This window comes from Microcoleus sp. MON2_D5, from assembly GCF_036701905.1.
Classification (GTDB): Bacteria; Cyanobacteriota; Cyanobacteriia; order Cyanobacteriales; family Microcoleaceae; genus Microcoleus.
The window spans coordinates 1-57,671 of the sequence record NZ_JAUBRM010000041.1 but is presented as its reverse complement, the minus strand read 5'-3'; the positions used below and the strand labels follow the sequence as shown (position 1 = coordinate 57,671).

The following is a 57,671-nucleotide window of genomic DNA, read 5'->3' as shown; positions in this document are numbered from 1 at the left end:
TTCCCAATTATGAAAGTTAAAGAGATCGGAGAACAAGGCCTTTTAAGAATATTGCAAAAATTCTGCCCCGCAGAGATAGTTGGTGATGATTGCGCTGTCATGGCTACAACTCCCAACCAATCTCTTGCTATCACTACAGATATGTTGGTGGATGGAGTGCATTTTAGCGATCGCAGTACGGGGCCTTATTACGCAGGATGGCGCGCCGCAGCAGCGAATTTGTCGGATCTCGCGGCTATGGGAGCAAAGCCTCTGGCGGTGACTGTAGCCCTCGCTGTGGCGGCGGATACGGCTGTGGAGTGGGTGGAAGAGTTTTATCGGGGGATGACGGCTTGCTTGCAAGAATATCATACGCCGATCGTCGGTGGCGATGTTGTGCGATCGCCCGTGGTGACGGTGGCGATTACTGCTTTCGGACAAGTTGAGTGCGATCGTACCATTAGTCGGTCAAATGCGCGATCGGGCTGGGCGATTGTCGCTACTGGGGTTCACGGAGCCTCCCGCGCGGGCTTAGAATTGCTGTTAAATCCAGAATTCGGACAAAATCTTACAGAAGTCGATCGGGCTTCTTTAATTCTCGCTCACCAGCGCCCTAAACCGAGACTCGATGTTTTGCCGGTTGTTTGGGAAATATTAGGTTCCGAAGGCGCGATGGAACCCCCCCTCAGTCCCCCCCTTGGTAAGGGGGGGAAGCAAGATTTTAATTCTCCAGGTGCGATGGAACCCCCCCTCAGTCCCCCCCTTGGTAAGGGGGGGAAGCAAGATTTCAATTCTCCCCCCCTTACCAAGGGGGGGCCGGGGGGGGTCAATTATCCCCCCCTTACCAAGGGGGGGCCGGGGGGGGTCAATTATCCCCCCCTTACCAAGGGGGGGCCGGGGGGGGTTCAATCCTCAATTGCAATCGCCGGAATGGACAGCAGCGACGGTTTAGCAGACGCGATTATTCAAATTTGTCGGGCTAGCGGTGTTGGCGCAAAAGTCGATCGCACAAAAATACCAATTCCCAATATTTTCAGCGAAATCATATCAACCGAAAAAGCTTTAGATTGGGCATTATACGGCGGAGAAGACTTCGAGTTAGTGCTGTTTTTGCCGATCGCGAATGCTCAGTTATTGGTAGAACAAATCGGTAATGGTGCTGCGATTGTGGGAATCGCTACGGATAGCACCGATATCTGGTTGACTGATAGCAGCGGCATTTACCCTGATACTCGGTTAAAGCTCGATCGAGGATTTCAACATTTCTAAATTCTCTCTTATCTCTTAGTCGGGGTCCGGCGGACATCGTTTGTATAGACGCGGTTTCAACCGCCGAGTCTCTCTTCCGCTTCCTGTTAAATATTATTAACGGTAATGGTTGAGTTTTATTCTTGTTCAGTGGGCGATCGCACTTCGGCGGCTTCCTGTAACATATCATTAACTGGTAAACTTTGGGAATCGGACAATCTCGGAGGTTCAGACTTACGCCGAAACCATCTGTCCAGATTGATTTTCCACGCACCATTAATCAAGCCCACCAATCCAGAAACCACGATTACCGCCAAGAGACTCCACAACAGACTAGCTACAGCCGGATGAATGCGATCGCCATTTTGAGGTATTCTGAACACTATGTCTCTCTCTACATAATTCGCAACCGCAGACACCACAATGCCTCCAGCCCCTAATCCAGTACCGAGTATTTGAATCGTTCTTTCTAGGGAGCGATCGATTTCTGCTTGTTCAATATCTACAATCCCCGCCACCAAATCCACCGCAATCTTAATCAAATCAGTGCCATGTTTGAAATAGCCTAAATCACCCTGAATTTGTTTTTGAAAATACGGAGAAGTTTTATCAATAAAAAACTTAAATGTTGTTAAATATTCGGTTGAGGCTTGCCATTTATAACAGATTTGATCCAGCTTTTCCTGATAATTGTAAACATGAATATTAATTGTATTATTAAAATTTTCCCGATATTCTAATAGTCTTTCATAATCAAAACTTTCTCGAAGTAACTGTTTGAGTGTGATTTTCAGAGAGGTTAAAGACTCATCTGTATTAACATCCGTTCCAGATTTCCGGCCCGCGAACCGTTTATCCTCTTACTGTAGGCATTAGCTAGGTTATTTTGAGTCATTGCCCAATCTTCAGGGAAATCCTCAAGGGTATAGACAGTTAAAGCTGCCTCAAAAAACTCGATCGCCCGTTCCAGATTTTCGGCCCGCGAACCGTTTATCCTGTTACTGTAGGCAACTGCTAGGTTATTTGGAGTTTGAGCAAACTTTTCGCTTCCCGGTTGCCGATTGTTTAAAACTATTTGATAACCAGTAATGGCAATTTCAATATTATTCGCTCTACTGCCACGGGGAAAGTTTTTAATATGAATACTCAAATTTTCAATTAGGGCGACAATGAACTCAATTGCTTCTGGATGTTCGGCAATTAAATTCTGGCCTACTTGCTTTAAAGTCTCGGCAAAACGGGCATTGAGGAGATGTTGCCGTTGTTTTAGTATCGGGTAAATTACTTTAATATCGCTATCGCTAGCTGCTTCTGCTTGCAATAATTCTCCAATAAATTTTGCATATTCTTGGGAATCTTCACCTTCGGAGTTGACTCGATCGCGGTTTTCATTCATAGGTTATAGTTAAAAGTTAATAGCGTTGGCATAATTGCTGTAGGCGCGGGTTCGCCAACCATCTTTAATACCCACAAACAATCCCCATAAACCCGCCCCCTCCCAACCCAAGAAATTCGATCGCTTGTTTCCAATTTTCCTACAAATGCGATCGGTCGTTTTCCGGTTTTCCCGAAAGTGCGATTCCCTACGGGATAGCTTCGCTTCACGGGAAATTGTCGTTGGGAGGGGGCGGGTTTATTTCAATTGTTGGTACTCATTAGAGATGGTTGGCGAACCCGCCCCTACACAATTAATGGTATGACAAACTAATAATTCGAGTGAATTTATTTTAGCCTAATTATGGCAAAAGGTGCTAGGGAGCGATCGACCGTTTTCCAATTCTCCAAATGGCGAGAAACCGGGTTTTTGCGAGAATTTTTGGTGAGAGGCGAAGATATCGGAAAAAACGCGGTTTCTGAGATGGTGCGTGGTGACGAGAAACCGGGTTTTTGCGAAGATATTTAATCGGAGGCGAAGATATCGGAAAAAACCCGGTTTCTGAGATTGTTAAAGCTGCATCACTTTAAGCATTAGCCAGCTTCTTTTGAATCATTGCCCAATATTCAGGGAAATCCTCACGGGTATATACTGTTAAAGCTGCTTCATAAAACGCTCTCGCCTTTTCGAGATTTTCATCCCGCGAACCGTTGATTCTGTCATTATAGGCATTACCTAGGTTATATTGAATCATTGCCCAATCTTCAGGAAACTGTTCGCGGGTACGAACAGTTAAAGCAGCCTCAAAAAATGCGATCGCGCGATCGATATTTTCCGCCCGCGAACCGTTGATTCTGTTGGCGTAAGCAGCAGCTAGGTTATTTTGAGCCCTAGCCCAATCTTCCGGGAAAGCCTCAAGGGTATAGACTGTTAAAACAGCGCCATAAAGGGCGATCGCCATTTCCACATTTTCGGCCCGCGAGCCCTTTATTCTGGTAATGTAGGCAGCAGCTAAGTTGTTTTGAGTTTGAGCAAACTTTTCGCTTCCGGGTTGCCGATTATTTAAAACAACTTGATAAGCAGCAAGGGCAATTTCAATATTATCCGCTCTATTCCCACCGGAAAAATTACTAATATTAATGCTCAAGTCTTCAACGAGGCTGACAATTGAATCAATAGTTTTTGCATTTTCCCCACCAACTAACCTCTCGACTACTTGCTCTAAAATATCCGAAAAACGAGCATTTAGGAGATGTTTTCGTTCAGCTAGCATGGAGTGAATTACTGCTGTATTGCTATTGCTATCATCTTCTGCTGCTTGCAATAATTCTAGAATAAAGTTTGCATACTCTTGGGGATTTTCACCTTCGGAGTTATCGCCCTCGTTGATATCGATTAATTGTGCTAGCTGAGCGATCAGATTCCGCAGGAAATTAGCGCCGTTTTGTCCTCCTTGCTGTGCCATTTTTTCTGCTACCAACTCGCAAGTTTCCAGAAAGTAGACATCCAACAATTCTGAGTTATCTTGTAATATCTGCGGTTCTTCGCCGTTGGGGCAATTCAGCAGGGTGTGAATTAGTTCTAGGTAGGCTTGGGCGCGGCTTTCTTCCATTATGGGGAGTTGTGAATAATATCGGGTTTATTGTAGCATGGTTGTGGGTTTTGGGGCTTGTTGTACGAGATGCAGACGGCGGTTGAAACCGCGTCTACACAAACGATGTCCATGCCAAGCAGACTGAAGACAAGACGGCGTTTTCCAACCGCCCAATCTTCAACCGCCCAGTTTTTTAATTCCTACACAATGCTACCTTGGGCATTAATCTATCCAAAATTTGCTCGATCGCAATTACTGTCCAATCAATATCAGCTTCTGTGGTTTCTCGTCCCAGAGTTAAGCGAATTCCACCAACTGCGCCGATTTCGTCATATCCCATTGCTAATAATATTGGACTGGGAGTTAGTTTTCCACTACTACAAGCAGAACCGGAACTAATGCCAATTCCTGCTAAATTTAGCTGCCGCACCAGAGTTTTGCCTGTGATTCGCCCTGTATCTCTCTTTTGGTAAGGGCGGGCGGAAGGGGAGACGATGCAAAAACTTACGTGGTGCGGCAGCCGACAATATCGATCGCCAGTTGGTACTAAACTGGGTACGTGGGATAATCGGTCAAAAAGTCGATCGCGCAATGCAATTAACCTCGGCGTTTCCACATCTATTTCCTGCAATGCTAACTCCGCCGCCACCCCAAAACCGACGATTGCCGGCAGCGCTTGCGTCCCGGAACGCAGTTTCAATTCTTGGTCACCGCCCCCCAACATTGGCACTAATTCTACTCCCGGACGCACGTAAAGCGCGCCTGCACCTTGCGGCCCGTAAAGTTTGTGACTGGAAACCGAAAGCAAGTCTACGGGCAGTTTCTGCACATCAATTTGCAGCTTGCCGGCAACTTGAACTGCATCGGTATGAAACATGATATTGCGATCGCGAGCAATTTGTCCTAATGCCTCGATTGGTTGCAGCGTGCCAACTTCGCTTTGTCCATAAATGATTGAAATTAAAACTGTATTCGATCGCAGGGACTCTTGCAAATCCAAAGGGTGAATGCGCCCAAATTTATCCACTGGTAGGCGCGTCACTTCCCATCCCAACTGTTCGAGTTGTCGCGCCGGTTCTGCTACTGCAGAGTGCTCTACGCTGGAAATAATAATATGCTGCGGCTTTGTATAAAGACGCGCAATTCCCATAATTGCCAAATTGTCCGCTTCAGTGCCGCCACTGGTAAAAATCATCGATTCCGGTAGCGCGTTAATCAAGCTAGCAACCTGCATTCTTGCTAATTCTAAAGCTGTCGCCGCCCTTTGTCCCCACTCGTGCAAGCTGGAAGGATTGCCCCACTGCTGAGTCAGGGCTTTTTGCATGGCTTGAATCGCTTCTGGGCGTGCGGGTGTTGTGGCGCTATAGTCGAGGTAAATTTGCATGATAAATAACTAATTAATGAATGTTGACTGTTGACTCTTGACTGCTGACTGTTGTGAGTGGCTACCAATAACGGATGACTAACTTCCTGGTTTACAGACGTTGTAGTCTTCGTGCGACAAAACTTTTTGGGGAATTAAGAAAGTGCCGCAATCTTCACAAAGCATTCTGTAGTTGCGAGTTACAGGAATACTGATTATCAAACGGTTATGACGCAGGCGTTTGCCGCCGAAATCTCTGTAATTCTTATTTTCGCCCAAAGCTGCTATAATTGCCCGGGCTTTAGTGACTACGTGGTCGGGCAGACCTCTGAGATCGATGATATCTCTAGCAAATGATGCTTCCCTCTCTTGTTTTTTGGTTTGTTTTTCTGCCAGCACTTCAACGTAATGCTGCTGCGCCACCAACTCTTGCGTGCAGCGATGGCACGCTTTACCATATCCTTTGTGACCGCACGGAAAAATTGTTTTTCTTTTAGCCATAAAGCAGCGGTATCGGGTTTGACCCACGCCCCTGAATGCTGCTACCCTACCAGTGATGCTTCCGGCATCGAGGCAGTTCTACAAGACGTAAAATCTATTCCCTTGCATAAATTTAATAGGTTGTAACTTTACTCGATCCAATAGCTTTGAACTGTGGTTCGGCTAATAACCTCTATTTTTTTTAAAATTTTGTGGCTGTATTGTATTATCATTTAGTCGGTTTCTGTTGTGCTGGGCTGGTGGCGCTCAATCTGGTGGGCTGCGGACAAACAAAGCAAGACGTGCAGAATTTACCTCTCAGCCTGGCTCCATTGCCTCAAGACCCCTTGTTGCAAGTATACTTCAATCAGTCGATCGCTTCGAGTTATACAGAGCCTTACCGCCAGCAAACTAGACCTGGAGATGATTTAGAAAAGTCGATCGCTGTTGCGATCGCCAGTGCTGGATCGACGGTAGATGTAGCGGTTCAGGAGTTTCGCTTGCCCAGTATTGCGAGGGTTTTGGCCGAGCGACAGCGATCGGGAATTAAAGTGAGATTAATTGTCGAACATATCTATAGTCGCCCTTGGAGCGATTTTACAGCTCACGAGTTAGCGAAATTACCCGAAAGAGAGCGCGATCGTTATACCGAATTTGTGCAACTTGCCGATCGCAATAAAGACGGTAAATTGAGTGCCGAGGAAATCAAGCAAAATGATGCTTTGGTAATTGTCAAGGATGCGGGTATTCCGGTAATTGACGATACTGCTGACGGCAGTAAAGGCAGCGGTTTGATGCACCACAAATTTGTGGTAATTGACGGCAAAACCGTAATCGTCACTTCGGCTAATTTTACCACAAGCGATATACATGGCGATTTCAAGACACCAGCAAGTCGCGGCAATGCAAACAATTTGCTGAAAATTGAAAATGCTCAAGTAGCGCAACTATTTACTCAAGAATTTAACATCATGTGGGGTGACGGGCCCAAAGGCAAACCGGACAGCAAGTTTGGCATCAAAAAGCCGTTTCGTCAAGTGCAAAAAGTAAGAGTAGGGAATTCGACAGTTGGGGTGCAATTTTCGCCGACGGCTGCGACTTTGCCTTGGGAAAAAAGCGCCAACGGTTTGATAAATCGAACTTTGGGTAGTGCGAAAAAGTCGGTTAATTTGGCGCTGTTTGTATTTTCGGCTCAGCGGTTGTCAAATACTTTGGAAATTGAAGCTAGCCGGGGAGTTGCGGTGCGAGCTTTAATTGACTCTAATTTTATTTATCGCTCTTATAGTGAAGGGTTGGATATGATGGGGGCGACTTTGATGCAAGATTGCGGGTTAGAAACTGACAATCGCCCTTGGAGAAAGCCGCTGACTACGGTGGGAGTGCCGCTGTTACCAATGGGCGATCGCCTGCACCACAAATTCGGCGTTGTGGACGGCAAAACGGTGCTTACAGGTTCTCACAACTGGAGTGAGGCTGCAAATCACGGGAATGACGAGACGCTGCTGGCGATCGAGAGTCCCGTAGTTGCAGCCCATTTTGAGCGGGAGTTCGATCGGCTTTACAAAGGCGCCATCTTGGGAATTCCCGCCCGAATCAAACAGAGAATTGATGCTAAGAAAAAAGAGTGCGATTCACTACAAGCAGCATCAAAATCTGCGGCTGCCAAACCTCAAATTGCTGCTAAAAAGTTAGTTAATTTAAATACAGCCAGTCAGGAAGAATTAGAAACCTTGCCCGGGGTTGGTCCGAAGTTAGCCGAGAGAATTATTACAGCGCGGCAACAGCAACCTTTCACCTCTTTGGAGGATGCGGCACGGGTACAGGGAGTCGGGGACAAGATTTTAGATAGATGGCGCGATCGAGTAACTTGGTAGTTAAGTTCATACTCAGGACTTCATTCCTGGCTCTACAAATTCCGCAGTCAGGACTTCTGTTTTTCCTTTCGCAACTCAGCATCAAGGACTCAAATCTTCACTATAAAACTATCCGAGCGACTTTGACAACATATCTGCTCTCAAGTTAAAATAATAACTTGTTAACAAAAGGCTATCTATTTACATTAGAGGTAGAGAGATGAAACACGCCATATTTGTTACGGAAAGACCAAAAATCAAATTTCTAGCTATTTTCCTGGGGGCAATTTTTTTGACGCTAGCAGCTTTCACAGTCAGCGCTCAGCAGACTAACAACGCACAATTTAGGGTCAAAAACGAAAACACTTTTAATATTAATTTGATTCAATTTAAGCGCGTTGAATATGTAGGTACTTGTGCCGGTACTGTGATCACGCCTGATTCGCAAAGCGCTCGATTTGTCTCCAGCAAAACTCCTCCCGCCCCTAACAGGAGGGTGATGATTAAAAATGTGACTGATGGCATGGAAAGTAACCCCTATCCCTACACAGACAGAAGTTACAATAAAGGTGAGTTCTCCGAGGATTTTGGATTTAAGTTGGGTAACAGTCACAAAACAAGAACTTTTTCGGTTTTAGAGGGAGAAAATAACTTTCTCTATGAAATCAAAGAAAATGACCAAGTTATAGAACAAGGTTCGCTTACGGCTCAAGTTTCTATACAAAACTTAGGTACTTTTCCCCGTCAGCAAATTTGTGAACATAAGGTAGAATGTCGAAATAGTTATGATTGTCGCGACCGTAAAGGCAGAAAAAGAAGTTGCAGACGAGAGTGTTTTCCTGTTCAACAGTGTCGCTGTCCGTAATCACTTTCTGCCCTAAAATTATTTTTTTAATTAACAGCAGAAGACAAAGAGGAATAACAAACCAGAAACAAGATAAGTTATTTTCCAGGGAAGAGCGGCAACCACGGGGGATTGCCCCTCCAAAAAAATTGTTAGTTCAAGTAATGGGGTGAAAGTAAAATGCCGCTCCTAACACGATATATGTTGCTAAAAGCAGCACTCCTTCCAGCCAATTAGAGCGCCCGTCGATACTGATTAGATTGGCAATTGTCACTGCGATGGCAACTGCAACTACTTCAAAGGGATTGAAGTTTAAATCCATCGGCTGATGAATCACTAATCCGATAATTACCAACACCGGCGCTACCAGCAAAGCAACTAGCAAACTCGAACCCATTGCGACAGAAACTGACAAATCCATATTGTTTTTCATCGCAACTCCTACCGCAGTTACATATTCGGCCGCGCCACCAACAATCGGCAACAGAATTACCCCTGTAAACAGCGGCGTCAATCCCAATCCTTTGGTAGTTTCTTCGACAACACCAACGAAAATTTCTGATTCAAAAGCAACGGCAACAGTTGAGGCAACTAGCACTCCTATCCACAGCCACAAATTCGGTTTGTGCGTAGTAGATTCCTCTTTGGCATTTTGAGGATTTTCTGACTCTAGTTCGAGTAACCCAACCTCGTAAAGATAGCTGTGAGTTTTTAATGAAAATAGGAGAGTTAGAGCGTAAACTGCAATTAGGACGATCGCAGTTATTAAGGAAAGATTCTGAATGGCCGCAGGTTCGACTCCATTGGAGGTGTAAATTACCATTGTCGGCAGCAGAATTGCAATCACTGCTAGAGTCATTGTGGAACCGTTCACCCGCGCGATAATCGGTTTAAATTCTTGTTCTTTGTAGCGGATGCCTCCTAGCAGCATGGAAAATCCCATGACTAAGAGCAAGTTGCTGATAATTGTACCGGTTATGCTGGCTTTTACAATGTCAATTAAGCCAGCTTTCAGGGCAACTATTGCAATAATTAATTCCGTAGCATTGCCGAAGACGGCATTTAATAAGCCGCCTATGGAGGGGCCTGTAACGATCGCCACTTCTTCTGTTGCTGTACTCAACCAAATCGCCAGAGGTATAATGCCTAAAGCGGATGTGATGAAAACTGCCAGGGCACCCCAGTGCAAATACTCAGCGGCGATGGAAATGGGGATAAAAATTAACAGCGCTATGGAAAGAATCTTTTTGATTGACATAGGAACTCGGATGGTGTATTGAAGAGTGAGGTTTAGCTGTCGCGGCGCTCGTCAAGTTGATTTTACATGATTCAACTATCCTCTGACTCACCCAAATACGGATACAAGCCCCGGACTTAAGTTGTGGAGAGCAATCATGGTTTAGAAAAAAGTTTTAGCCCCCCGCAAACGGCTGTGGAGTTAATCTAAAATCTAAAATTTGAACGAGACTGACTGTTGTCTATCTGAGAAAAAGTGCGCCGTCATTCCGAATCCTTAAAGATGTTTTATCCAAACCTAAATCATTTGTCTCGTCTAATCTTACCTCTAGAGTTCCTTCGCCACCAGGTTTCAAACTGGGTTTCAATAATGCGCCATCTAGCCGCCTAAATACAATTGAGGCCGGTAGTGTCAATGCTGGCAGCGCGACTGTTGAATTTTCCGCTAAACTCTCGCGGTTAGTCTGTCCAACCACGTAAAAAAATAGTCTATCGTTGGTTTTATTCGTTAATCTAACATTGACTTTGCCATTAACTGGAACTATCTTGCCGTCAGGAACTCTTTCTGGTTCGTTAGTTGGGGATATTTCGCTAGCAAAACTCGCATAGTGGGTTAAAAAAGGCAAAAAGCTGTTGCCTGCTACGGCTAAGCTGACAGCCAGTAGACTTGGCAGCCAGGTTTTATCGATCGGTAACTTGCACATTTTTTTTATTGACTTTGCCGCGAAAAATTCTAATAAGCGATTTTACCTTATCCTGCTATTTTCTGACAAGTCCCCTAGGAAGTAAAGTCGAGCTTTTTATAGCTGACACATTAGCGGTAAAGATGAAATTTGAATATAATATGAAGTTATAAAAATATGGAAAATATAGATATTAGTATGTAGTATCCAGTTATCGAATAAAAGCAAGTTGATAAGTCGCCCCAATTAACTTTTGAATAGTACCGATTCTCTCAAAATGATGAAGAAGGAAGAAGCAAGTTCGGCGACAAAGCCGTCTAGGGAATTTAACGCCTCGAAGTTGAGGGAAGAAAAAAGATTTTGTCAACTTTCCCCCTCTCCTACTCTTCTCCTCCCGCAGCAGCTATTCAACCCAACGCACCCGAACAAAATGAGCTTCGCGTCCCCAGAAGTCGTGACTTACAGTAATATCAACAACACTCAAATTAAACGGAATAGCAGTTGTGACGTAACGCTGAGCCAGAGCTCCCACATCAGGAGCTAACTGAGCCGCCGCAGCCGCCGCTGCACCCAAACCTAAAAGTTGCAGAATGGGCCCCCGAGGCAGGGCTAAATTGATGCCAACAGCAAGTCCAGCCGTTAGCAGCATTGCCACCGACAAATTCGTGCCACAGCGGGGATGTACAGCTAAATCCCACTCTCCGCTTGCAATCCGCTGCAAAGCCTCGCGTACTGCCTGATGCAACTGTACAATGTTGACGTGGCCATAAAGATAAAACCCTTGGTCTGTGGACATCCCGCCCAATAACTCATTATCGGTTCTTGCTGTCGTCGCACCAATCGATTGGCCAAGTACCCAAACCGTAGCGTGTTCCAAAGCATGAACTTGTCGCAAAGCCAATATTTCCTTCAAGCCGGGCACAAAATTGAGTTGTCGCAACAAATCAGCATCTTGAGTCCGCTGCGGGGCAAAGTCGAAGGGAAACTGGCCAGTGCGGCCGGAAGCAGAAGCAGCAGTTGTCATATTAAAACGCCTCCATTAACTCCATTAAGTGGATATTTAACATTAGCAATTCGGTTGAGAAAAAGCCGAGCATAAATTATCAATAGTTGTGACTTTAAAATTTAGCAATGGCAGGTTGTGTGCAAAAATTATTAGCCTTCAACCTGCCCTTACTAACAGATAGCACTTATTCCCAATTTATTGCTCTAGTCGCTGGCCCTCACGGAATACTCCCGGAAGTCGCCGACCTCTGGTATCGATAATTGTGCCCTTACCGTGAGGCAATCCCTTGCGTAACTCTCCCTCATAGCGGATACCGTTGGAGAACGAACAGTTACCCCTACCATCAAGTTCTTGAGTATAGAACTGTCCCGAACACCGACTGCCGTCAGCGCGGGTGAACGCTCCCGTACCTAAAGGCTTGCCCCCTAAAAATTGACCCACAAAGCGATCGCCATTAGCAAAAATGAATTGCCCTTGTCCCGTGGGCACGCCTACTTTTTGATCGAGAGAAAACGACCCTATATAGCGATCGCCATTAGTAAAAATAGCTGTCCCGGAACTAACTTTGCCATCTCGGAATATGCCCTCCACGCGGGCGTCGTCCTTAAATATAAATTGTCCTCGACCATTTGGTTTGCCCAGACGGAACTGCCCCTCATAGCGATCGCCGTTGGAATATACGTATACCCCAGTGCCACTGGGCAAACCGTTAACGAACTGTCCGATGTAGCTATCACCGCTGTCATAATCGCACCTAACTCTACCTGTAGCGATAGCTGGCACGCAGCGACCGGTTTTAGCTTCTGTTCCTTGCGCCATTGAGGGCAAGGGATCAATCGCGTAACTACCAATTCCCAACACTGATGCAACTAATAAAGCGATTCCACTGAGCCAAGAACGGGAAATCATCAATCAACTTTCTCCTATGCGCTGTTAGATATTATCTTCTTCTGTCCTTTGTCTTTTGTCCCATTTGTTGTCAAAAGTTGGCTGAAAACCTCAATCATTTATCCTTTACGAAACTCCGGGCTTGCCGTTGCGAAATACCCCCGGAAAGCGCCTACCGCTAGCATCGATCATTGTCCCGACACCGTGAGGCACTCCCTTTCGCAATTCTCCTTCATAGCGCGTACCATTGGGGAAACTGCAGGAGACACTAGCGTCAAGTTCTTGATTGAAAAACCTGCCGGAACAGCGAGTGCCGTCTACCCGCACCAATACCCCCGGGCCAAAGGGCGAACCTGCAAAAAATTGTCCTTCGTAGCGATCGCCATTAGTATAAAAAAATTGACCCCGCCCTGAGGGTTGGCTGCTAATGGCATCAGTCTGAACGTTCCTGACGACTGCGAAGTTTCCGACATAGCGCTCGCCGTTGGCAAAAACGACTGTCCCAGATCTCATTGTGCCGTCTTGGAACACGCCTGTGTAGCGGGCATCATCTTTAAAAATGAATGTCCCTCTACCATTTGGCACTCCATTGCGAAATTGTCCTTCGTAGCGATCGCCATTAGCATACACGTAGACTCCGCTGCCATCGGGCAGGCCGTTGACGAAATTTCCCTCATAGTTATCGCCTCCCTCGTAATTGCATTTTACTCTTCCCGTAGGAGGGTTGCCTTGGCAGAAGGGAGAGCGTTTTCCTTCTTCGGGTTTTGGTTGAGCCATTGATGGCTGCGGAGTCAAGAGATTAGTGGCGCTGCCGATACAAGAAGCAACTAATATCACCATCCCTAATTTTTGAATTGAACCGAGCATGATCAATCTCCTTTAACTTCAATTACTAATAGGGATTTTCTAGAAGCTAATACTCAATGAAAAGTCCTCTCTTTTTTAATCCCTGTACTAATTTTACCTTCAGGTTCGAGATCTGCCCTAAATGCAAAAAGGCAAAAACTCTAATTTTTGCCTTTAGCATTTTTCCTGCTTTACTGTCAATTTTCAGCGTCGCGCTGAGCTATTCGGATTTGGGAGACGGCTAATAACTGCATTGGCTGGTTGTGATTGGCGATTTGCGGGTTTTTCGCCAACACCTTTGGCTACCTCAACGCCGTTTTCCTCCAGAATCACGATCGGATCTGCTCCTTGCTTGAGATCGACCCGCTTCACCAACACTTGCCCGTTAGACAGCCGCTGCCCGACTTTGACATATCGGCTGGTTGGTTCATTCGGTACTTTGACAATCACTTGCGTCTCGTTGCCGACTTTTACCACCCCGCTGACTTCAGTGCCTGTAGCGATGTCAGTAGAAGGCGGTGGCGGCGGTGGCGGAACTACTGGGATCACGGGAGGAGGCGGGGGATTTGGGTCTACCCACTGGGGCGGGCGCTTGTCTACTGGCAGTTCCGGCAGATCCGGCACTCCTATAGGCCTAGCTGCTATTGGCTGGGGCGGGCGCGGGGGACCCGCACGGCGAGGCTGGCGAGGCTGCGGATTCGGCGCACCTTGGGGTCTAACTGCTATTGGCCCAGTTGCAGGAGGACGGGTGCCAGTAACTCTTCTTGCCCTGGCATTGGGGTCTCTCCATTGGGGCGGGCGCTTGTCTACTGGAAGTTCAGGCAGATCCGGCACTCCTATGGGTCTAGCTGCAATGGGTTCGAGTCCCGGCGGGGATGTACGAGTACGACCTAACTGAGGAGCATCTAGCTCCGGAACTTGGGGCGGCAAGCCAATTTGCCCCCCGGTGCCTCCGGGTAAGGAACCATTTCTGCCACCGCCACCGCCATTTAACCGAGGAGGAGTTCCCCCTGGTGGAACTATGGGACGCGAGTCAATTTGCGCCCCATCACCTTCGGGAAGTAAATTTCCCGATCGACCTCGTAGTGGCTGAGTGCCCCCTCCACCGCCCGTGGGTGTCCTGGAGATAGTAACCGTCTGATTAGGCCTGTTAAGTGGGGGCGGAGCCAATAACTCGGGAAGCTCGGGTAGCACGGCTACTTCTCGCTGTGGCAGTTTGGGGAGTTCTGAGCTAATCCCACCCGCTCCGTTAGCTCCTGCAGGGATTTGTAATGCGATCGGCGGCAGCGGCCCAAAGGGGTCTAACTGAGAAGGATTCGCTGTCACAGGACCTTGGGGCACGGGCTGAAGCGGAAGTGTTGGATTCCTGTCCTTTTTGTTGCCGATATTTGTTTGAGCCTGTCTTGCTCGTTCCTCTGGGTTGGTCGATCGAATTAACCCTGGAGGCTGGGCGGCTACTATTGGAGACTGGAAAGTCTGAGCTGCTGGGGTGGGGCTGGCAGAGGCTGCCGGAGACGGAGAGGCTGCACTGGGACTGGGGCTGGGACTGGCTGTGTTGCTGCCCTCGCCACCGCAGCCTGCGATCGAGAAAGCTAGTAGTCCTATAGTCGCCAAATATAAAAGTTTGTACATTGCCGATCGCCCCTAACTGCTTAATTTCAAGATCTCCAACAAGGCTCTGCAATTACAGCCTGTTGCCGTTTATAAGTTTATCTGTGTTCGATGTTATGCGATCGCTTGAAAATTGCCAAGTTTTCCTCATGATCTCATCGGGCTCTTCGGGCGCTAGGTTTTGGGCGAGCAAGTTAGGATATCAATGGCGGTCGTTGTGGGAAATATTGAATCAATCAAGGTATTTAGATGATGGCAAAAGTGATTCTCAAGCGAATTTGGCGATCGGGCTTTGTTTTTGCGACCGTTTTGGTTGGTCTGGGATCGGTGGGGGGCGAGGTGCATTCTGATTCACGTCAGCCAGAAACACAGGTGATGACATTGGTGCCCGATATGAGTTCCCAGCCGCTCGTGAAGCGGAGCTATCCCGAAGGGAATCGCACTATAACGGGATCGGGATTCACCACTGGCAAATTGTACTCTCAGTTTTGGAACCCATCCAATCCTGGTGCCAAACCCCCAGCAAATCAACCGCCTAAGCCACGGGGGAATCCACAGGTATTTCAAGCTAAAATCAAGCGTCGCGCAGGCGGGACGCCGGTGATTGATGTGGTATTTAACGGCAACAAGACTTTTGAGATGATTCTCGATACCGGGGCGAGCGGCACTTTGATTTCTCAGCGGATGGCTACTGCGCTGGGAGTGAGGCCGGTGCGTACCGTGAGAGCGGGGATCGCTGACGGTAGCGTTGTCGAGTTCCCGATCGGTCTGGTGCGATCGATCCGGGTTGGGGGTGCTGTGATCCAAAATGTCGAAGTGGCGATCGCCAAACAAATGCCAATAGGTCTGCTCGGTCACGATTTCTTTGGCAATTACGATGTCAAAATTAAAAAAGATGTTGTAGAATTTTATGTTCGCTAAAAGTGAGCGGAGTCGGCAAGCGATTTTTGCTCAACTCGTGTCCTATAAAGTTATTCGCAGCCGACTCAAGGCTTTTAAATTTATTGGTTGAGGCGGTAGCAAAATGCAACCAAGTGTGGTATTGTTCTTAGTGTTTCAAGAGCCACCGACGGTTAAACTATCCGTGAAATCCGGCCAAAAAAGCACGGCTGCTGTTGGTGAGATCGGTAACAGTCTCCGACAACGATTCACAGTACAAGCCAAGGCAATCAATTAAACAATTCGCCAAGCCGATCGAAATAAGTTCCCAAAATGCTGTGGCTGAGGGAATATTGGTTGGCATTGTTCAGCCGGAGCGTAGAAAATATGTAAACTGATTAGCGGCAGATGTTCCGCAAAATCGGCCATCATGACGATCGAGAAATTAATTATTGTAAATAAGGTATTCACATGGCACAAGCGTCTGTATCTCCTGTAGTGCTGATTATTCTAGACGGCTGGGGTTATCGTGAAGAACAAGACGGAAATGCGATCGCCGCGGCAAAAACACCCGTGATGGACAGTCTCTGGGCCGCTTATCCCAGAACTCTGATTCACACCTCGGGTCGGGCGGTAGGGCTGCCAGACGGGCAAATGGGTAACTCAGAAGTGGGTCACTTGAATCTGGGCGCGGGCCGCGTGGTTCCTCAAGAGTTGGTGCGGATCTCGGATGCAGTGGAAGATGGTTCTTTGCTTAACAACCGGGCGCTGGTTGAGCTTTGCCAGAAAGTCCGCGCTACGGGCGGCAAGTTGCACCTGACTGGTCTTTGTTCTGAAGGTGGGGTTCATTCCCATCTCAGTCATATTAAGGGTTTGCTGCTATTAGCAAAAGCACAGGGAATTTCTGAGGTTTGCATTCACGCGATTACAGACGGTCGTGATACTACTCCGAAAGAGGGTGTCGAAGCTCTAGGCAAGATTGAAAGTTATATCGCAGAGGTAGGGGTCGGTCGGATTGCGACCATCAGCGGCCGCTACTACGCGATGGACAGGGACAAGCGCTGGGATCGGGTGCAGCGCGCTTACGAGGTGATGACGACTGAGGGTGCTCCTGACGGTCGATCGGCTGTGGATGTGTTGCAGGGCTCCTATGCTGAAGGAGTGACGGACGAGTTTGCTGTTCCGACTCGGATTTCTCCGGGGGCGGTGGCATCCGGGGATGGGGTAATTTTCTTTAATTTTCGCCCGGACAGGGCGAGAGAATTGACTCAGGCTTTTGTGGCACCGGATTTTAAAGGGTTTGAACGGAAGTTAATTGAGTCCCTGGCGTTTGCGACTTTTACTCAGTACGACCCGAAACTCTCGGTAATGGTGGCTTTTGAACCGCAGAATTTGAACAATATTCTGGGCGAGGTGATTTCTAAGCACGGTTTGCAGCAGTTGCGGACGGCGGAAACTGAAAAGTACGCTCATGTGACTTATTTTTTTAATGGGGGTCTGGAAGAGCCTTTTATCGGGGAACACCGGGAGTTGGTGCAGAGCCCGATGGTGGGGACTTACGATGAGGCGCCCCAGATGTCGGCGGACTTGGTGACGGATGGGGTGGTGACGGCTTTGGAAAAAGGCATCTATTCGTTTATGGTGATTAACTACGCTAACCCCGATATGGTTGGTCATACGGGGATGATGGATGCGACGATAATTGCGATCGAAACTGTGGATAAATGTTTGGGGCGGCTGTTGAGCGCCATTAGTAAAGCTGGGGGAACGGCAATTATTATTGCTGACCACGGAAATGCTGAGCAGATGTTTGACGAGGATGGGAATCCGTGGACGGCTCACACTACTAACCCGGTGCCGTTTATTCTGGTAGAAGGTGAAGGTCGGAAGATTCCGGGTCACGGAACGGATGTTCCTCTGAGGACGGATGGTTGTTTGGCGGATATTGCGCCGACGATTCTGGAGCTGTTGAGGTTGCCTCAGCCCCCGGAGATGACGGGACGCTCTATGATTCGATCGGCTGAGTTTGAAGTTCGTGCCAATCGCACTCCGGTGCGAGTCCGATTGTAGTAGGGACAAAGGCGCCGTGCATTGGTGTCAACTTAAGCTGTCATCGGCCCAGTCCTCCCGCCCATCCGGTAGTCCGCCAGGGAATGAATTCCCTGTCTAATAGCGAAAGTCCTCTCAAGAGGACTAATGAGTTTAAAAATTCGGCGTTGCTGAATTGGGGTAGGAAATTTGTAGGGGCAATCCCCCCGTGGTTGCCCCAGCGCTGACAGGGTAAGCACTTAGAATTACCCCATCAGGCAAAATCATACTTGGATTCAGCAGTAGCAAAAATTCTTCTTTTCAGTCCTCTTAAGAGGACTTTCGCTTTGAGGGAGGGAATTCATTCCCTGCCGGACTGCGGGTTTGACGTTAAGTTGACACCAGTGGGCTCGGGGAGTGTCTCTGCATAAATTGTGTGCGATCGACCGAATTTGATAGGATAATAAATTACCGATTACTAATTACCAATTACTCCAGATTATGAATATTGTTTCTGTGTTACAAGTTATCTGGTCTTTGTCTGCTTTAGGACTTGTGATTTTTGTGTTGCTGCACAGTCCTAAAGGCGATGGTATTGGAGGGATTGGCGGACAAGCTCAATTGTTTACCAGCGCCAAGAGTGCAGAAACGAGTCTGAACCGGATTACTTGGGGTCTGTCTATTGTTTTTATGGGTTTGACTGTGATTTTGAGTGCTGGTTGGTTGGCGCCTAAGTTATAAGATTTGGATTTTTAACCGCAGATAGCTCACGGGCGAGACGCCCGTGCCACATAAATAAATTATTGTGGGGTGGGCTTCTAGCCCGCCCTAAAAATGAAATTTAAGTGCAGTCAGAAAAATGCGGTTGTGGAAAGTGACAGTAAAACCTCGATTGCTGTCTGGTTTGGGATTGGCTTTATGTTGTTTTAGCTTCATAATTTTTACTCAGGTTAATACTCCGGCGGCGACTCTTTCTTCTCTCCCTAATAGTTTGCCGAATCCACAGGTTCACCCTTTGCCGCCAACGCTAGCGAATTGGCAAGATTCCACAAATAGTGGTGATTATTTTGACCAGGTTAAGCCACCGAATTTCGGTCATTTGTTGTGGTCTAAGTTTCCGATTCAGGTTTATGTTGAGCGTCCAGTTGATGCTAATAAGTCTGAAGAATGGGTGGCGGCTGTGTTGGATGTTGTCCGGGAATGGGGGGTTTATTTGCCTTTGGAAGTGGTGGATAGTTCGGAGGTGGCTGATATTAGGATTTTACGTCGGGCTCCGCCTTTGCGTCAAGGGGTTTTGCGATCGCGCTCTGGAGAGGCTACCTATGAATTGTACGCCCGTCGGGATGGGGATAAAACTGTGCTATCTCATCGGTTTTCGGTTTATTTGAATCCGAATCAAGTGGGTAAGTATATTCCGGCGACGGCGCGGCACGAGTTGGGCCACGCTTTGGGAATTTGGGGTCACAGTTTGATGGAAACTGATGTGCTTTATTTTTCTCAGGTGAGAAATCCTCCGCCTATTTCAGCGAGGGATGTTAATACTTTGAAGCGGGTTTACGAACAGCAGACTCGGTTAGGGTGGGAATTTCAGAGACTCGGCGATTGAAACCGCATCTCTCCAAATTAAGTTCGCTTACACGGACTAAAAAAACATAATAGTTAATAGGAAATATCAGAAAAATGAAAGATGAATGTTTTGGGATTGTGCCGATTTTTGGAAAGGAAGCTGATGCTTTGTTTTTGTTGATTCAACATCAAGCGGGACATTGGGCGTTTCCGAAAGGTCACGCGAACCCCGGGGAATCTCCTGCGGAAACTGCAAGGCGGGAATTTGAGGAGGAAACAGGTATATCGGATTTTGAAATGCTGGATGAGCCGAGTTTTACGGAACACTATTCTTTTGTGAAAGATGGGGAGCCGATTGAAAAAACTGTCACTTATTTTTTAGGTTTTGTCAATTCGATGGAAGTTGTTTTGCAAGAGGAGGAAGTTCAAAATTCTGCTTGGCTTTCTTTTGATGAAGCTGTTAAACGGATTACTTTTGATGCAAACCGCCTCATGTTTGGGGAAGTTAAGGCATATTTGGATGGCAGAAATTTAAGAGTCGGCGGTTGAAAGCGAGGCTATACAAAGGAAGTCACTCTGTAAGAGACTAAGAAAATTGAGGCAGGATTTGGTATAAGTCAATATGGTTCAGTTAAGCCCGATCCCCCCTAGCCAAGGGCGGGCACGGGGGCACCGCCCCTACGAAGGGGGGGACAAGAAATTACTCAAAGTCCCCCTTCTTAAGGGGGATTTAGGGGGATCTCCGGGGAATAAACAGTTTTAACCCAAGCGTATTGGGGTATAAGTTCTGATTGAAAAACCCGGTAACTTTTGCGATACCGGGTTTATTAAGTGTCAGATTCTGTGGGCGAATCCTGCCGCCAATCTGAGGTTATTTGTTCGTTTTCTGAGCTTCGGCGTGGTGTTGCAAGCGAGAAAAAACGTTGTAGGCGTCGGGGCCGGGAGTATCGTGTTCGCCAGAGCCGTCCATGGGGCCGTCAATGGCTTTCCAAGCAGGAATTCCGCCTTTTAGTTCGGCTACTTTTTGAAAGCCTGCTGCGCGGAGAAGATTGGCCGCTTCGGCGGTTTGTTGGTCGTTTTCGCCGTAGATGTAGATGTCGCGGATGGGTTCTAAACTCGATTGTGCTCTACCGACTAATTCGTCCATTGGCATCATTACCGCGCCGGTAATGTGGCTTTTGGTGAAGCTTTCAAAATCACGAGCGTCGATGATTGTGAGTCCGGGTTCGCCCCAATCTAAACGGGCTTTGAGGTCGTGGCTAGATGCTTGAGCTTTCAAACCAGGAGGGGTGGGAGTCAAATCTGGAAGTTTTTCTTTGATGTCGGAAATTTGGTCGGGAATATTTTTCATGGGTAAAAGGTTGTTCAATGTTTTGATTGCCATTGCAATGTAACAAGAGGTTTAGGTTGAATTCGTCTTTCTAAAGGCTGAACTTGGCATTGAACTAAAGTCGCATTTAAACTGGATTGCAGGTGGTTGACTAAGGTTGGGATCGCTAGATTTGTTGAGTTTGCTAGAGGAAAGCGGGCTGTGCTTCAGATTGTTCGATCGCATTTGCTGTGGAGAATTTGAAGTGCGATCGCTCGTTAGATTACGTATTCTATCAAACGATTTCCTTTTAGTCAATCACAATTATTTTGAAATGAAATTGGCCGAAGTTGCGTACAGCCTCGCGCGGGATTTTACGGAAAAGTGGAGAGGTTTGGCAGCAAGATTTATGATAAAATTTGATACTAAGAACAAGTATTTAAAGGTCTGAATATGTCTGAGAAAGATGAAATTCCGGTGTCTAACACTTTGACACCGGAAGAGCAAGCGGTGTGGGATGCAAAGGCAAAAGTTCGGGTACTGCTGAATTTGTGGGATTTGGGCGGCGGGAGGATGAAGGTGAAAAAGGGGGATTTGACTAAGCGGATTGTGCGGACTAATGAGACGAGTCAGAGATATGTGGAAGTGCTCGGCGAGTTGCAGGCGACTGGGGCGATCGAGTATTCGCTGGTAAATCGGGTGACGCTGGTGGAATTGAGCGCTAAGGGGAAAGAAGTTTTAGCGCAGGGGCTCAAAAGTCGGGATTCTTTGTTTGAGTTTGATGGTTCTCAAATTGGTACTCGGCTGGGAAATTCTTTGTTGAAGTGGATTCGACATCAGGATAGTGCGGCGAGTGTTGCTGTTGATAAGGGGAAGGCGGATGTAGGGACGATCGCATCCTATGACGATTTTAAGGCTGTGGCGATCGATGTGTATGACAGCTTGAACCGGGATTATAACTTAGACGATTTAGTGCCGATTTATCGGATGCGTCGGGCGATCGGCGAAATGGTAGGGCGATCGGAGTTCAATGAGTGGCTGTTGGAAATGCAGGCTCAAGATATTTTTCAGTTGATCGGCGGTGAGATGAAAGATATCACGCCTGATAAAGCTGAAGATTCGATCAAAACTGAACTTGGTGCAATTCGTTATTATGCCAAACGGCTAAATTCCTAAAATTTGCCTAAATCCTTTTGTAAATTCGTTAACCTCACACAAAAAGCCATGACTAATTCTTCTGTTTCTTCCACTGAAGAGCTTAACGCTGCTCTCTTAAGTCAGAATCCTTTTGCTAAACCTCCTTATCTGAATGCTAGTGATGTTTGGGACAAGGAATTATTTGATTTTGAAACAATAAATTCCCATGCTTCTGATACAGTTTTTCAGGCACTTGAGCAAATTCGTGCAGGTCAATATTCAACAACTTCAATTGCTATAACGGCTCAGGATGGAACTGGTAAAACTCACATTATTAGCCGTATCCGCCATCGCCTACAGAAGGATGGAGGAGGGTTATTTGTCTACGCTAACCAATATGGTGACATACATAAAATCAAGCAAGGCTTTCAGCGAATATTAGCCGAGAGCCTTAGTAATATTGGCAGAGAAGGGGTGACACAGTGGCAAGAACTAGCAACGGCAATGGCTAACCATGCTTTAAAGGTTACCAAAGCAAATGCTAAAGTTTTTTCTACTCAAGAATTTTTGGAAAAATTCAAGGCAAACACACTCCAAAAAGTGAAAACATGGGTGAAAAATCTAACAAAACAATTCCGGCAAGCCAAAAATATTAACGATCCAGATATTGTCAAGGCAATTTTCTGGACGCTTTCAGACGAACAATCACCTTATGCAATCAAATGGTTACAGGGTCAAGAGCTTGCTCAATACAAAGCTAATGAGTTGGAATTACCGAGCCAATGCCAATCTTTTGAGGCGGTTCTACAAATTTTAGATTTGATTAGTGAGTACAATGAACTTGTAATTTGCTTTGACGAATTAGATCAAGAAATCTACGACGATATTAGTGGCTTACACATCAGCCAGATTGTAGCTGGACTAATCAAAGATTTATTTCAAAATCTCAGCAGAGGTTTGATACTGAGCGTAATGATGCCTGCTCAATGGAGCAATAGAATAAAACAACTACCTGGTGGAGTGTACGGTAAGGTTTCTGCTCATGGAAATCCAATTGACTTAAAGTACATGGATGGGGAATCAATTTTTAACTTGGTTACATTTTGGATGAATAAATATTATCAACTGCGAAACTTAGTGTCTCTTGATCCCACCTATCCATTTACTAAAAGTCAACTTAGTGAGCTTGGTAAGGGAAGACCAACTGTCAGAGAGGTTTTAAACTGGTGCAAAGATCATTGTAAGCCTCCTATGGTGAAGCCTGATGATACCACGAAAGAGGAAAGCATTTCTAATCCCGTTGAAATTGCTTTTACCAAAGAGCTAGAGGAAGAGATTACAAATTATTTAGAAGATAATTTTGTGCTGGCGGATGCTTTATTCTTTGGGTTTCAGACATTAATTGGTCACACACTTGAAAGGGTTACAGTTCACGAAGTCACGGATAAACTTAAGAAACGTGGAGGCAAAGATGATTACATCAATTTCAAAGTAATTGGTAAAGAGGATGGAAACGATATAAGTATTGGAGTAGCAGTCCTTCAGTATGATGGTGGCCAAGCATTGGGAGCGGGATTGAAAAGGTTAAATGACTACGAAACCTTTGGTATGACTCGCGGTTGTTTGGTTCGTTCCAGAGACAAAAAAATCAGTTCACACTTAGAGCAAAAGTATCTTATACCCCTCATTAAACAGCAAGGTGGAGAGTATGTAGAACTGAAAGAAAATGAAATTAAACCGCTGTTAGCTATTCGGGCTGTTTATCAAAAACGCAAAGTAGATTACGGAGTAAGTGAGGAGCAAATATTTCAGTTTATTTTTGAGAAAGGTGCTGAGAAAATGCTTGGAGTTGATAACCCCCTGCTTAAAGAAATTCTTAGCGATCCTTCCTATCAGATGCCTACTGACATGATAGCAGATGATCCCGTAACCCTGGCGGACTTTATGATGGATGATTTATCGGAAGAAATGGAGGAGGCGTGCGACAATTTGCTTAGCGATTTTAATTGATTTTTCATAAACTATCAACTTGATATTTCGATAACAGTAAATCCATGTCGCTAGTCAACATTGACAAAGCTATACGTTTACCTGCCCCAGACGTAGAAGCTTTAATCCAAGGGCGAATGATTGCAGCAATAGTTTGGCGAACGTTTAATCCGGGAGAACAATATGCACTTTATCCAACCGATAATTCTAATATGCCCTTGATGAAACCTAAGCAAATGAGCTTGTTTTCTGAGTCAGGGCAATTAGAACTCCCACTGGTAGTTTCAGATAAAGTTTGGATCAAAGCTTGGGCTAGGTGCGAATTGTGCCAAATGGTGAATGAGGCTGAATCATTAGAAGCTTTGTCGCGGTTAACAGTCTGGAAAACAGAGGCATTACAGCAAATTCTCCAGCAGCGTCCTTTTATTTTTGTAGCTTACCTACGGGTTTATTTGCTACCTCAGCCGCTAGAAATGTCTGTCCATCCCAGCGGCAATTTTGTACCTTTGCCAAAGTCTCTAAATGTTACTGATTCTTCACCTGTGTTGAGCGAGTCTATCTTTGCTAAACGCCGTCAAAAGCTGGAAAAACTAGAGCCGCCAGAACATCCAGAATTGGAAGAGTTGCAAAGTACGATCGCCCTTTTATCCACTACTAACCCAAACGCCAAACAACTAGATGCAGAAATCAAAATATTTCTCGGTTGGTCAGAAAATTCACCAACAGCCAAACCCGATCCTGATTTAGATTGGATTAAAACAATTGCACAAATTGGCAACTCTAGCGACGGTAATGGCTTTGAAAAGTTAGTCCGCAAAAGTTTTGTCAAGCTAGGTTTTGCCAATTCTAACACTAATCCGAAAGCTAGTCTCAATCCAGAATCAACAGGCGGCGCTGGTGGTTTGGACTTTTATTGCGAGACTCCCTATCCAGTAGCGGGAGAGTGCAAAGCTAGCAAACATGAAAGTGTACCTAATAGTGTAACGGCTCAACTAATTCATTTAGGTTTGACTCACTTGGGTCAAGATAAGTTCGATCGATCGGTTAAAATTATTTTGGCGGCTGGGCCTTTAACTAATCCAGCTAATCAAGCAGCTATTGGTAGTAAAATGAATGTAATTCGCCCGGAAACATTGCAAAAATTAGTTGAATTGAAAGCTAAGCAACCAGGTTCGATCGATTTATTACAGTTAAAACCTTGTTTGGAACAACAGCCGTTTGGTGAGGAAGCCGATGCTAAGGTTAATCGCTATATTGACGATGTGCGGGAAAAGCTTAAAGTGCGATCGCAAATCATACAAGCAGTGAAACAACTTTGCTCAGATAGCGACTTTCCAACGGTTGTTGAGATTAAAGTTCAATACAATGCTAGATTTGCCGCCACTGATTCTAAGCTGACAAACGAATCAGTAAAGGATTTGACTATAGAACTTTCTTCACCGCTGACTGGTTACTTAGGGCGAATTAAAGGAGAAAATGGGCAAAGCGAGCGCTTTTATTTCCTGCGCGACTTGCCGCTAGATGATTGAGATACGTCAAGGGCGGTTCCCTACGGGATAGCTTCGCCGCGCGTACTTTATCCAATTTCCTACACAGCATCAGGATCTACGCCCAACTCCCGTAACCTCGCCGCCAATCTTTCAGCTTTCTGCAATTGAGCTTGTTCTGCCTTAATTAACCCTTCCACCAATGGCGGATCTAAAATTTCATTGACTGATAATCTCAGATTGGGAAATACTACAGATTCCATTTCCTCACCAGGCACGAAATCTGTATATGTGTAACCATCTTCACCTTCAATTAATGCAAAAAGCCGGATTTTTTGCTTACCCGTTTTAGGGTCAACAATGCAATACTCAGGCACATTCGCTAATTCGTATTCTCCGCGTTTAATTACGTAATCTTCGCGGCGATTTTCGCTGACGACTTCTACCACTAACAGCGGCTTTTCATCAAATTCGAGGATACCTGCACCTGGTCTAGCAGCAGCTTGTTCCAAAAGACTTTGAGTGCAGACAACTACATCGGGAATCCGAGATTTATCTTCATCGGTTCTCACTCCCAAGCCAGTTTTTACTACTAAGTCGAGATTGTGAGCGGCTAGGTAACGCTGCAACTGGTAAACTAAATATTCGCAAATTTTGATGTGTAAAACTGTGGCTGTTGGCATCGGGATTAATTTGCCTTTGTACAGCTCATATTTCACATCAGATTCTCCTTGATAAATTCGGTATTCTTCAAAAGTTAATGTGGGCGAAGTATCGAACTCTTTTTCTGCGACTGCTGGCACAATAGATTGAGACATATATTTTTACCTATCTCTATAGTTTGCTATTATACTCAATTGTAATTTTAACACTCAAGACATCGATTACCAAAAGATCGATCGCCCTTATTGACTTTCCAATAAGCACAGGCCGCAATAGTTTTAATATTTTTCAAAATACAAATTAAATATTTGGTTCAGTTTACCATTTGGGCGATCGCCTCAACAAGGCTGTAGCTGCCTCACTGTCGAGAGGTTTAGAGAAAAAGTACCCCTGACCGTACTCGCAGCCGATCGCCCGCATTTGAGCCAATTGGGTGGCGGTTTCGACCCCTTCTGCTACTACCTCCATCCCCAAACTGCGGGCCAGCATGACGATCGCCCGCACGATTTCCAAATTTTCGCCCCTTTCCCCGATGCGGGTAACAAAAGAGCGATCGACCTTCAAAATATTAATCGGGAATTTGTGCAAATAACTCAGAGACGAATAACCAGTGCCGAAATCATCAATACACAGCCCGATACCCAAGTCTCTCAAATGCGAAAGCATCGCCGCCGCCGCTTCTCCATCTTCCATCACCACACTCTCAGTAATCTCCAACTTCAAACAGCGAGCGTCAACACCTGTTTCCAGCAAAACTTGCTTAATTTGCTCGATCGACTCGGGTTCCGCAAACTGCCTCCCGGAAAGATTTACTGCGACTGTCAGCGGCAAATTTCCCACAGATAAATTCAAACTCTGCCACTTAATAATTTGGCGACAGCTTTCGTTCAAAACCCACAAACCCAAAGGCGTAATTAACCCTGTTTCCTCCGCCATCGCAATAAATTCCATCGGGGAAACTAAACCCCTTTCCGGGTGCAGCCAGCGCACCAGCGCCTCAAATCCGATAACCGATCCGCTTTTTAAACAAACGATCGGCTGATAATAAACAGTAAAAGGACATTCCAATTTTAAAGTAGTCAATTGCGACTTCGGACGATCCAATCTGCGATCGATTTCACTCATCGGCGAGTTTTCCGCCGCCGTCCCACAGGCGAAATTTACTATGGGATATTTGAAATTTAGTTCTTCAACCGACTCGCGCAAATCGTGTTCCAAGTGCATCAAAGCCACAGCCCGAGTGTGCATCGCACTGGTAAAAACTTCGTAGCGAGCTTTACCGAGAGCTTTGGCCCGGTACATCGCAATATCAGCATCGCGCAAAATATCTCCCGGCCACTGATATTTGTCGGTACTCAAAGCAATGCCGATGCTAGCAGTAATTAAAACTTTATTACCTTCCAAATAAAGCGGTCGTTCGATCGTTTTGAGAATTTCCTTTGCTTGGGCGATCGCCTCATCAACACCGTGAATTTCATCCAGCAAAATCACAAACTCATCTCCTCCCAGACGAGCCACCGTATCCCCCGGCCGCAAACAAGTCAAGAGACGGCGAGCCACAGCCACCAACAGCCGATCGCCCGTGCGGTGTCCCTGACTGTCATTAATCACCTTAAACCTGTCCAAATCCAGAAACAGCACCGCAAACTGATAGCTCGGATGCCGTTGGGCGCGGGCAAAAGCTTGCCCCAACCTGTCAGTCAACAAAGCACGGTTCGGCAACTCTGTCAGCGCATCGTGCAAAGCATCGTGCAACAATTGTTCTTCAGCCATCTTGCGCTCAGTCACGTCGTGACAGTTGACCACAATTCCACGCACCGAAGGTTCGTTGAGCAAATTCGTCGCCACCGCTTCCAACACGCACCAGGAACCATCCTTGTGCTGCACTCGGTATTCCGCCATTCCCTGGCTAACTCTCGGCATTTGCATGACACCTTTGAACACTTGATCCACTATCAGCAATTCGTCAGGGTGAATCAAGTCAAATATAGATCGGCCCAAGACTTCCGCCGTCGGGTAGCCCAAAATCCGCTCTAGGGAAGGAGATACATAGCGGCAAAAGCCTTTCTCGTCGAGAATCACAATAATGTCTCTAGCATTTTCAATCAACGATCGAAAGCGCTTCTCGCTTTGCCGCAGCTCTTGTTCCGTGCGCTTTTGGTCGGTAATATCGGTATTCATGTAAATCAGACCGACAATTTTCCCCGTGCGGTCTTTAATAGCATCGGCCCGCAGCAACACTTGCAAAGTTTTACCGCTTTTAGTGCGCTTGGTAATTTCACCAAACCAAGAATAACCCTGGGCGATCGTGTCGAGTACCTCCCTGGCGACTGCGGGGTCAGCAAAAACGGCCGATATACCTCCGGCTAGTTTACATTCCTCTGCCGTGTCCCATTCAAATAGCTGAGAAAACGCTTGATTTTGATAAATGTGAGTGCCGTTCGCATCGCTGATGCCGATCGCGTCACTCGAACTTTCCACCGCCTTGCGAGTCAGCACCAGAGCTTCTTCTGCCCGCTTGCGCTCGGTAATGTCAATCCCTACCAGACAAGCTGCTTTGCCGCGATCGTACTTTTGAGCCACAATCAAATAGTATCCCTCCGACTCTCCCCCGTCGGTTTGTAGCTTAACGTTGAGTTCTTTAACCGCTTCCGTAGCGTCGCCGGCAAAAAACTCCACCACAAAAGAGTTAAAATCCGAGCTAGCGCCCAGAAAACCAATATCTTGACCGACAAAAGCCGACGGCCGCAAACCATGCAGTTTGGCTAAGTGCTGGTTAACCCCCAAATATCGCAAATCCGAGCTAATCCAAGATACTGTTCCCGGAACTGCTTCCAAAATCGTTTGCAGTTGGTCGTTAGCTTGCTGCAATGCTTGCTGCACTTCACAGAGTGGTTCCGACAAGTCAGATTGAACTCCTACGAAGTGAGTCAAATTAGCGTTGTCGTCTCGCACGGGAGATAGCGATAATTTGGCCCAAAAAGGAGTGCCGTCTTTGCGATAATTTTTGATTGGTGTCTGGATTTCTAGACCTTGGCGCAAGGCGTCGCGGATCTTAGCTACAGTAGTTCGATCGGTATCCGGGCCTTGCAAAAATCGGCAATTACGCCCCAAGATTTCACGCGCGCAGTAACCTGTCATCCGTTCAAAGGCCGGATTGCAATAAATTATCGGACAGTCGGGTGCATTGGCGTCAGCAATCACAATGCCGCTGCTAGTAGCAGCCAAAGCTCGATCGCGCAGCCACAGGGCTTCTGACGCAGTATGGCGATCGCCTACACCCCCCACTCCACCTAAATTAGAAATTGACTGGTTCTCCCGATCTCCCATCAGCCGAACTTTCAAGCAAACCTTTACAATTTCCGAATTGTTTCTTACTCTAACGTTTTTCACGACTCGCGCAACGTAAATTGTATCTCCGCATTTAAGTAAGCGGGATTTCACCTTAGTGGTTAGTTGTATTTTCTACCCTTGCTGTTGGGCATTTAAAAAAGCACGTCTTTACTTCCGCAGTGCAAAACCCTCAATTCTTCTCCCCCTCAGACTCTCTCCCCCTCAGACTCTCTCCCCACGCCCTGGCAATCACGATCCGCAGCAGCTTATTTAGCAGGAGTTGCAGCTTGAGAACTCGGAGGCGCAATATTAATTAATGGCAAAGTTCCGCCTCCTCCCATTACTGTCGGAAACTGGCCGTCCCATTTTTCAATTGCTTGCTGCTGCAAAATTTCGGCTGTTAAAGTTTGTCGCTGCAAGCGTTGAGCTTCTGCCTGACCTTTAGCGCGGTTTATTTGGGCTTGAGCGTCTTGGGTTGCTTTTTTAACTGTAAATTCTGCCTGTTTAGCTTCTTGTTCTGCTATTTGTTTAGCTTCGATGGCTTTGCTAAATTCTGGAGAAAAGCCAAAATTTATTAACGAAACATCTCTGACAATGACCCCGTAAGGTTCCAAGCGCTTTTTGAGGCTGTTGTCTATTTCGTTTTTTAGTTCCGTGCGCTTAGTAATAATTTCTTCTGCGGTTTTTTTAGAAGTTGCTGCTTTGAGAACTTCAGAAATTGCCGGACTCAGAATGCTGGTAACAATTTGTTCTTCGTCTCCCACTTGTTGGAAAACTTGATTTACTTTTGCAGGGTCAACATTCCAGTTGACTGCCAAATCTGTAGTAATGCTTTGCAAATCTTTGGATGCTGCATCTGCTTTCAAATCTGTTTTTTGTACCCGCACGCTGATAGTTTTTACAGAGGTGACGATCGGTAAAACCGGGTGGATGCCTTCATCTAAGATCGCGTCTTGAACTTTGCCGAAGCGCATCATGACGCCGCGTTCCCCTGCGCCGACGAGGGCAAAAGGTCTTAAAATTAAGGCGGCGATGATGAAGACGATGCCACCGACGATGTAGAGAGCTAGGTTGTACTGAACACTTTGCATGGTTTTCATATGTTGATTCACCTATGTTGTGTTACTTGATGTTAGTTTTCTATTCGATCTTATCTAAGATTATAACTTCATGTTAAGCGTGCAACAACTCATAAATTCATTGATTTTTTTTCATAAAAGTCATATAGTTGCGAGGGTCTGGGAACCTCTTAGCTCGATGAGCGGGGATGAACAATGGCACTTGTAGCTTGGTAAGATTATTGATGAATAAATGTTTCAATCATCTTGACAAAGAGGAGTTTTTTAGATAAGGCAGAAGTAAATAGATAGCTCGATCGCTCTGCGACAAGGGATAAAAGGGCGATCGGAAAGAGCAAGCTTTCTAGAAAGCTAGAAAATCAGGATCGAAAAGGTATTTTTTATAAATTTTGAGTAGAAGATTGGAGGTGCTTGCCGCTAAAACCTTTGGGGGTTGGTTCAAGCACAAGCGAAAGATAGAATTTCACTCTCCGACGCACAGACTCTATTTGTAGAATTGGCATCGGCCCGCCTTGCTCAACCCACCTGAGTAGAAAAAAAGATTCCTTGGGCAAGTTAGGAATTTATAGCTACAAACGATAAAAATCTGAGTTTAAAAATGCCCGAAAATCAGTTAAGCTTAGATGAGAACGGTTGAAGAAAAATCAAAATGTTGCAGCGACACCCTTGGCCGCAGACAGTTGAAGAGGCGATCGCCATTCAAGAACAGCTTCGGTCAGAGGTAATTACCGCCAATCAACTGGACACAGTTCAGTACGTCGCAGGCGTAGATGTCGGCTACGACAGTGCAAACGATGTATCGCGGGCCGCTGTAACAGTTCTGAGCTTTCCCGACTTACAGTTGCAGCAGCAAGCTGTGGTTCGCAGTCCTACAACTTTTCCTTATATTCCGGGTTTCCTGTCTTTTCGAGAAGTGCCTGCAGTTCTCGAAGCTTTGGAAAATATCAGTTTGAAACCAGACTTGATATTGTGCGACGGTCAAGGACTAGCCCACCCCCGCAGGTTCGGTCTTGCCTGCCATTTGGGGGTTTTGACAGGGATTGCCACGATCGGCGTTGCCAAAAATCGATTTATTGGAGAACATTCAGAAGTCGGACTCGACCGGGGCAGTTGGGAACCCTTGCTGTTGGAGGGATCGACGGTAGGAGCAGCGCTGAGGACGCAAACAGGGGTAAAACCGATTTATGTTTCGATAGGTCATAAGGTAAACTTGATAAGTGCGATCGAGTACGTCCTGCGCTGCGCCCCAAAATATCGCTTACCAGAAACAACTCGATCGGCAGACCAACTAACATCGGGATAAGTGGCAAGAGCCGAAGGCATCAAAAAAAAAGTAAAAAGACCAAAAAAGCATCCGTCTTTGGACTTTTAATTTTTGAGGTGGCGCCGCCCGAGTCAAAAAATCCTCTGAGTCTACTGCCAATCAGCTTTCGCTTCCATCCTTCCAGCGAACTAAAGAATGACTATACCTGAGAAAGAGGTATAAAAGTTGGGGAGGTTTATAGAATGATTGAAAGACAGTAACCAGCTTAAAACATTGGCGGCTCTAACTATAGTGCCCGGGCGTGAACTATTTTTAGTTCACATTTGTAAATTATGAAAGAGTCATCCTGCGAGTTCAACCAAAAGCTTAGATTCGTCTGATGAAGTTTCATAATTTACCGTCGGATATCTCACCACTGACTGGGAGTAACCACGACAGTGGGAGGCGAAGGCGCGATCGAGCTAAAAAATCAGAAACAAACAAGGAGACAGTCATGGCTGAGAAAAGCAAACGCGGATTCGCTTCTATGGATGCAGAAAAACAGCGCGCAATTGCTAGCAAGGGCGGAAAAGCTGCACACGAGAAAGGAACTGCACACGAATTCACCCCTGAAGAAGCCAGACAAGCTGGTCAAAAAGGTGGGGAAGCTGTCAGCAGAAATCGCGAACACATGGCTCAAATTGGTCGCGAAGGCGGTCGGAAAAGCCGCAAGAGCGAAGCTTAAGTCTCTCAAGGCTGGCCCTGTAATGAAAGATTGCACAGTTGCAGCGTGAGAGATAGCACTAGGACAGTGAACGTTTGAGGAGGTGGGGCGATCGAAGTTACCAAGGTAGTTCGATCGCCCAACCTCCAAAATTTGTAACTAGCGCCCCACAGCTTTGCAAATTTGAAAACCCCACAGCAATTAGTTTTTAGCAATCGCTGGCAAATCTTTAACGGCAATTTTTTAACAAAGCTGCACAGGGGTCCATAATTTTGCGGGAAAGAAAAGCTGGCAAGCGCGATTCAGTCTCTCAAAAAAAGCCAATACGAACACTAAAAGCCCCGAACTCAGGGCTTTTTTGTTTAGCTGCAGATAATATTTTCAGAACTTCGATCGAGTCGGCGTCAATAATTCTAATTAAGTTTTTTGGTGAGGAAGTCCGTCCTCAAAATAAATCAGCTAATATTTTTTTATATTTTTGAGTTAACTATAAAATCATGACAAACCAGCTAACTTTAGCATGGACAGAAGCTGGGGTGCGTCAAACTCAGACAATTGAAAACGGACAGCCGAGCAAAAGTCCGGGAACCGTGAGACTAGGGCGCGATCCGGCGAAGTGCGATATAGTATTTTCGCATCCCAGCGTATCGGGGCTGCACGTTGAAATATTTTTTAATCAGGAATTGCAGGAGTATGCAGTGCGGAATTTGCGGGAAAGCAATCCGCCGCTGGTAGACGGACAAATTCTCGTCCGAGGCGAAGCAAAATTGAACTCGGGAAGTCACATCCATTTAGGGCAAGTGCAAATCGAGGTGGTGAATGTGACGGAGGTGCAGGTAGCCGCGCCGCAGACAGTTTTGCTGTCTGGGCCTCCCGCACCTGGTAACTTTCAGCCGACGGGGCCTTCAAAATACGGTTTGCAGTGTCCCAAATGCAGCCGAATTTCGCCTTACGCGCAGTTGAATGCGGGGTGTCCGTGGTGCGGTACTTCTTTGGCGGCGGCGGCGAGTGTGATGATCTCTCCGTGAGAGTTTGAAAAAGGGAAAATCGGGCTATGCGGTAAACACTCTCAACTTCAAAAATCTTTTTTTGCAGAAAGCTCAAAGCCGACGGCTGATGTTTAAAAAATCATGAATTCTCAACCCTTGCGCCTGCGACTGACTTGGACAGATACAGCTACGGGGGATTGTCGATCCCCGATACTCGACTTACCCATCGCTTTGGGACGAATTTTTGAAGCTATGCCCCCCACAATCAACGGGGAACGAGTTTCTCGAATTGCCCTCAGCAGCAGTCAAGTTTCTCGCTTCCACGCAGTGATTGGCACCGAAGGCAACAGTATTCTACTTACTGACACGGGCAGCCGCAACGGTACTTTTGTTAACGGCATTCGCCAAACCCGCTGCGTGCTGGCAAACGGGGATATGCTGCAAGTTGGGCCCTACGCGATCGGCATTTCTTTTGCTGTGAATTCCCCTGAAACGCCGTCGGTCAATTTTCACATTTTCTTTAACCCGCAGACCAATGGGCCAGACCCCGCATTGAAGCCACAAATCGTGCAGCAGCTTCCTCAAACAGGTAGTAGGGGAGAATTTCCGCCGATCGCATTTTTGCAAGCTTCTCAAGTGTCAATGCGATCGGTCGAATCTAGGGGACTCCCTGTGACAGAAGTTGATTGGGCTGCCGTTGGCGGCGGTTTGGGCAGCTTTATTTGGGTGGATTTGCTGAGAATTTGCGGCGTGAAAATCGATCGAATTGCGGTTTTGGGCATGGAAAACCAGCCTTACGCCCGCTATCTGCGTCTGTGCCTGAATTCTCAAATTCCGCTGCGGGAACGCCTACGATCGAATTCTGACTCTTGTCCAGACAACATTTGGGGGTGGCCTCCCTATGCTTTGCGGGAAGCTTGGCAGGAATTGCTGAAAGGGCGTTTGGGGATGTCGTTGAAGTTGATGTGGCAGGTGTTTGCTGAACCGACTTTTGCCGAAACTTATACGCCTCGCGCGGGGAATGTGTTTGATTCTATTGACAGGGAAGTCGATCGAATTGGGTGGAATCAGATGTTTCGCTACGGTAGAGTGCGGGGAATTCGCAAAACAGATGACGGCAGGTACGCGATCGCTTATTCTCGATCGAATGCGGATCACCGCGACCACGCTTTTTTAATCGCCAAATACGTACACTTAGCCACCGGCTATCCCGCCATTCAATTTCTGCCCGATTTGCAAGCTTACCGCGAAAAAACCCAGGATTTTGAGTCGGTTGTCAACGCTTATGAAAGCCACGACGGCGTTTACGAAAAATTGGAGACCAGCGGCGGCAGCGTGTTAATTAGAGGCCGGGGAATTGTGGCTTCGCGGGTGGTGCAGCGAATTTACGAAGCGCGACAGCGGAACCGCAACATTCAAGTATTGCATTTGATGCGATCGCCCAAACCTCAAGGTAACAAATTTAAACTCGCTCAGCGAAGAGTCGAAAATCACTACGAATTTCAACCTTTCAACTGGCCAAAAGCTTGCTGGGGCGGGGAACTCCGCGTACTTTTGGAACAAGCCGCCCCGGAATTGCGGCCGCAGTTGCTCACCGACTGGGGCGGCACTACCACAGCCCAGCGCAGCGACTGGCGGCGGATTGTCAAAGAAGGTTTAAGTCAAGGATGGTATCAAATTACCTTCGGTGAAGTCGAGCGAGTCGAGCGCGACAGTCAAAACCGCACGGTGACGTACATTCAGGAGAAGGAACTCAAGGGGCAAATTAAGTTAGAAGCTGATTTTATTATTGATGCTACGGGTTTGGACGCTAAGGTAAAAACCAGTCCCCTGTTAAACGATTTGGTAGCTCAATACAATCTTCCCCTCAACGGTTTGGGCCGGCTGAGTGTTAACAACGATTTTGAAGTACCCGAATTGCGGAATTCTTCTGGTAGCAACACAGAAGGCCGGGTATACGCAGCAGGCGCGATTACTTTGGGAGGGCCTTACGCGCCCGTAGACAGTTTTTTGGGCTTGCAATACGCCGCCTTGCGTTCCGTTGAAAGTCTGGCCGCCAACCGAGTTGCTGGCGTGCGGAAATTGAGCGTTTGGCGATCGTTCGTGCAGTGGTTGAAGTGGATTTTAAATAAATCTCCCGACTAACTTGAAGGACGAAGTTCGGCAACAAGCAATGTACAGGATTTAATGGATTTAACTGAGATATTGCACTATTGTCAATTACTTGTTTAGGAACAGGCAAGATGCCTGTTCCACAAGAGATGAATTTTATTGTGGAACAGGCATCTTGCCTGTTAAGCGAGAATGGTGCAACATCTCAGATTTAATAGATTTAACTGAAATATTGCACTATTTCAATAGTTTTTTTACCGGCGGGCCGGATGCCTACCTCACAATAAAACTCACTATTTGTGGAACAGGCATCTTGCCTGTTCTTGAAAATGGTAAAAAAAAATGTCATATTTAACTGATTTAAACGAGGTTTCCATTCAATCTAAAATCTAAAATCTAAAATCTAAAATCGAACATCCTTCCCATTCAATCTAAAATCTAAAATCTAAAATCGCATGACTCCCACCTTATTCGGCCGTTGGCAAACTCGGTTACTGTTATTTGCCACCGTAGGCGTTTTAGTAACGCTGCCATTTTTTCTGGGTTTAATTACCTCCCAATCAGGCTCAATATTTTTCTGGATTTTAGGGTATGTAGCGATTTTTGGCATCGGCTGGGATGCTTTATATATATACATCCAGCAGTTCCGCTGGGATCGAGATTGGCCCGGCGCGTTTCAATTACTCGCTGGAATTTGGGAAGCACTTTTTGTGTTATTTTTAATCAAAATTATCGGTTTGCCGGGGATAACTGCACAAGATTTTGACTTGGGAGCTTTTGCTTTGCATTATAGTTTAGTGTGGCTGGCTATTTATCTGGCATCCCAAACACTGATGCGGATTTTGTTTCCCCACTGGCGTTTCCGAGGGGGGCAATGGTTGTAATAATACCTGTAGCGGCGGTTTTTACCAACAATAATCGCCTCAAATCCGCCCGGTCATTCTATAATATATGGGCAGGTTTAGCTAAAAATCTCCGAAACTCACAGAGTAGTTTTCGCTCAAAACCCACCCCTGCCATTCTACCAATTACCAATTACCAATTGCCCCCCGTGCACCTAATTCAACAGAAAACCGCTATATTCTCATTTTTTTCAGGTTCAGGCTTCCTGGATTTGGGTTTTGAATCGCTTGGTTTTAATATAGTTTATGTAAATGAAATTTTCTCGCCATTCATCCAAGCATACCGTCACTCTCGCCAGTGTCTAAATTTACCACAGCCACAATATGGACACTGCGAAGGAGAGGAAGCAGATGTAACTCGACTTGTAGAGGGAAAACCAGCACTTCATTTGCGGGAATTGATGCAAGATGCTCGCAAGAAACACGATCTTATTGGATTTATTGCGGGTCCGCCTTGTCCTGACTTTTCTATTGGTGGCAAAAACCGAGGTGGGGAAGGAGATAAAGGCAAACTTTCTGCTTCCTACATTGAATTGATTTGCCAACAGCAGCCGGATTTCTTTTTGTTTGAAAACGTCAAAGGTTTGTGGAGAACCAAACAACATAAAATTTTTTATGACGCACTCAAAAACCAGTTGGCTCAGTCTGGATACGTATTTGTGGAACGTTTAATTAATGCGATTGAATACGGTGTGCCACAAGATAGAGACAGGATTATCTTAATCGGTTTCCGAAAAAATGTTGTCAAAGATATGGGCATTTCTTTAGATGAAAACAGCGAAATGTTACCTGAAGGTATATTTCCTTGGTCAAGTGAAATTTTATATCCCAAGTCAGAAGTTTTTTCTAATCCTTGGCCCGATACTGATGCGTTTGCCTGCGATGGTTTATTGCCTTGCCCTGATGGCATTCCCAAAGAGTTAACAGTACAGTTTTGGTTCCAAAAAAATGACGTTGCAAACCATCCTAATGCGGAACATTATTTTCAACCAAGAGCGGGGATTAAAAGGTTTGCTGCTGTTGATGAGGGAGATGATTCTAAAAAATCTTACAAGCGTTTGCACAGGTGGCGTTATTCCCCGACTGCTTGTTACGGCAACAATGAAGTTCACTTGCACCCTTACAAAGTTCGCAGGCTTTCTGTTGCAGAAACACTGGCCGTTCAGTCACTGCCAAAAGAATTTGCGCTGCCAGAAAATATGACATTAAGCAATATGTTTAAAACAGTGGGAAATGGAGTTCCTTACTTAGCATCGAAAGGTATTGCTCAAACAATTATTAAATTTTTAGAAACAACAGAATGGCATTCGGAGTTGTCGCTGCCCATCAATAAACAGTTAGAGTTACCTTTGAAGTTTCTTGAGAAAACTTACACTTAGCTATTGTCTAATAGCAGATTCAACTAAAGGTATTAAATCGGTTTTTCTGGTGTACAGGTATGTACCATCTACAAGTTTGAAGTTTTGTTCGAGTGCTATACTATGAGGAGCAACTGCTGTGGTAAATATAGTCCTATCCGCAGAGGTTAATTCGCTGGCAACCATATAATATTGCCAATTTTGATGCAATACATACCCCATTGCTTTAATCATCGCCGCCTCGAATAAAGGTTGATATCGGCGATCGGGACGGTTTGAAGTTTTAAGAGATGCTGCCGCTTTTACTTGTTCTAATTGTAATTTTCCTTTTAAAAAGTTGTACAATGCCAAACTATCGGGATTTTTTACTTGTTGTTCTAAAAGAGGCTGAATAGATGTTGCAACCTCACTCTTACCCAGTACAACGATAATATAATCAGGACTTGGCATAAAAATATAGTCTTTAAAAGGAGCAAGTTTAGCTAGAGGTTGTCCAGATGCAAACTCAATACTTTTGAATAAACTTATAAATTTTGAAGAAGCTTCCTCGGCTCCTTCTTTTTGTGACTGTGAGTTGGGCAAAGAAAATACCGCGCTACAAGCATCATTATTTTTATTTATTTCCAATACAATTTCTGACAACAAGCTAGTTGCTATAAATTCATTCCATCTTCCCGTAGCATTGTTAAGAGCACCCACTTCAGGATTTTTTCCATACATACTGCTAAAGGCTGATCGTGTCTTATTTCTAATCCACTCAATAATTTCATTAACCGATAAATTACTATCTAACCTCTCGACTACTTCGAGAGATAAATGCCTGTATATTGCTGTACTATTAATCTGAATTTTACCACTGGTGCGTTCCGTGAACCATTCAGTATAATTAACCATTTTTTGTTCACAGCTATAAAATGTAAGTTTTTACCAAGGTGTTACGAAAACAAGCAATGGATCTCCCCGTACTCAAAAATGCAGCAGTTTCTTAAGCAAGAACGATCGTATAATGTAAAAACGGGTTGAGAATATCTCTGCTGTTGAAAACTTTACCACAACGGCAAAACCAGCCTGCACTGAAAAATTATCTTTACTGTCCATGACCGTTAAACCCCGCCGCTATCACATCACTACTTTCGGATGCCAGATGAATAAAGCCGACTCGGAACGGATGGCCGGCATTCTGGAAAATATGGGCTTTGAGTTCTCGGAAGACCCGAACGAAGCTAGCTTGATTCTCTACAATACTTGCACAATTCGCGACAATGCCGAACAAAGAGTTTATTCTAACCTCGGAAGGCAAGCTCATCGCAAACGCCAAGAACCGGGTTTAACTTTAATTGTAGCTGGATGCGTCGCGCAGCAGGAAGGTGAAGCGCTGCTGCGGAGAGTACCGGAATTAGACTTAGTAATGGGGCCGCAACACGCTAACCGACTTGAAGATTTGCTGGAACAAGTTTTTGAGGGCAATCAAGTTGTGGCGACTGAAGCTGTTGAGATTATGGAGGATATTACTAAGCCGCGCCGCGACAGCAAGGTGACTGCTTGGGTGAATGTAATTTACGGCTGCAATGAACGCTGCACTTATTGTGTTGTGCCGAATGTTCGCGGGGTTGAACAGTCGCGAATGCCAGAGGCAATTCGGGCGGAAATGGAGGATTTGGGCCGTCAAGGTTACAAGGAAGTAACTTTGTTGGGGCAAAATATTGATGCTTACGGACGCGATTTGCCGGGGACAAAACCGGACGGCAGCAACCAGCATACTTTGACGGATTTGCTTTATTTTGTGCAGGATGTGCCTGGTGTCGATCGCCTGAGATTTGCTACTAGCCACCCGCGCTATTTTACGGAAAGATTGATTAAGGCTTGTGCAGAATTACCGCAGGTTTGCGAACATTTTCATATTCCTTTTCAGTCCGGGGATAATGATATTTTGAAAGCGATGTCGCGGGGTTATACTCAGGAAAAATACCGCCGAATTATTGATACAATTCGCCATTATATGCCGGATGCTTCGATTACTGCAGATGCGATTGTCGGTTTTCCTGGGGAGACGGAAGCCCAGTTTGAGAAGACTTTGAAGTTAATCGAAGATGTTGGTTTCGATTTGGTGAATACTGCGGCTTATTCGCCTCGCCCTGGGACGCCGGCCGCTTTGTGGGAAAATCAGTTGAGTGAGGAGGTGAAAGCCGATCGCCTGCAACGAATCAATCATGTAGTCACAACAACGGCGATGGAACGATCGCAGCGCTATTTCGGACGCACTGAAGAGGTTTTGGTGGAAGTCCAGAATCTCAAAGATTCAACTCAGGTGATGGGACGCACTCGCGGCAACCGTCTCACATTTTTTAAGGGCGATATTGCTGAATTGGCGGGTAAAATTGTGCGGGTTAAAATTACAGATATTCGCGCTTTTAGTTTGACGGGAGAAATGGTGGAATAGTTTTGAGTTTTGGGTTTTGGGTTGAAGCCAAAATAATGTTTGCCAACTCAATACTCAAAACATAAAGTGTAGGGTGTTAAATCGCGACTAGATTTGTGGGAAGAAGTAATTTAACATCAGCAGCAAATTATGCTGAAAGTAATTCGCATTTTGCTGCCCACAACTCTTCTTAAAAATAAGCATGACTGGAGTATTGAGTTCCGGGAATATCTAAGTGCGCGAAAAGACGAGGAAGGAAATAAACTGTTTCAAGCCCGGGCAAGAAACCGGAATCGAATGCGGAGGGAAATGATGCAATTTTCGATTAAATGTGGCTGTTTGCTGTGGATTCTGGGGACGGTTTAACTGAAAATGGCCGGGGGGGTAATTGAGGCTTTTCACAGGCGGGAGGGGGATTTTAACCGCAGAGAGCGCAGAGGAGAGAGAGGAAGAGTGGAACAGAGGAGATAAATAGTCTTAAAGCGGTTCGTCTCTGCGTTAGCTGCGCTAACTGCGTGTATATTTGTCGAAAAGTCCTAGGAGTGGTGAAAAATGACAACGATGCGGATCGGGCTATTGTTCGGGGGGCGATCGGGCGAACACGAAGTCTCAATTAGTTCGGCGCGGGCGATCGCCCGTGCCCTCGCTGCTGAGGAAAATGCCTCTAAATACGAAGTTCTGCCCTTTTACATCCAAAAAAACGGTCGCTGGCTGTCGGGAACATTACCTCAACAAGTCTTAGCCAGCGGAAAACCTCTGGAAATAGAGGAACAAGCAGGACAAAACGACTTTCCCGCTGGACAGTTTCCTAATTTTAATGCCGTAGAGGTTTGGTTCCCTGTTTTGCACGGGCCAAACGGCGAAGATGGTACGGTGCAAGGATTGCTGAAATTAATGCAAGTTCCTTTTGTCGGTTCCGGGGTTTTAGGTTCGGCGCTGGGAATGGATAAAATTGCCATGAAAATGGCTTTTGCTCAGGCTGGTTTGCCACAGGTAAAATACATCGCTGTCAACCGTTCAGAAATCTGGTCTAATCCTTGCGTTTTCCCCAAACTGTGCGACAAAATAGAAGCTGATTTGGGCTATCCTTGCTTTGTAAAACCCGCTAATTTGGGATCCTCAGTGGGAATTTCTAAAGCTCGATCGCGCGCTGAATTAGAAGCAGCTCTCGACAGCGCCGCCAGCTACGACAGGCGGATAATTGTCGAAGCGGGTGTGGTTGCGAGAGAATTAGAATGTGCAGTTTTGGGTAACGACAACCCCCAAGCTTCAACGGTGGGAGAAATTACTTTCCAAAGCGATTTCTACGACTACGAAACTAAATATACCCAGGGACAAGCCGACTGCTCAATCCCGGCAAAAGTCAGCGGTGCGATCGTCTCCCAAATCCAAGAAATGGCAGTGCAAGCATTTTTGGCTATAGACGCGGCAGGTTTAGCGCGAGTAGACTTTTTCTACATTGAATCAACCGGAGAAGTTATGATTAACGAAATCAACACTTTTCCCGGCTTTACAGCTACCAGTATGTATCCGCAAATGTGGGCAGCGGACGGCATTTCTTTCCCGGAATTAGTAGACCGTTTAATTCAATTAGCTCTCGAAAGGCACGGGGAAAAAGGTTGAATCGTGCGCTGCAAACTGCTGCCTTGCCAACAGCAACAAATATTTTTTTCGCGGGTGATATATCCATACCAGCGGAAACGATATAACATGGTTGTGGCAGGCACTGCCTGCCAGCAACCAAATTTTCGCTGCTGGTCGATCGACTGGGAATCTTCAGCAGTGGGGTATAAATTAAATGCACCCTAAAATGTTTAAGCGAGAAGGGCGAATAGCAGCGTCAATCTCACATCTTGCATCTCAAAATTTAACTCGGTTAACTTAGATGAGACGTTTCACTCAACTGCCGCAGTGGTGGACTTACGGACTGGTATTTCCCCTAGCGGTACTCAACTGCTGGTTAGCCCTCCTAGTCTTTGAATATTTTCGCGCCCTGATTACAGTTTTGGTAGTGGCTACAGTGCTGTCTTTTTTGCTAGATTATCCAGTGCGCTTTCTGCACAGATACGGCTTGAAGCGCGATCGAGCAGTTTTGTCGGTATTGTTTTTGACTTTACTGCTATTGGTGGTTTTAGGTCTGACTCTAGCCCCCATTCTGCTAAACCAAATTACTGAACTTGCCACCCGACTGCCGACTTGGATAGTTTCTGGCACAGAACAGATTGAAGCGTTCAACAAGTGGGCGGAAAATCGCAATCTCCGCATTGATGTTAGCGGTTTGACTACCAAATTGAGCGATCGACTTTCAGCTCAGTTGCAGTCTCTCACTGGCGAAATTCTCAAATTTGGCTTGGGTGCTGCAGACAGTCTGTTGAATTTCCTCCTCACAATAGTCGTGACATTCTACTTGCTCTTGCACGGCGATCGCGTCTGGGAAGGCTTGTTTAAATGGTTTCCCTCCAAGCTGAGCCTTCAATTGCGAGAGTTGCTGGCGCGAAGCTTCCACAACTACTTCGTCGGTCAAGCAACTTTGGCGGGTTTGATGGGACTGTCTATCACTGTTACTTTTTTAATTTTGCGAGTTCCCTTCGGACTTCTGTTCGGTTTGGGCGTGGGTGTAATGACTATGATTCCCTTCGGGGCACCTTTCAGTATTTGCATTGTCAGTTTGCTGATCACATTAAACAACTTTTGGCTCGGCGTCACAGTTTTAGCTGTCGCTACAGTAATTGAGCAAATAATTGAAAGCGGGGTTGCTCCTCGGTTATTAGGGGGTTTTATCGGTCTCAATCCTGTGTGGATTTTAGTCGCGCTGCTGGTGGGGGTTAAGGTGGCAGGAGTAGCAGGTTTGTTAGTTGCTGTGCCGATGGCTGGTTTTATTAAGAATACTGTTGATGTTTTGGAAATTTCGAGGAACAAGTCGAGGGAAGTCGATTCGGTTAGTTCCATTGAACCTATGGAGCAGTAAAATTCCTCCATAGGTTCAAATTTGAGATTTGAAGAGAGTTTTTGCAGGCTATTTTGACTAGGGTTTAGTTGGTACTTTAGCTTGAGGCTTTAGAGGTTTTTTACTTCCTGCTTTAGGGTGAGGCTTTCCGGTGCTTTAGCTGCTATCTTTCCTAGATGCAGGCGGGCTCAAAAACCCCGTTTCTAGGTTAAAGTCGATCGCTCACCACGAAGATTTTGCGTAGAAACCTGGCTTTTTTGAGGGCAGGATTGTTGTTGACTTCGGATATCAATCCTGTGAAAAGTTTGCGGAAAATGCGGAATATGCGACCTGGCTAGCGTAGTTTGTATTATCGCACTCAGACAGCAATTCGCCAGTGCCGACCCAGTTCGATCGCACTCAAAACCTCGATTTCACAAACAATTTGCCTGCGACTGTCCGGTTTCTGCCCCAGCTTGTAGGGTAAACCCCACCAGTCAAGCAGAGATCATCAATGCTTGAATTAAAATTAAACAACCTTAAGTTGTAATTAAATTACAGTAGGTGCTAAAAATGCAAAATCCTAATTATAACTCTCGCTCTAACTCCCACCAACTCAATACTATGTCAACCAAAAATATGCCTGCTAAAACTGTGCGTTCTCGCCATTTCTCGTTGCCGAAAAAACTGGCTTTTTTATCCCTCATTTTGCTCGGTTCCACCGCAACTGTTGGGTGCAACGCCATAACTTCTCAAGTTCCTGGAAGTTCTAACGCCATTCAAGCTGAACCTTCCACTACAGCGCCAATCTCAGCATTGCCTGCGAATATACTGCCCTCTCAAGACTCTAATTTTGTCACTAAAGTTGTCCAGGAAGTCGGTCCGGCAGTGGTGCGGATCAATTCGTCTCGCACGGTGACGAACCAAGTTCCAGATGAGATACCCGAGCAATTCCGGCGCTTCTTCGGTTCGGAATCTCCCATTCAACCGGGAAATCGAGTAGAACGGGGTTCTGGTTCGGGTTTTATTTTTGGTTCTGACGGTCGCATTTTGACTAACGCTCACGTCGTTGACCGCGCGGATACGGTGACGGTAAAACTGAAGGATGGTCGCGAATTTGTCGGCAAAGTTTTAGGCGTAGATACAGTTACTGATGTGGCTGTTGTTAAAATTGAAGCTACTAATTTGCCTGTGGTGAGTTTGGGCAAATCTGAAGAATTAGAGCCGGGAGAATGGGCGATCGCGATCGGCAATCCCCTCGGTTTGGACAATACTGTGACTGTGGGCATTATTAGCGCTACAGGCCGTTCTAGCGCCGATGTCGGTGTTCCTGACAAGCGCGTCAGCTTTATTCAAACCGACGCTGCGATCAATCCCGGCAATTCCGGCGGCCCGCTGCTGAACCAGCGCGGTCAAGTTATCGGCATGAATACGGCGATTATTCAAGGCGCTCAAGGATTGGGTTTTGCTATTCCGATCGATCGAGCACAACAAATTGCCGACCAATTAGTAACAGCAGGAAAAGCCGAACATCCTTATCTCGGCGTTCGGATGTTGAGCATTACTCCCGAAATAAAGAGAGAATTTAATCAAAATCCCAACACCAAATTGAGGCTGACTGAAGATAAAGGCGTGTTAGTTTTGGGGGTTGCGAAAAATTCTCCCGCGGCACAAGCTGGAGTTCGCCTTGCCGATGTCATCAAGAAAATCAACGGTAAAGAAGTCAGCGATGCTGGCAGCGTACAAGAAATTGTTGAGAAAAGTACCGTGGGCAGCGATCTGCAGCTTGAATTAAGCCGCGGGGGACAACCTGTCACTGTGGCGGTGAAAGCGGGTGCTTTTCCAGCGGACCAGCAGCGGTAGAATTGTTGATTGAAACTTGTCTCTTGCACCATTGTCAATAATCCTTTTATGAACAGGCAAGATGCCTGTTCCACAAGAAAATTAATCTCTTGTGGAACGGGCATCTTGCCCGTTATTGAGAATGGTGCAAGAGGTGAGTTTTAATCGGCTTGGTCTGTGAGACGGGCCTTTAAACCTCCCGCCGGATGTCGGGGGTAGCCGTTAGAGTAAGTTACGATAATTTATATGGGTTATTAAGAGGTAGAAAAATGGCTAACATTAATCGGAGGCGTACTGAAAATATTAACGGTAACTTTTATGTAGACAGTACCTGCATTGACTGTGATACTTGTCGGTGGATGGCACCTGAAGTATTTGGTCAAGCGGGAGAACAGTCTGCGGTTTACCACCAGCCAACTAATGAAGCTGAAGAAATGCGATCGCTCGCGGCTCTTTTGTCTTGTCCCACAAGTTCGATCGGCACTGTTGAAAAACCGAAAAAAATCAAAGAAGTTCAGCAAAATTTGCCCGCACTCGTAGCAGAAAAGGTCTATCACTGCGGCTACCACTCAGAGAAATCCTACGCCGCGGCCAGCTATTTAATTGTCCGTCCCAATGGCAATATTTTAGTTGATTCTCCCCGTTTTGTGCCGCCGCTCGTCAAAAACATAGAAGCAATGGGGGGCATTCGCTATATGTACTTGACTCACCGCGACGACGTAGCAGATCATCAACAATACCACGATCATTTTGGGTGCGATCGCATTCTCCATGCTGACGAAATTAACGCAGGTACTCGCAGTGTAGAAATTCAATTTTCGGGCAGTGAACCGCATCAAATCGCAGATGATTTGTTGATTATACCTGTTCCGGGTCACACGAAAGGTCACACAGTTTTGCTTTACAATAAAAAGTTTTTGTTCAGCGGCGATCATCTTGCTTGGTCGGAAAGTTTGCAGCAGCTAGTTGCCTTTCGCGAAGTCTGTTGGTATTCTTGGCCGGAACAAATCAAATCTATGCAGAATTTGGCTAATTATGACTTTGAATGGGTGTTGCCGGGACACGGCCGCAGGTATCAAGCCGAGCGAGAAACAATGAGCAATCAAATGCAACAGTGTATTGCTTGGATGGTAGATGCTTAATAGATACTCGGCGGTTGAAACCGCTACTACACACACAAAGTCCGCGTACGTGGACTAAGAATAAGAGGGATTTTGTATTACGCTTTGGGAATCGCAACCAAAGTCATAGAATTAGCCGGGTAAGTTGCCTGAAATCCAGTCTCACTGACACCTAAATCGATCTGACGGACGATCGCCCCCAAATTCCCTTCACTGTAAGTGTAAAATTGAGCTTTGGCGGCTGGGTTAAATCCTTTCAAACTCAAGTTGCTGGTCAAATTTTGGCTGGTTTTATTAATAATTACCAGCGTCAGAGTACCATCACTGGTACGATCGGCTCCGTAGATTGACAAAAGTCCCTGATCTTTGCTAAGCGATCGCACCCAAGTATCGCCATACTTACCACCTTTTCCGTCGTAATTCATGTACATTCGGAAAGCATAAGCACCCGGTTCCGAAGACTTAGGAGGCCCCCACAGCGTCGCTAAATCGAGTTGTTCTCGCCCAAAAATCCCCAGTACATCGGCTTGGGCTAATGCCCCGTTAATTGACTCTAAACCGCCCCAATTGTATTCAGTAATTGCAATTTTTGTACCTGGATAATCCTGTTTTACCCACTCTCGAAACCGGGGAAGGATTGTTAATGGCGGATTGTATTTTCCTATCCAGCTTTCATCAATATAGGTAGCATCCCAGAGAGAACGAGTCGATCGCAGTCGCAGCGCTTGGGTGTTGGCATCGCCGGCGGGACAATTCGCCAAACAGGTATTGTCCGCCGCAGGATAGTAGTGTTCGTCGAAATAGTCTAGAATCCGAACACCTTTCTGCTGTTCGTAAGCGCGCATTTGTTGCAAGTACCACCGCGCAAACCAGACACCGCCGTGTTTTTCGCGATCGCCCTTAACGCCCGAATCCACATAGACAGGCCAGCCAAAATCCGACGGGCCGAGTACCTTAGCAGTGGGATCTGTAGCTTTTACCATTGACGCATATTGATAAGTGCGATCGCGCAATTCATCGTAACTTGTCGCTTCTGGATGAACATCGCGGTGAGTATTTCCCCAGCCGCTTGGTTCGTTGTCCATTTGATAAATTTGCACACCGCCGTTAGCAGCAATACCGTGGGTTTTAACTAAGTGTTGAACCCAAGCTTGTTGAAAAGCTGGGTCGCTAATAATACTGACATCAAGGCGATTATTATCAGTTATCAAAGTGCCGTCGGGACGCTTACCGTTGCCGCACTTATCGCCTTCTGGAAAAATGTAGGGGTTTGTTTTTTCTTGCGGGCCGTATTTGGATACTCTAAAGCCACAGTTCCAAGTGCTAAATTTATTTACATAGCCAATCATCGGAATAGTAACAATACTTTTGCTGCAGTTTTGGCGGTTAGTTTTGACAATTTTATCTATAGACTCGCCGGGAACAGGATTTTTATTGTCGCCGCCACCCACGAAAAAGAAGTCATCGCCACTGTTGGAAGAATCGACAAGCCAATTGTAGCGACTGGTGTGATTAGCCCCCCAACGTTCCACTGGAATTCGCAACTCTTGGGCGAGGGCCCTATCGATCGCGAAATCATTCATACCATAGATATCGGGACTTATGGAATGTCGATCGGCTGTAACATCTACAGACAAAGCCGGGCCGATAGTTTGGGCGATCGCCATTTTGATGTAAGCTGCTGTTGCTACCACCCCCAAAGCAGCCAAAAGACCTAACAATAATAGGATAATCCAACGCGATTTATTTTGGGGAGCCAACCACAAAAATCGTCTATTCATTTTTTATTTTACCTGGGGATGTTTGGATTCTTGTATTACATTGTTTTCGGCGCGTTTATCTGGCTTGATAAGCTATTATACCTTTAAATTTTATTTTTTGGGCGGGCTAGAAGCACCCCACAAGAGTATATGTGTAAGGTGCCCATTGCCCACCCGGAGAGACTTATTTAACCTTGACTGTAAGCCTCCATTGGCAAACAAGAACAAACAAAATTGCGATCGCCAAACGCATTATCTATCCGCCCCACCGCCGGCCAAAACTTATGTTCGCGAGTCCAAGGTGCCGGATAAGCCGCTTGCGCGCGAGTATAAGGACGATTCCACTCATCAACCATCAGAGATTCTGCGGTATGCGGCGCATTTTTCAATACGTTATTTTGCGCGTCAACATTACCTTTTTCAATTTCCGCAATTTCAGCTCGAATTGCAATCATTGCATCGCAAAAACGGTCTAATTCCTGCTTCGATTCGCTTTCCGTCGGTTCCACCATTACCGTACCAGCGACCGGCCAAGAAACCGTCGGCGCGTGATAGCCGTAATCCATCAACCGTTTAGCGATATCTTCAACTTCAATAGCAGCAGATTTTTTGAGCGATCGCAAATCTAGAATACACTCGTGCGCCACTAAACCCGCTTTCCCTTTGTACAAAACCGGATAATAAGATTCTAAGCGTTTTGCCATGTAATTAGCATTAAGAATTGCTACTTTTGTTGCCTCAGTTAGACCCACTCCTCCCATCATGCGAATGTACATCCAAGAAATAGGCAAAATGCTAGCACTTCCCCAAGGCGCTGCGGAAACAGCACCAACTGATGTTTGTTGACTGTTGACTGTTGACTGTTGACTGTTAAGAATAGAATGACTGGGCAAAAATTCTACTAAATGAGACATTACCCCAATCGGCCCCATTCCCGGTCCGCCGCCGCCGTGGGGAATACAGAAAGTTTTGTGTAGATTCAAGTGACAAACATCAGCACCAAAATCACCGGGGCGGCACAAACCAACTTGAGCATTCATATTTGCGCCGTCCATATAAACTTGTCCGCCGCAGTTGTGGACAATCTCGCAAATTTCTTTAATTTCTTCCTCAAAAACGCCGTGCGTTGATGGATATGTCACCATCAAAGCAGCCAGTTCATTTTTGTGTTTTTCGGCTTTTTTATGTAAGTCAGCAACATCAATATTGCCTTGAGAATCGCACTCGACTGGAACTACTTTCATCCCTGCCATCACCGCGCTAGCCGGATTTGTACCGTGGGCTGACTGGGGAATCAAACAGATATTTCGGTGAGATTCGCCTTGGTGTTCGTGGTATTGACGTATAACTAACAAACCCGCGTATTCGCCTTGAGAACCGGCGTTTGGCTGCAAAGAAATTCCCGCAAAACCGGTGATTTCTGCCAGCCACTGTTCTAGTTGCACGAACATCATTTGATAGCCGCGAGTTTGATCGCGGGGTGCAAAGGGATGTATCTTGCCAAATTCCCCCCAAGTCACTGGCATCATCTCTGCTGTTGCATTCAATTTCATGGTGCAAGAACCCAAGGGGATCATCGATGTGTTCAGCGATAAATCTTTGGCTTCTAAACGGTGCAAATATCGCAAAAGTTCAGTTTCTGAATGATAGCTGTTGAAAACAGGATGGGCGAGATAGCTGCTGGTGCGATCGCAAAAATCTGGTAAGGTCAAATATGAACTTAATGCCTCAGCATCCAGCGCAATGTTGAGAGCATTCTGCCCGTCAGCCCTGATATAATCCTTATCCTGAGCAAAAATTTTCCACAACTCTTGCACATCTTCAACGGTTACAGTTTCATCTAAACTAATTCCTACTGTCGAGTTATCGAAAACTCGGAGATTTATTTTCCGAACTTTAGCAGCTTCTAGAATTTCTGACAGCGGTTTGTCTCCCAATTCTACCCGCAAAGTATCGAAGAAATGTTGAGAAGTAATTTTGTATCCGAAACTTCTTAAACCGGATGCCAAAAGGGCAGTTAAATTCCATACTTTCTCAGCAATGTCATTCAGTCCAGATGGGCCGTGATAAACAGCATACATACTAGCCATCACTGCCAGCAAAACTTGAGCAGTACAAATATTGCTGGTTGCTTTTTCGCGGCGGATGTGCTGTTCGCGAGTTTGCAAGGCCAAGCGCAAAGCAGATTTGCCGTTAGCATCTTTAGAAACGCCGACAATTCGCCCCGGAACTTGCCGTTTAAACTCTTCTCGCGTGGCGAAATAGGCTGCGTGGGGCCCTCCGAATCCCATCGGCACTCCGAAGCGCTGAGTGCTTCCTACGGCTATATCCGCGCCGAATTCGCCGGGGGGTTTGAGCAAGCAAAGGCTCAAAATGTCGGCGGCTACTGTGACTAATGCGCCGACTTCGTGTGCCGATCGGATAAAATCCGTATAGTCATAAATTGCGCCGTCTGTGGCGGGGTATTGCAGGAGAGCGCCGAAGATTGTACGATCGAACTCAAAGCTGTGATGGTCGCCGACAATTACCTCAATTCCCAGCGGGTTAGCGCGAGTTTGCACCACTTCAATAGTTTGAGGGTGGCAATCTTGGGAAACAAAAAACGCTTTTGCCTTATTTTTGCTGGCGCCGTAACTCACCGCCATCGCTTCCGCCGCCGCTGTCCCTTCATCCAGCAAAGAAGCGTTGGCAATTTCCAAACCCGTAAGGTCAATTATCATGGTTTGGAAGTTCAGTAAAGCTTCCAATCGCCCTTGAGCAATTTCGGCTTGGTAGGGAGTGTAAGCTGTATACCAGCCGGGATTTTCTAGGATATTCCGCTGGATGACGGGGGGAGTTATGCAGTCGTGATATCCAGTGCCGATGTACGATCGAAATACCTGATTTTTTGCCGCAATTTCTTTCAATTCTGCCAAAGCGCTGTACTCGCTTTGCGCTGCTGGAAGTTGTAGGGGTGCAGAAATGCGAATCGCCCCAGGAACCGTTTTGTCAATCAAGTCATCGAGGCCCGAAAGGCCCAAAACATCCAGCATTTGCTGGATTTCGCTGGGTGTCGGGCCAATGTGCCGGCCCGCAAAACCATCAATGGATGAAAGGTCTTGCTGCTGGTTGGGTTCAAGTTGAGGGCTGTAGAGTACCAAGGCGGATTCTCCTGAATTGACTTTTCTTCTTTGTTTGTAACATTTTGCTAAGAAAACAAGGAAGATTTTCTGCGTCTATCAAAGTCCGTCAGGGGTTGAAATCCCTGTCTCACAGCTAAACTCGTCGGTCGCCGACTGTAGATTAAGGCGCACTTATCGCAACTCCCCGCGCAACTGCTTAGTATTTCAGTCGTCTTGAGACGACTTGTGCTATTAGCCAGGGGTTGAAACCCCTGGCGGATTGTGGAGGAATCTACGAGCGCCATGCCCTCTGCCCTATGCCCTATGCCCTATTCCCCTTCCACCATTTTGCGATACTCCGGGGCCGAGAAAGCGTCATCTGCGTCGCTGGTGTTGTCAACGCGCACTTTCAGCAGCCACCCAGCGCCATAGGGGTCTTCGGCCAAATTTTCGGGAGACTCTATAATGTCATCATTGCGTTCTACGACTGTACCGGTAACTGGTGCTTTCAAGTCTTCAACCGCTTTCACTGACTCGACTGTACCGAAAGCTTCGCCCTTTTCCAACCCTGCACCCACTTCGGGCAAATCTAGAAACACGATATCGCCGAGTTGGTCAACTGCAAAAGCACTAATGCCGATCGTGGCTATTTCGCCTTCGAGTCGAATGTATTCGTGGGTGTCTAGGTATTTCAAGTCATCGGGGTATGTTAGTGCCATGTCTTTTCTCGCAATAAAAAAGTATTAGTTAAATCTTATTCAACTATGAGCCTTTAGTGATGGCTAACTGGAACAAAAAAAATATTAAACGCTTGCTTTTCGGAGAATTTTCTGTCAAACGACTTATGCGCTCTATAATTTTTATTTACGCATTTCTGTGTTTTTACGGTTTCTTTTTTTCAGAACGGCTAATTTTTCAACCTCCCCCATCTAGTCATAGTGAGAGCAGGGAAGTTATCAAAGTTAGCTCAGCTAATGGCGTGAAAATTTCTACTGTTCATTTTCCTAACCCGCAAGCTAAATATACCATACTTTACAGTCACGGAAATGCGGAAGACTTGGACGGCATTTTGTGGCTACTCAGAGAGATTCGAGATAGCGGGTTTGCTGTGTTTGGCTATGATTATCAAGGTTACGGCACGAGTCAGGGAAAGCCTTCTGAGTATAATACTTATCGTGATATTGATGCTGCTTACAATTATTTAACGCAACAGTTGGGAGTACCTGCAAACCAAATTATTCTTTACGGCCGTTCTGTGGGCGGTGGGCCGGCAATTGATTTGGCTTCCCGGCAAAAAGTCGGCGGTTTGGTGGTTGAAAGTTCCTTTGTTTCGGCTTTTCGGGTGTTGACGCGGATTCCGATTTTACCCTTTGATAAGTTTGTAAATATTAATAAGATTGGCAAAGTGCGATCGCCTGTTTTGGTGATTCATGGTAAGGCTGATGAGGTGGTTCATTTTTGGCATGGAGAGCAGTTGTTTGCCACCGCCAACGAGCCGAAATTGAATTTTTGGGTTGATGGGGCCGGTCATAATGATTTGATCGATGTGGCGGGCGATCGCTATGCTGCAACTTTGCGAACATTTGCTAAGCTAGTAGATAAGTCTTCTTGACCAATATGAGCAACGGGCTAGAAGCCCGTTCCACAACCACAGATACACTTATACTTTATTGTGAACCGTTGCTATGAGCAACGCCCTTGAATTAAGGTTTACCTACTTAATTTAACTGGGGCGATTTGGCGATCGATAAAATGGTTTTTTTACCACACTAGCCGGATAGTTTTTCCCGCGAATTTCGACCTCTAATTGCTGACCGATTTTCGCTAATTTTGCCGGAACAAGCGCGAGGGCAACTGCCCGATTCAATGTAGGCGATAATGTACCGCTAGTAACCTCTCCTACTGTTTCGCCTTCAAATATTACCGGATAGCCGTGGCGCGCAATGTGCCGCCCCTGCATTTCTAAACCTACCAACCTCTTTGATACTCCACTCGCTTTCTGGTGTTCCAAAACCTCGCGACCAATAAAATCGCCTTTGCTATCGAGGTGAACTACCCAACCCAATCCAGCCTCTAAAGGCGTGATATTGTCGTCGATATCTTGACCGTAAAGAGCCATTGCTGCTTCTAAACGCAAGGTATCTCTGGCACCCAAACCGCAGGGTACAACGCCAGCATCTAACAATTTTCGCCACAGTTCTTTTCCTACTTCGGCATCCACCATGATTTCAAACCCATCTTCGCCGGTGTAACCAGTTCTGGCGATAAAACTCGGCTGTCCCAACAGATTTGTTTCTAAGTGACCGAATGCCTTAATTGGTGCGAGGTTGTCTTCCACAAAAGGCTGGAGATAGTTAACAGCTTCCGGCCCTTGAATTGCAATTAAAATTTTATCTTCGGAGAGGTCTGTAAAACTGAGTTCGCTCAATTCTAAGTGAGTGGCGATCCATGCTTTGTCGGCGATGCGAGTGGCGGCGTTGACAATGATTACTGCACGTTCTTCGCTAGTGATAGGGTCTGGTTCTTGGCAGTAGAAAATAATGTCGTCTAAGATGCAGCCTTGGGCATTTAGCAAGACTGTATATTGAGCTTGGCCGGGTTGCAAGCGGCTCAAGTCTGAGGGTACTAAGGGTTGAAATTTTTCTCTTACTTGTTTCCCTCTCAAACCAAATTTTCCCATGTGGGAAATGTCGAACATTCCTGCTTGCTGGCGTACTGCTTGGTGTTCGCTGCTGATGCCTGCGTACTGCACCGCCATCTCCCACCCGGAAAAGGGTACCATCCGGGCTTTGAGTTCTAATGATAGGTCGTACAGAGGCGTGCGGGCAAGTTGGCTCGGACTCTCTGGATTGCTGGATTCAGTTGACTTTGCCACAGGTAGCGCTTTGGTTGCGGGTAGACTGTTTTGATTTTACGGGAAAATTGGTTTTCGCGGTGTGTAGCGCGATCGAAATTAAGGGCGCGGCAATGCTGTTTAGGTACAAGTCGCGATCGAAATTAAGGACATGGCAGTGCCGTTTCCCTACGAGTAAGGACACGGCGATGAGGACACGGCAGTGCCGTTTCCCTACGAGTAAGGACACAGCAGGGCCGTTTCCCTAATCTTGTTTATGGAGAATAGCGGGCTCGAACCGCTGACCCCTACAATGCCATTGTAGTGCTCTACCAACTGAGCTAATTCCCCTTTCTTTTCGCGCTCTCAATCATGCCTTAACTGACCAATATTTGTCAAGCTTTTTGGGCAAATTAGTTTTGAACCCTGGATTGGCAAGGCTTTCGGCTTTTTTTTCCAAAAATCTCATCGCTTCTAGACAATGGTCAATCCCTACTATGATTTAGTAAGTGTGTTGGGATATTTCCGTCAAATGGCTCAAACAAGACCCCATGAGGAAGTAGACGACTAGCAGGGCGGCGGCTGAAACCGCAACTAGGGTGCCGGCTAGCATTAGTGAAAATTCCCGTTGCGCGATCGCCTCTTGCATTAAGTGCAAAGACCAGGCAACGAGGGCAACGTCAATTATTAAAATAGAAACCAGCATAAGTTACGATTTGTAACAGCTTACCTATTGTAACAAAACTTTTCGCTCCGTGCAGATAAGCTCAGGCGTATTTAACTTTTGCTGTAAAACGCGGAGGGAGCAGCGGAAAGCTACTGAGAAAAAATGATAGCTTTTGGTGATAATTACAATATGCAAAGTAAATGAGAGCTAGCTCAGCTTTAGAGGTGGCGTTTTTGACTCTTGAGCGAGCGATTCCCTGGGGGATAGCTGCGCTGCACACGCTTTTTTGAGGGGGTAGGGTGCGATCAACCTTTGAGTATAACTTATTTGATAGCAGTGCGATCGCACCCTGACCCGATGCAAATTTGATAAAATTGGTGTACTTTTAATTAAAATAAAATGAACGGCTGTTGAGGATATAAACTAAGTTAACCCAAAGTCAAAAACTCTACTCGCCAGAGGAATATTTTGCACTAGAGGAAGTCGCCCAGTCCCAAAGTGAATATATTGATGGCGAGATAGTTCCTATGACTGGTCGTAGTCCAAGTCATAATGATATTACAGACCATTTTTAGGCTCATTTAAAATTTGCTCTGAAGGGGCAAAACTATAAGGTTTTTATTGGTGACTTACGGTTGTCGATACCGCGCTATCATCTGTATACTTATCCAGATGTGATGGTAATTCAAGGCGAACCAGTGCTTTTAGACGAGCGCACAGATACAATAATTAATCCTTTGATGATTGTTGAAATTTTGTAAAAAAATACGAAAAATTACGATCAAGGGGATAAGTTTGATTATTATCGAGCGATTCCTGAGTTTCGAGAATACATTTTAATCTATCAGTATAAATTTTATGTCGAACAGTTTGTCAAGACTTCTTTGTTAATCCTCCTCGTCTTCATCTATGTAGTTGGGAAAACTGGTTTCACATTCCAATATCCAGGAGTATTTGAGGATTGAGTCTTTTGTGGGTTTGATTCGTAGCAGTCGTCAGCCGTATTTTTCTTGCATTCGTAACACCGTCGGCGTTGGGTGACGGAGTAGCTTGAGGTGACTTGCTGTTGCCGAGAATTCGTCACAACGATCGTATATCCATAGCGTAACGAAGTATTTTCGCCAAAACCCGCTTTCTGATCACCCCTGCCTCCCGGACTAATTTTAACTCTTGTGGGATGGGGATCTTGCCCGTCCCGAAGTGCAATCATAGTAGCAATTTTAGGAAAAAAAGCTTATCCTAGAGAATTATTTATCTAAAATCAACAGCAAAGCAGGCAAAAGCATGGAACAAACAACAACTATTCCCCTAGAACTCTCTGACGGCACAATTGTCAGAGTCGAAGCAAGTTTAAGTGGTGAACAGAAAATCGCCTTTCAGAAACGACCTTTCAAAGAAGCAACAGATGCTATCAAGGCAATTGCGAAAGAACTATCAGGAGTTTTGCAAGAAGTCAATCCAGATAAAGCCACCATTAAATTTGGCTTAGATATTGCCATTGAATCTGGACAAATTACAACATTAATTGTCAAAGGTTCTAGCAAAGCTAACCTAGAAATTACTTTAGAGTGGGGCAAGTAATTCCAACAAATGGAGGACACACCAATGCCCATTAGTGTCAACAAACACGTAAAACCGATAGTCCGACAGGGAATGAATTCCCTGTCTCAAAGCTAAAGTCCTCTCAAGAGGACTGAAGATAAGAATTTTCAACTCATTAGTCCTCTTTTAGAGGGCTTTCGCTATTAGACAGGGGTTTCAACCCCTGGCGGACTCGCGGACTGACTAACGGATTTGACGGGCTAGTTGATACCAATTGGCACTGCCGTATCCTGATATCTCAACTGCATAGAGTGACTACTCGCTAACACCCAAATATGACAGATATCACTAAACTATTGCAACAATGCACCCTGCGCGTCAGCGTTGGAGGTGGTCATGGAACTGGTTTTTTTGTTGCCCCACAACGAATTCTCACCTGCGCCCATGTCGTTGCATCAGCTAATTCTGAAACAATCCATGTATTCTGGCAATACCAAAATCAGCAATACACTGCGAGTCTTGAAAAAATCCTACCCGAAGATCATCTAGATTTAGCAATATTAAAGTTAAATACGCCAGATTTAAATCATCCTTGCATCAATTTTGAATCATTATATCCTCAACTGAACGACGATTTATTTAGCTATGGCTATCCCCAGGATTATCCCGACGGTGATTCTGCTACCTTTAAGTATGAAGGTGAAAGCTTTAAAGGCAATTCGCCCTTGTACAAATTGAAAGGAGGACAGGCAAACTATGGAGCCAGTGGCTCACCATTACTCAATCAGCGCACGGGAAAAGTTTGTGGAATTCTGAATATTTCTCGCAATCCTAACATGGATTTAGGAGGGCGAGCCGTACCTGTAAGTATAATTTTTGCCCAATTTCCTGAACTAGCAGAACTCAATCAGCGGTTTCATCAAAATAATTCAAAAAAAACAGATATCAATCCCTTTGACTACGGCACGCCAGTCTCGCCAGAACGCTTTTATGGACGTAAACAAGCTATTTTAGAGGTAAAAAACCGAATTGGTGCTATTAGTTCTCAGAGCATCAATATAGTAGGAATGCGACGCAATGGCAAAACTTCCCTCTTGCGGTTGATTAGAGAACGTACCGAGATTTTTTTTCAACCTCAACAAAAACCATTAATTGTGACTTTAGATTTACAATCTTCTAAATTTCACACGCCAAAAGGCATTATTGATGGACTGCGGCGGGAGATTTTCAAACAAACAGGAACTGAACCTTGGAGCCAGGATGTTAATGACGATCCTTATGAGGTGGAAGATGGCTTGATACTGCTGCAAAAACAGGGTTATCGCTTGATTGTGATCCTAGATGAGTTTGAAGGAATTATCCGACGTTTAGATCTCTTTCAGGACTGGGGAGAAGATTGGCGTGCCAAAGCTTCGGCGGGTATGTTGGCGATGGTAATTGCCAGTAAGCGTCCCTTAAGCGAAGACTGGAAAACTCGTTTTCCTACATCGAGTTTTCCCAATATTTTTAGTGCGGAATTTTTGGGTGCATTGGAGGAGGAATATTGGCAGGATTTAGTCAAAGATGGGTTTATCCAAAGCGCAATACGGTTCAGTTAAGGGCTAGGCAGTGCTTAAAACAATAAATACAGGAGGATTCATTATTATTCCAGTACCT

49 protein-coding genes and 1 tRNA gene are annotated in these 57,671 nt (G+C 45.9%); 27 read left to right on the top strand and 23 right to left on the bottom strand.

Annotated elements, in window-relative coordinates; genetic code table 11:
• Nucleotides 1-9: 9 nt before the first annotated feature.
• Nucleotides 10-1,248, top strand: coding sequence for a thiamine-phosphate kinase (gene thiL, locus QUA47_RS16735; RefSeq protein WP_333431576.1), 1,239 nt, complete (start codon nucleotides 10-12; stop codon nucleotides 1,246-1,248).
• Nucleotides 1,249-1,364: 116 nt separating this feature from the next.
• Here the strand turns inward: thiL and QUA47_RS16730 are convergent, their stop codons facing one another.
• The gene (locus tag QUA47_RS16730; RefSeq protein WP_333431575.1) at nucleotides 1,365-1,769 is read right to left on the bottom strand and encodes a hypothetical protein; all 405 of its coding nucleotides are present in this window, start codon (nucleotides 1,767-1,769) and stop codon (nucleotides 1,365-1,367) included.
• Between the two features lie 257 nt (nucleotides 1,770-2,026).
• Entirely contained in the window at nucleotides 2,027-2,623 is a 597-nt protein-coding gene (locus QUA47_RS16725) for a hypothetical protein (RefSeq protein WP_333431574.1), read from the bottom strand.
• 342 nt (nucleotides 2,624-2,965) lie between these two features.
• On the opposite strand from QUA47_RS16725, the gene QUA47_RS16720 reads away from it, so the two are divergent.
• On the top strand, nucleotides 2,966-3,130 hold the full coding sequence (locus tag QUA47_RS16720) for a hypothetical protein (RefSeq protein ID WP_333431573.1): 165 nt from the start codon (nucleotides 2,966-2,968) through the stop codon (nucleotides 3,128-3,130).
• Nucleotides 3,131-3,188: 58 nt separating this feature from the next.
• On the opposite strand, the gene QUA47_RS16715 is transcribed toward QUA47_RS16720, so the two are convergent.
• From QUA47_RS16715 to QUA47_RS16705, 3 genes are all read right to left on the bottom strand, one after another.
• The gene (locus QUA47_RS16715) at nucleotides 3,189-4,214 is read right to left on the bottom strand and encodes a tetratricopeptide repeat protein (protein ID WP_333431572.1); all 1,026 of its coding nucleotides are present in this window, start codon (nucleotides 4,212-4,214) and stop codon (nucleotides 3,189-3,191) included.
• 175 nt (nucleotides 4,215-4,389) lie between these two features.
• Nucleotides 4,390-5,580 (bottom strand): cysteine desulfurase family protein, encoded by a 1,191-nt coding sequence (locus QUA47_RS16710; RefSeq protein WP_333431571.1) that lies wholly within the window; start codon nucleotides 5,578-5,580, stop codon nucleotides 4,390-4,392.
• Between the two features lie 78 nt (nucleotides 5,581-5,658).
• On the bottom strand, nucleotides 5,659-6,060 hold the full coding sequence (locus QUA47_RS16705) for a DUF7682 family zinc-binding protein (protein WP_006631653.1): 402 nt from the start codon (nucleotides 6,058-6,060) through the stop codon (nucleotides 5,659-5,661).
• A 191-nt stretch (nucleotides 6,061-6,251) separates the two neighbouring features.
• On the opposite strand from QUA47_RS16705, the gene QUA47_RS16700 reads away from it, so the two are divergent.
• Nucleotides 6,252-7,913: a phospholipase D-like domain-containing protein gene (locus tag QUA47_RS16700; protein ID WP_333431570.1), complete on the top strand. Its 1,662-nt coding sequence runs from the start codon at nucleotides 6,252-6,254 to the stop codon at nucleotides 7,911-7,913.
• 199 nt (nucleotides 7,914-8,112) lie between these two features.
• Nucleotides 8,113-8,757: a hypothetical protein gene (locus QUA47_RS16695; protein ID WP_333431569.1), complete on the top strand. Its 645-nt coding sequence runs from the start codon at nucleotides 8,113-8,115 to the stop codon at nucleotides 8,755-8,757.
• 136 nt (nucleotides 8,758-8,893) lie between these two features.
• Here QUA47_RS16695 and cax read toward each other — a convergent pair whose 3' ends face one another.
• The 6 genes from cax to QUA47_RS16665 form a co-directional block, all read right to left on the bottom strand.
• Nucleotides 8,894-9,994 (bottom strand): calcium/proton exchanger, encoded by a 1,101-nt coding sequence (gene cax / locus QUA47_RS16690; protein WP_333217794.1) that lies wholly within the window; start codon nucleotides 9,992-9,994, stop codon nucleotides 8,894-8,896.
• A 220-nt stretch (nucleotides 9,995-10,214) separates the two neighbouring features.
• Nucleotides 10,215-10,676, bottom strand: coding sequence for a hypothetical protein (locus QUA47_RS16685; protein ID WP_333431568.1), 462 nt, complete (start codon nucleotides 10,674-10,676; stop codon nucleotides 10,215-10,217).
• A 382-nt stretch (nucleotides 10,677-11,058) separates the two neighbouring features.
• Nucleotides 11,059-11,679, bottom strand: coding sequence for a DUF6391 domain-containing protein (locus QUA47_RS16680; RefSeq protein WP_190659505.1), 621 nt, complete (start codon nucleotides 11,677-11,679; stop codon nucleotides 11,059-11,061).
• A 177-nt stretch (nucleotides 11,680-11,856) separates the two neighbouring features.
• Nucleotides 11,857-12,570 (bottom strand): MORN repeat-containing protein, encoded by a 714-nt coding sequence (locus QUA47_RS16675; RefSeq protein WP_006631647.1) that lies wholly within the window; start codon nucleotides 12,568-12,570, stop codon nucleotides 11,857-11,859.
• Nucleotides 12,571-12,675: 105 nt separating this feature from the next.
• The gene (locus QUA47_RS16670; protein ID WP_333431567.1) at nucleotides 12,676-13,416 is read right to left on the bottom strand and encodes an MORN motif-containing protein; all 741 of its coding nucleotides are present in this window, start codon (nucleotides 13,414-13,416) and stop codon (nucleotides 12,676-12,678) included.
• 183 nt (nucleotides 13,417-13,599) lie between these two features.
• Entirely contained in the window at nucleotides 13,600-15,027 is a 1,428-nt protein-coding gene (locus QUA47_RS16665) for a hypothetical protein (protein WP_333431566.1), read from the bottom strand.
• A 228-nt stretch (nucleotides 15,028-15,255) separates the two neighbouring features.
• On the opposite strand from QUA47_RS16665, the gene QUA47_RS16660 reads away from it, so the two are divergent.
• The 5 genes from QUA47_RS16660 to QUA47_RS16640 all read left to right on the top strand — a co-directional run bounded on the left by QUA47_RS16660 (nucleotide 15,256) and on the right by QUA47_RS16640 (nucleotide 20,028).
• On the top strand, nucleotides 15,256-15,927 hold the full coding sequence (locus QUA47_RS16660) for a retropepsin-like aspartic protease (RefSeq protein WP_333431565.1): 672 nt from the start codon (nucleotides 15,256-15,258) through the stop codon (nucleotides 15,925-15,927).
• A 429-nt stretch (nucleotides 15,928-16,356) separates the two neighbouring features.
• Nucleotides 16,357-17,955, top strand: coding sequence for a 2,3-bisphosphoglycerate-independent phosphoglycerate mutase (gene gpmI / locus QUA47_RS16655; RefSeq protein ID WP_333431564.1), 1,599 nt, complete (start codon nucleotides 16,357-16,359; stop codon nucleotides 17,953-17,955).
• A gap of 459 nt (nucleotides 17,956-18,414) precedes the next feature.
• Nucleotides 18,415-18,654 carry a preprotein translocase subunit SecG gene (secG, locus tag QUA47_RS16650; RefSeq protein WP_190659521.1) on the top strand — a complete coding sequence of 80 codons (240 nt, stop codon included), beginning with the start codon at nucleotides 18,415-18,417 and terminating at the stop codon, nucleotides 18,652-18,654.
• Nucleotides 18,655-18,772: 118 nt separating this feature from the next.
• A complete protein-coding gene (locus tag QUA47_RS16645) occupies nucleotides 18,773-19,519 on the top strand; it encodes a peptidase (protein ID WP_333285143.1) in 747 nt (248 codons plus the stop codon).
• A 74-nt stretch (nucleotides 19,520-19,593) separates the two neighbouring features.
• Complete coding sequence (locus QUA47_RS16640; protein WP_333285141.1) at nucleotides 19,594-20,028, top strand: NUDIX domain-containing protein; 435 nt, start codon at nucleotides 19,594-19,596, stop codon at nucleotides 20,026-20,028.
• Nucleotides 20,029-20,350: 322 nt separating this feature from the next.
• Here the strand turns inward: QUA47_RS16640 and QUA47_RS16635 are convergent, their stop codons facing one another.
• Nucleotides 20,351-20,863, bottom strand: a complete 513-nt coding sequence (locus QUA47_RS16635) for a rhodanese-like domain-containing protein (RefSeq protein ID WP_333285139.1) — start codon at nucleotides 20,861-20,863, stop codon at nucleotides 20,351-20,353.
• A 378-nt stretch (nucleotides 20,864-21,241) separates the two neighbouring features.
• Between QUA47_RS16635 and QUA47_RS16630 the strand changes: the two genes are divergently transcribed.
• Genes QUA47_RS16630 through QUA47_RS16620 form a run of 3 tightly spaced genes read left to right on the top strand, consistent with a single transcriptional unit; the run spans nucleotide 21,242 to nucleotide 25,443 of the window.
• Nucleotides 21,242-21,964, top strand: coding sequence for a hypothetical protein (locus tag QUA47_RS16630; protein WP_333431563.1), 723 nt, complete (start codon nucleotides 21,242-21,244; stop codon nucleotides 21,962-21,964).
• Nucleotides 21,965-22,012: 48 nt separating this feature from the next.
• On the top strand, nucleotides 22,013-23,935 hold the full coding sequence (locus QUA47_RS16625) for an ATP-binding protein (protein ID WP_333431562.1): 1,923 nt from the start codon (nucleotides 22,013-22,015) through the stop codon (nucleotides 23,933-23,935).
• A 44-nt stretch (nucleotides 23,936-23,979) separates the two neighbouring features.
• Nucleotides 23,980-25,443 carry a DUF1802 family protein gene (locus QUA47_RS16620; RefSeq protein ID WP_333431561.1) on the top strand — a complete coding sequence of 488 codons (1,464 nt, stop codon included), beginning with the start codon at nucleotides 23,980-23,982 and terminating at the stop codon, nucleotides 25,441-25,443.
• Between the two features lie 59 nt (nucleotides 25,444-25,502).
• On the opposite strand, the gene QUA47_RS16615 is transcribed toward QUA47_RS16620, so the two are convergent.
• The 3 genes from QUA47_RS16615 to QUA47_RS16605 form a co-directional block, all read right to left on the bottom strand.
• Nucleotides 25,503-26,219 (bottom strand): Uma2 family endonuclease, encoded by a 717-nt coding sequence (locus QUA47_RS16615; RefSeq protein WP_333431560.1) that lies wholly within the window; start codon nucleotides 26,217-26,219, stop codon nucleotides 25,503-25,505.
• Nucleotides 26,220-26,382: 163 nt separating this feature from the next.
• Complete coding sequence (locus tag QUA47_RS16610; RefSeq protein ID WP_333431559.1) at nucleotides 26,383-29,394, bottom strand: EAL domain-containing protein; 3,012 nt, start codon at nucleotides 29,392-29,394, stop codon at nucleotides 26,383-26,385.
• A 269-nt stretch (nucleotides 29,395-29,663) separates the two neighbouring features.
• Nucleotides 29,664-30,497, bottom strand: coding sequence for a prohibitin family protein (locus QUA47_RS16605; protein ID WP_333407316.1), 834 nt, complete (start codon nucleotides 30,495-30,497; stop codon nucleotides 29,664-29,666).
• Between the two features lie 628 nt (nucleotides 30,498-31,125).
• Here QUA47_RS16605 and nfi point away from each other — a divergent pair.
• From nfi to QUA47_RS16575, 6 genes are all read left to right on the top strand, one after another.
• Nucleotides 31,126-31,779, top strand: a complete 654-nt coding sequence (gene nfi, locus QUA47_RS16600) for a deoxyribonuclease V (RefSeq protein WP_333431558.1) — start codon at nucleotides 31,126-31,128, stop codon at nucleotides 31,777-31,779.
• Nucleotides 31,780-32,119: 340 nt separating this feature from the next.
• Nucleotides 32,120-32,464: a KGG domain-containing protein gene (locus QUA47_RS16595; protein ID WP_333431557.1), complete on the top strand. Its 345-nt coding sequence runs from the start codon at nucleotides 32,120-32,122 to the stop codon at nucleotides 32,462-32,464.
• Nucleotides 32,465-32,940: 476 nt separating this feature from the next.
• Nucleotides 32,941-33,471: an FHA domain-containing protein gene (locus QUA47_RS16590; RefSeq protein WP_333285125.1), complete on the top strand. Its 531-nt coding sequence runs from the start codon at nucleotides 32,941-32,943 to the stop codon at nucleotides 33,469-33,471.
• Between the two features lie 102 nt (nucleotides 33,472-33,573).
• Nucleotides 33,574-35,577: an FHA domain-containing protein gene (locus QUA47_RS16585; protein ID WP_333431556.1), complete on the top strand. Its 2,004-nt coding sequence runs from the start codon at nucleotides 33,574-33,576 to the stop codon at nucleotides 35,575-35,577.
• A 422-nt stretch (nucleotides 35,578-35,999) separates the two neighbouring features.
• The gene (locus QUA47_RS16580) at nucleotides 36,000-36,428 is read left to right on the top strand and encodes a hypothetical protein (RefSeq protein WP_333431555.1); all 429 of its coding nucleotides are present in this window, start codon (nucleotides 36,000-36,002) and stop codon (nucleotides 36,426-36,428) included.
• A 167-nt stretch (nucleotides 36,429-36,595) separates the two neighbouring features.
• Nucleotides 36,596-37,825, top strand: a complete 1,230-nt coding sequence (locus QUA47_RS16575; RefSeq protein ID WP_333431554.1) for a DNA cytosine methyltransferase — start codon at nucleotides 36,596-36,598, stop codon at nucleotides 37,823-37,825.
• Here the strand turns inward: QUA47_RS16575 and QUA47_RS16570 are convergent, their stop codons facing one another.
• Nucleotides 37,826-38,698: a Cfr10I/Bse634I family restriction endonuclease gene (locus QUA47_RS16570; RefSeq protein WP_333431553.1), complete on the bottom strand. Its 873-nt coding sequence runs from the start codon at nucleotides 38,696-38,698 to the stop codon at nucleotides 37,826-37,828.
• Between the two features lie 202 nt (nucleotides 38,699-38,900).
• On the opposite strand from QUA47_RS16570, the gene miaB reads away from it, so the two are divergent.
• The 6 genes from miaB (at nucleotide 38,901) to QUA47_RS16540 (ending at nucleotide 46,133) form a co-directional block, all read left to right on the top strand.
• The gene (gene miaB, locus QUA47_RS16565) at nucleotides 38,901-40,244 is read left to right on the top strand and encodes a tRNA (N6-isopentenyl adenosine(37)-C2)-methylthiotransferase MiaB (RefSeq protein WP_333407310.1); all 1,344 of its coding nucleotides are present in this window, start codon (nucleotides 38,901-38,903) and stop codon (nucleotides 40,242-40,244) included.
• Between the two features lie 129 nt (nucleotides 40,245-40,373).
• The gene (locus QUA47_RS16560) at nucleotides 40,374-40,589 is read left to right on the top strand and encodes a hypothetical protein (RefSeq protein WP_333431552.1); all 216 of its coding nucleotides are present in this window, start codon (nucleotides 40,374-40,376) and stop codon (nucleotides 40,587-40,589) included.
• Nucleotides 40,590-40,775: 186 nt separating this feature from the next.
• Nucleotides 40,776-41,846: a D-alanine--D-alanine ligase family protein gene (locus tag QUA47_RS16555; protein ID WP_333431551.1), complete on the top strand. Its 1,071-nt coding sequence runs from the start codon at nucleotides 40,776-40,778 to the stop codon at nucleotides 41,844-41,846.
• 262 nt (nucleotides 41,847-42,108) lie between these two features.
• Entirely contained in the window at nucleotides 42,109-43,191 is a 1,083-nt protein-coding gene (locus tag QUA47_RS16550; RefSeq protein ID WP_190659562.1) for an AI-2E family transporter, read from the top strand.
• Nucleotides 43,192-43,722: 531 nt separating this feature from the next.
• Entirely contained in the window at nucleotides 43,723-45,012 is a 1,290-nt protein-coding gene (locus tag QUA47_RS16545) for an HhoA/HhoB/HtrA family serine endopeptidase (protein ID WP_333431550.1), read from the top strand.
• A 248-nt stretch (nucleotides 45,013-45,260) separates the two neighbouring features.
• Nucleotides 45,261-46,133, top strand: a complete 873-nt coding sequence (locus QUA47_RS16540) for an MBL fold metallo-hydrolase (RefSeq protein ID WP_333431549.1) — start codon at nucleotides 45,261-45,263, stop codon at nucleotides 46,131-46,133.
• 77 nt (nucleotides 46,134-46,210) lie between these two features.
• On the opposite strand, the gene QUA47_RS16535 is transcribed toward QUA47_RS16540, so the two are convergent.
• The 3 genes from QUA47_RS16535 to gcvH all read right to left on the bottom strand — a co-directional run bounded on the left by QUA47_RS16535 (nucleotide 46,211) and on the right by gcvH (nucleotide 51,692).
• Nucleotides 46,211-47,893, bottom strand: a complete 1,683-nt coding sequence (locus QUA47_RS16535; RefSeq protein ID WP_333431548.1) for a glycoside hydrolase family 44 protein — start codon at nucleotides 47,891-47,893, stop codon at nucleotides 46,211-46,213.
• A gap of 167 nt (nucleotides 47,894-48,060) precedes the next feature.
• Nucleotides 48,061-51,012: an aminomethyl-transferring glycine dehydrogenase gene (gene gcvP, locus QUA47_RS16530; RefSeq protein ID WP_333431547.1), complete on the bottom strand. Its 2,952-nt coding sequence runs from the start codon at nucleotides 51,010-51,012 to the stop codon at nucleotides 48,061-48,063.
• 290 nt (nucleotides 51,013-51,302) lie between these two features.
• Nucleotides 51,303-51,692 carry a glycine cleavage system protein GcvH gene (gene gcvH, locus QUA47_RS16525; protein WP_333163397.1) on the bottom strand — a complete coding sequence of 130 codons (390 nt, stop codon included), beginning with the start codon at nucleotides 51,690-51,692 and terminating at the stop codon, nucleotides 51,303-51,305.
• 59 nt (nucleotides 51,693-51,751) lie between these two features.
• On the opposite strand from gcvH, the gene QUA47_RS16520 reads away from it, so the two are divergent.
• Nucleotides 51,752-52,585 carry an alpha/beta hydrolase gene (locus QUA47_RS16520; RefSeq protein ID WP_333431546.1) on the top strand — a complete coding sequence of 278 codons (834 nt, stop codon included), beginning with the start codon at nucleotides 51,752-51,754 and terminating at the stop codon, nucleotides 52,583-52,585.
• 111 nt (nucleotides 52,586-52,696) lie between these two features.
• Here the strand turns inward: QUA47_RS16520 and gcvT are convergent, their stop codons facing one another.
• The 4 genes from gcvT to QUA47_RS16500 all read right to left on the bottom strand — a co-directional run bounded on the left by gcvT (nucleotide 52,697) and on the right by QUA47_RS16500 (nucleotide 55,683).
• Nucleotides 52,697-53,848: a glycine cleavage system aminomethyltransferase GcvT gene (gcvT, locus tag QUA47_RS16515; protein WP_333431545.1), complete on the bottom strand. Its 1,152-nt coding sequence runs from the start codon at nucleotides 53,846-53,848 to the stop codon at nucleotides 52,697-52,699.
• Between the two features lie 236 nt (nucleotides 53,849-54,084).
• Nucleotides 54,085-54,157: transfer RNA gene (locus QUA47_RS16510), tRNA-Ala, on the bottom strand.
• A 151-nt stretch (nucleotides 54,158-54,308) separates the two neighbouring features.
• Nucleotides 54,309-54,512, bottom strand: coding sequence for a hypothetical protein (locus QUA47_RS16505; protein WP_190659577.1), 204 nt, complete (start codon nucleotides 54,510-54,512; stop codon nucleotides 54,309-54,311).
• An 868-nt stretch (nucleotides 54,513-55,380) separates the two neighbouring features.
• Nucleotides 55,381-55,683: a hypothetical protein gene (locus QUA47_RS16500; protein ID WP_333431544.1), complete on the bottom strand. Its 303-nt coding sequence runs from the start codon at nucleotides 55,681-55,683 to the stop codon at nucleotides 55,381-55,383.
• Between the two features lie 74 nt (nucleotides 55,684-55,757).
• Here QUA47_RS16500 and QUA47_RS16495 point away from each other — a divergent pair, with 74 nt between their 5' ends.
• Together QUA47_RS16495 and QUA47_RS16490 are read left to right on the top strand one after the other, a co-directional pair.
• Nucleotides 55,758-56,054, top strand: coding sequence for a CU044_2847 family protein (locus QUA47_RS16495; protein WP_333431543.1), 297 nt, complete (start codon nucleotides 55,758-55,760; stop codon nucleotides 56,052-56,054).
• 296 nt (nucleotides 56,055-56,350) lie between these two features.
• Nucleotides 56,351-57,613 (top strand): serine protease, encoded by a 1,263-nt coding sequence (locus QUA47_RS16490; protein WP_333431542.1) that lies wholly within the window; start codon nucleotides 56,351-56,353, stop codon nucleotides 57,611-57,613.
• Nucleotides 57,614-57,671: the final 58 nt, after the last annotated feature.

Excerpts from the sequence above, each read along its gene's own strand:
- thiL (WP_333431576.1), top strand. The coding sequence starts at position 10 with ATGAAAGTTAAAGAGATCGGAGAACAAGGCCTTTTAAGAATATTGCAA.
- QUA47_RS16725 (WP_333431574.1), bottom strand. The coding sequence starts at position 2,623 with ATGAATGAAAACCGCGATCGAGTCAACTCCGAAGGTGAAGATTCCCAA.
- QUA47_RS16720 (WP_333431573.1), top strand. The coding sequence starts at position 2,966 with ATGGCAAAAGGTGCTAGGGAGCGATCGACCGTTTTCCAATTCTCCAAA.
- QUA47_RS16715 (WP_333431572.1), bottom strand. The coding sequence starts at position 4,214 with ATGGAAGAAAGCCGCGCCCAAGCCTACCTAGAACTAATTCACACCCTG.
- QUA47_RS16710 (WP_333431571.1), bottom strand. The coding sequence starts at position 5,580 with ATGCAAATTTACCTCGACTATAGCGCCACAACACCCGCACGCCCAGAA.
- QUA47_RS16705 (WP_006631653.1), bottom strand. The coding sequence starts at position 6,060 with ATGGCTAAAAGAAAAACAATTTTTCCGTGCGGTCACAAAGGATATGGT.
- QUA47_RS16695 (WP_333431569.1), top strand. The coding sequence starts at position 8,113 with ATGAAACACGCCATATTTGTTACGGAAAGACCAAAAATCAAATTTCTA.
- cax (WP_333217794.1), bottom strand. The coding sequence starts at position 9,994 with ATGTCAATCAAAAAGATTCTTTCCATAGCGCTGTTAATTTTTATCCCC.
- QUA47_RS16685 (WP_333431568.1), bottom strand. The coding sequence starts at position 10,676 with ATGTGCAAGTTACCGATCGATAAAACCTGGCTGCCAAGTCTACTGGCT.
- QUA47_RS16680 (WP_190659505.1), bottom strand. The coding sequence starts at position 11,679 with ATGACAACTGCTGCTTCTGCTTCCGGCCGCACTGGCCAGTTTCCCTTC.
- QUA47_RS16675 (WP_006631647.1), bottom strand. The coding sequence starts at position 12,570 with ATGATTTCCCGTTCTTGGCTCAGTGGAATCGCTTTATTAGTTGCATCA.
- QUA47_RS16670 (WP_333431567.1), bottom strand. The coding sequence starts at position 13,416 with ATGCTCGGTTCAATTCAAAAATTAGGGATGGTGATATTAGTTGCTTCT.
- QUA47_RS16665 (WP_333431566.1), bottom strand. The coding sequence starts at position 15,027 with ATGTACAAACTTTTATATTTGGCGACTATAGGACTACTAGCTTTCTCG.
- QUA47_RS16660 (WP_333431565.1), top strand. The coding sequence starts at position 15,256 with ATGATGGCAAAAGTGATTCTCAAGCGAATTTGGCGATCGGGCTTTGTT.
- gpmI (WP_333431564.1), top strand. The coding sequence starts at position 16,357 with ATGGCACAAGCGTCTGTATCTCCTGTAGTGCTGATTATTCTAGACGGC.
- secG (WP_190659521.1), top strand. The coding sequence starts at position 18,415 with ATGAATATTGTTTCTGTGTTACAAGTTATCTGGTCTTTGTCTGCTTTA.
- QUA47_RS16645 (WP_333285143.1), top strand. The coding sequence starts at position 18,773 with ATGCGGTTGTGGAAAGTGACAGTAAAACCTCGATTGCTGTCTGGTTTG.
- QUA47_RS16640 (WP_333285141.1), top strand. The coding sequence starts at position 19,594 with ATGAAAGATGAATGTTTTGGGATTGTGCCGATTTTTGGAAAGGAAGCT.
- QUA47_RS16635 (WP_333285139.1), bottom strand. The coding sequence starts at position 20,863 with ATGGCAATCAAAACATTGAACAACCTTTTACCCATGAAAAATATTCCC.
- QUA47_RS16630 (WP_333431563.1), top strand. The coding sequence starts at position 21,242 with ATGTCTGAGAAAGATGAAATTCCGGTGTCTAACACTTTGACACCGGAA.
- QUA47_RS16625 (WP_333431562.1), top strand. The coding sequence starts at position 22,013 with ATGACTAATTCTTCTGTTTCTTCCACTGAAGAGCTTAACGCTGCTCTC.
- QUA47_RS16620 (WP_333431561.1), top strand. The coding sequence starts at position 23,980 with ATGTCGCTAGTCAACATTGACAAAGCTATACGTTTACCTGCCCCAGAC.
- QUA47_RS16615 (WP_333431560.1), bottom strand. The coding sequence starts at position 26,219 with ATGTCTCAATCTATTGTGCCAGCAGTCGCAGAAAAAGAGTTCGATACT.
- QUA47_RS16610 (WP_333431559.1), bottom strand. The coding sequence starts at position 29,394 with ATGGGAGATCGGGAGAACCAGTCAATTTCTAATTTAGGTGGAGTGGGG.
- QUA47_RS16605 (WP_333407316.1), bottom strand. The coding sequence starts at position 30,497 with ATGAAAACCATGCAAAGTGTTCAGTACAACCTAGCTCTCTACATCGTC.
- nfi (WP_333431558.1), top strand. The coding sequence starts at position 31,126 with ATGTTGCAGCGACACCCTTGGCCGCAGACAGTTGAAGAGGCGATCGCC.
- QUA47_RS16595 (WP_333431557.1), top strand. The coding sequence starts at position 32,120 with ATGAAGTTTCATAATTTACCGTCGGATATCTCACCACTGACTGGGAGT.
- QUA47_RS16590 (WP_333285125.1), top strand. The coding sequence starts at position 32,941 with ATGACAAACCAGCTAACTTTAGCATGGACAGAAGCTGGGGTGCGTCAA.
- QUA47_RS16585 (WP_333431556.1), top strand. The coding sequence starts at position 33,574 with ATGAATTCTCAACCCTTGCGCCTGCGACTGACTTGGACAGATACAGCT.
- QUA47_RS16580 (WP_333431555.1), top strand. The coding sequence starts at position 36,000 with ATGACTCCCACCTTATTCGGCCGTTGGCAAACTCGGTTACTGTTATTT.
- QUA47_RS16570 (WP_333431553.1), bottom strand. The coding sequence starts at position 38,698 with ATGGTTAATTATACTGAATGGTTCACGGAACGCACCAGTGGTAAAATT.
- miaB (WP_333407310.1), top strand. The coding sequence starts at position 38,901 with ATGACCGTTAAACCCCGCCGCTATCACATCACTACTTTCGGATGCCAG.
- QUA47_RS16560 (WP_333431552.1), top strand. The coding sequence starts at position 40,374 with ATGCTGAAAGTAATTCGCATTTTGCTGCCCACAACTCTTCTTAAAAAT.
- QUA47_RS16555 (WP_333431551.1), top strand. The coding sequence starts at position 40,776 with ATGACAACGATGCGGATCGGGCTATTGTTCGGGGGGCGATCGGGCGAA.
- QUA47_RS16550 (WP_190659562.1), top strand. The coding sequence starts at position 42,109 with ATGAGACGTTTCACTCAACTGCCGCAGTGGTGGACTTACGGACTGGTA.
- QUA47_RS16545 (WP_333431550.1), top strand. The coding sequence starts at position 43,723 with ATGCAAAATCCTAATTATAACTCTCGCTCTAACTCCCACCAACTCAAT.
- QUA47_RS16540 (WP_333431549.1), top strand. The coding sequence starts at position 45,261 with ATGGCTAACATTAATCGGAGGCGTACTGAAAATATTAACGGTAACTTT.
- QUA47_RS16535 (WP_333431548.1), bottom strand. The coding sequence starts at position 47,893 with ATGAATAGACGATTTTTGTGGTTGGCTCCCCAAAATAAATCGCGTTGG.
- gcvH (WP_333163397.1), bottom strand. The coding sequence starts at position 51,692 with ATGGCACTAACATACCCCGATGACTTGAAATACCTAGACACCCACGAA.
- QUA47_RS16520 (WP_333431546.1), top strand. The coding sequence starts at position 51,752 with ATGGCTAACTGGAACAAAAAAAATATTAAACGCTTGCTTTTCGGAGAA.
- QUA47_RS16505 (WP_190659577.1), bottom strand. The coding sequence starts at position 54,512 with ATGCTGGTTTCTATTTTAATAATTGACGTTGCCCTCGTTGCCTGGTCT.
- QUA47_RS16500 (WP_333431544.1), bottom strand. The coding sequence starts at position 55,683 with ATGATTGCACTTCGGGACGGGCAAGATCCCCATCCCACAAGAGTTAAA.
- QUA47_RS16495 (WP_333431543.1), top strand. The coding sequence starts at position 55,758 with ATGGAACAAACAACAACTATTCCCCTAGAACTCTCTGACGGCACAATT.
- QUA47_RS16490 (WP_333431542.1), top strand. The coding sequence starts at position 56,351 with ATGACAGATATCACTAAACTATTGCAACAATGCACCCTGCGCGTCAGC.